28 protein-coding genes and 1 other RNA gene (1 of these 29 only partly in view) are annotated in these 42077 nt (G+C 66.6%); 16 read left to right on the top strand and 13 right to left on the bottom strand.

Annotation, left to right across the window (positions count from 1 at the left end):
- Window positions 1-298 precede the first annotated feature (298 nt).
- From mutM to EO170_RS06210, 3 genes are all read left to right on the top strand, one after another.
- A complete protein-coding gene (gene mutM / locus EO170_RS06220) occupies window positions 299-1114 on the top strand; it encodes a bifunctional DNA-formamidopyrimidine glycosylase/DNA-(apurinic or apyrimidinic site) lyase (protein WP_126943366.1) in 816 nt (271 codons plus the stop codon).
- 184 nt (window positions 1115-1298) lie between these two features.
- The gene (locus EO170_RS06215; protein WP_126943364.1) at window positions 1299-2402 is read left to right on the top strand and encodes a DUF4380 domain-containing protein; all 1104 of its coding nucleotides are present in this window, start codon (window positions 1299-1301) and stop codon (window positions 2400-2402) included.
- A 67-nt stretch (window positions 2403-2469) separates the two neighbouring features.
- On the top strand, window positions 2470-4071 hold the full coding sequence (locus EO170_RS06210; protein ID WP_126943361.1) for a glucan biosynthesis protein D: 1602 nt from the start codon (window positions 2470-2472) through the stop codon (window positions 4069-4071).
- 139 nt (window positions 4072-4210) lie between these two features.
- Here the strand turns inward: EO170_RS06210 and EO170_RS06205 are convergent, their stop codons facing one another.
- Together EO170_RS06205 and EO170_RS06200 are read right to left on the bottom strand one after the other, a co-directional pair.
- Window positions 4211-5455, bottom strand: coding sequence for a GAF domain-containing sensor histidine kinase (locus EO170_RS06205; protein ID WP_104586277.1), 1245 nt, complete (start codon window positions 5453-5455; stop codon window positions 4211-4213).
- A 273-nt stretch (window positions 5456-5728) separates the two neighbouring features.
- Window positions 5729-6364, bottom strand: coding sequence for a thymidine kinase (locus EO170_RS06200; RefSeq protein ID WP_016904282.1), 636 nt, complete (start codon window positions 6362-6364; stop codon window positions 5729-5731).
- A gap of 113 nt (window positions 6365-6477) precedes the next feature.
- Here EO170_RS06200 and rep point away from each other — a divergent pair, with 113 nt between their 5' ends.
- Both rep and EO170_RS06190 read left to right on the top strand, forming a co-directional pair.
- The gene (gene rep, locus EO170_RS06195) at window positions 6478-8454 is read left to right on the top strand and encodes a DNA helicase Rep (RefSeq protein ID WP_016904281.1); all 1977 of its coding nucleotides are present in this window, start codon (window positions 6478-6480) and stop codon (window positions 8452-8454) included.
- Window positions 8455-8517: 63 nt separating this feature from the next.
- Complete coding sequence (locus tag EO170_RS06190; protein ID WP_126943358.1) at window positions 8518-9108, top strand: GNAT family N-acetyltransferase; 591 nt, start codon at window positions 8518-8520, stop codon at window positions 9106-9108.
- 4 nt (window positions 9109-9112) lie between these two features.
- Here EO170_RS06190 and EO170_RS06185 read toward each other — a convergent pair.
- Window positions 9113-9188: non-coding RNA, sX9 sRNA (locus tag EO170_RS06185), on the bottom strand.
- Between the two features lie 77 nt (window positions 9189-9265).
- Between EO170_RS06185 and EO170_RS06180 the strand changes: the two genes are divergently transcribed.
- A complete protein-coding gene (locus EO170_RS06180; RefSeq protein WP_126943356.1) occupies window positions 9266-10300 on the top strand; it encodes a DUF4272 domain-containing protein in 1035 nt (344 codons plus the stop codon).
- A 136-nt stretch (window positions 10301-10436) separates the two neighbouring features.
- Here the strand turns inward: EO170_RS06180 and EO170_RS06175 are convergent, their stop codons facing one another.
- A complete protein-coding gene (locus tag EO170_RS06175; protein ID WP_126943353.1) occupies window positions 10437-11105 on the bottom strand; it encodes a DUF480 domain-containing protein in 669 nt (222 codons plus the stop codon).
- 294 nt (window positions 11106-11399) lie between these two features.
- Between EO170_RS06175 and EO170_RS06170 the strand changes: the two genes are divergently transcribed.
- Both EO170_RS06170 and pyrF read left to right on the top strand, forming a co-directional pair.
- Window positions 11400-12362 (top strand): 5'-nucleotidase, lipoprotein e(P4) family, encoded by a 963-nt coding sequence (locus EO170_RS06170; RefSeq protein WP_126943390.1) that lies wholly within the window; start codon window positions 11400-11402, stop codon window positions 12360-12362.
- Window positions 12359-13084, top strand: a complete 726-nt coding sequence (gene pyrF / locus EO170_RS06165) for an orotidine-5'-phosphate decarboxylase (RefSeq protein ID WP_016904023.1) — start codon at window positions 12359-12361, stop codon at window positions 13082-13084. The genes EO170_RS06170 and pyrF overlap by 4 nt, the downstream gene beginning before the upstream one ends.
- Before the next feature lie 242 nt (window positions 13085-13326).
- On the opposite strand, the gene EO170_RS06160 is transcribed toward pyrF, so the two are convergent.
- The 4 genes from EO170_RS06160 to EO170_RS06145 form a co-directional block, all read right to left on the bottom strand.
- On the bottom strand, window positions 13327-14847 hold the full coding sequence (locus tag EO170_RS06160; RefSeq protein WP_126943350.1) for a tryptophan halogenase family protein: 1521 nt from the start codon (window positions 14845-14847) through the stop codon (window positions 13327-13329).
- A gap of 110 nt (window positions 14848-14957) precedes the next feature.
- Window positions 14958-17990 carry a TonB-dependent receptor gene (locus EO170_RS06155; protein WP_126943346.1) on the bottom strand — a complete coding sequence of 1011 codons (3033 nt, stop codon included), beginning with the start codon at window positions 17988-17990 and terminating at the stop codon, window positions 14958-14960.
- 314 nt (window positions 17991-18304) lie between these two features.
- The gene (locus EO170_RS06150) at window positions 18305-21334 is read right to left on the bottom strand and encodes a TonB-dependent receptor (protein WP_126943343.1); all 3030 of its coding nucleotides are present in this window, start codon (window positions 21332-21334) and stop codon (window positions 18305-18307) included.
- Window positions 21335-21468: 134 nt separating this feature from the next.
- A complete protein-coding gene (locus tag EO170_RS06145) occupies window positions 21469-22521 on the bottom strand; it encodes a LacI family DNA-binding transcriptional regulator (protein ID WP_119129925.1) in 1053 nt (350 codons plus the stop codon).
- Window positions 22522-22927: 406 nt separating this feature from the next.
- Here EO170_RS06145 and EO170_RS06140 point away from each other — a divergent pair, with 406 nt between their 5' ends.
- From EO170_RS06140 to EO170_RS06130, 3 genes are all read left to right on the top strand, one after another.
- Window positions 22928-23905 (top strand): hypothetical protein, encoded by a 978-nt coding sequence (locus tag EO170_RS06140; RefSeq protein ID WP_164740929.1) that lies wholly within the window; start codon window positions 22928-22930, stop codon window positions 23903-23905.
- The gene (plsB, locus tag EO170_RS06135) at window positions 23905-26574 is read left to right on the top strand and encodes a glycerol-3-phosphate 1-O-acyltransferase PlsB (protein ID WP_126943337.1); all 2670 of its coding nucleotides are present in this window, start codon (window positions 23905-23907) and stop codon (window positions 26572-26574) included. The genes EO170_RS06140 and plsB overlap by 1 nt, the downstream gene beginning before the upstream one ends.
- A 322-nt stretch (window positions 26575-26896) precedes the next feature.
- Window positions 26897-27877 (top strand): zinc-binding dehydrogenase, encoded by a 981-nt coding sequence (locus EO170_RS06130; protein WP_126943334.1) that lies wholly within the window; start codon window positions 26897-26899, stop codon window positions 27875-27877.
- Window positions 27878-28281: 404 nt separating this feature from the next.
- Here EO170_RS06130 and EO170_RS06125 read toward each other — a convergent pair whose 3' ends face one another.
- On the bottom strand, window positions 28282-28485 hold the full coding sequence (locus EO170_RS06125; RefSeq protein ID WP_164738977.1) for a YdcH family protein: 204 nt from the start codon (window positions 28483-28485) through the stop codon (window positions 28282-28284).
- Between the two features lie 735 nt (window positions 28486-29220).
- Between EO170_RS06125 and EO170_RS06115 the strand changes: the two genes are divergently transcribed.
- Window positions 29221-29574 carry a ribonuclease E inhibitor RraB gene (locus EO170_RS06115; RefSeq protein WP_126943331.1) on the top strand — a complete coding sequence of 118 codons (354 nt, stop codon included), beginning with the start codon at window positions 29221-29223 and terminating at the stop codon, window positions 29572-29574.
- A gap of 87 nt (window positions 29575-29661) precedes the next feature.
- Here EO170_RS06115 and EO170_RS06110 read toward each other — a convergent pair whose 3' ends face one another.
- The 4 genes from EO170_RS06110 to EO170_RS06095 all read right to left on the bottom strand — a co-directional run bounded on the left by EO170_RS06110 (window position 29662) and on the right by EO170_RS06095 (window position 36279).
- The gene (locus tag EO170_RS06110) at window positions 29662-30195 is read right to left on the bottom strand and encodes a lipocalin family protein (RefSeq protein WP_126943328.1); all 534 of its coding nucleotides are present in this window, start codon (window positions 30193-30195) and stop codon (window positions 29662-29664) included.
- A gap of 344 nt (window positions 30196-30539) precedes the next feature.
- Window positions 30540-31574, bottom strand: a complete 1035-nt coding sequence (locus EO170_RS06105; RefSeq protein WP_126943325.1) for a glycoside hydrolase family 43 protein — start codon at window positions 31572-31574, stop codon at window positions 30540-30542.
- 33 nt (window positions 31575-31607) lie between these two features.
- The gene (locus tag EO170_RS06100) at window positions 31608-33095 is read right to left on the bottom strand and encodes an MFS transporter (protein WP_126943322.1); all 1488 of its coding nucleotides are present in this window, start codon (window positions 33093-33095) and stop codon (window positions 31608-31610) included.
- Window positions 33096-33336: 241 nt separating this feature from the next.
- Entirely contained in the window at window positions 33337-36279 is a 2943-nt protein-coding gene (locus tag EO170_RS06095) for a TonB-dependent receptor (protein ID WP_164740928.1), read from the bottom strand.
- 464 nt (window positions 36280-36743) lie between these two features.
- Here EO170_RS06095 and EO170_RS06090 point away from each other — a divergent pair, with 464 nt between their 5' ends.
- The 4 genes from EO170_RS06090 to galB all read left to right on the top strand — a co-directional run.
- Window positions 36744-38069, top strand: coding sequence for an MFS transporter (locus EO170_RS06090; RefSeq protein ID WP_119132121.1), 1326 nt, complete (start codon window positions 36744-36746; stop codon window positions 38067-38069).
- Between the two features lie 10 nt (window positions 38070-38079).
- Window positions 38080-39072, top strand: a complete 993-nt coding sequence (locus tag EO170_RS06085) for an endo-1,4-beta-xylanase (RefSeq protein ID WP_126943316.1) — start codon at window positions 38080-38082, stop codon at window positions 39070-39072.
- 51 nt (window positions 39073-39123) lie between these two features.
- Complete coding sequence (uxaC, locus tag EO170_RS06080) at window positions 39124-40545, top strand: glucuronate isomerase (protein WP_126943313.1); 1422 nt, start codon at window positions 39124-39126, stop codon at window positions 40543-40545.
- Window positions 40546-40729: 184 nt separating this feature from the next.
- On the top strand, window positions 40730-42077 hold the 5' portion of the coding sequence (gene galB, locus EO170_RS06075) for a beta-galactosidase GalB (protein ID WP_126943384.1). Its footprint extends 1331 nt past the window's final position; 1348 of the gene's 2679 nt are visible here — the first part of the coding sequence; it begins with the start codon at window positions 40730-40732; the stop codon falls past the right edge of the window.

The raw sequence follows: 42077 nt of genomic DNA, 5'->3' as shown, positions 1-42077 counted from the left end.
GGCTCGACGCTCAGGCTGAGCCAGGCACTGGGGCCAGGGCTCGCGCCTGGCGCTTGTGTTGAAGCAGCACGCGCTAGCAAGGCCGAAGGGTCTGAATGTCACCGCAGAACCCGGACCGGCAAGCCGCAATCGGAGCAGGGCACCGATACCAGGACACGTGCTTGACGCTGGACGCCGACTTCCTGGTAATGCAGCGGCATCCACCTTGCCCTGATGATCGCAAAGCTGGATTTACCGCGTTTGGCCACCATATTGATCCGCTCCGGCGTGCCGCCGGCCTGGTCGATTGGAGATGTGCATGCCCGAGCTGCCCGAAGTCGAAACCACCTTGCGTGGGCTGGCACCGCATCTGGTCGGCCAACGCATCCACGGCGTCATCCTGCGGCGGCCCGATCTGCGCTGGCCCATCCCTGAGCAGATCGAACGTCTGCTGCCCGGCGCGACCATCACTGATGTGCGTCGCCGGGCCAAGTACCTGTTGATCGATACCGATGCCGGCGGCAGCGCGCTGCTGCATCTTGGAATGTCCGGAAGCCTGCGCGTGTTACCCGGCGATACGCCGCCGCGGGCGCATGATCATGTGGATATCAGCCTGCAGAATGGCCGCGTGCTGCGCTTCAACGATCCGCGCCGGTTTGGTTGCCTGTTGTGGCAGAGCGATGCGCACGTGCACGATCTGCTGGCGGCACTTGGCCCGGAGCCATTATCGGATGCATTTACTGGCGATTATCTGCATGCACTGGCGAGTGGCCGGCGCGCGGCAGTGAAGACCTTTCTGATGGATCAGGCGGTCGTCGTCGGCGTGGGAAATATCTATGCGGCAGAAAGCCTGCATCGCGCCGGAATCAGCCCATTACGCGAAGCGGGCAAAGTGTCATTGGACCGTTACCGGCGCCTGGCCACGGCAGTGAAAGACATCCTCGGCTACGCCATCCAGCGCGGCGGAACCACGCTGCGCGATTTCATCAGCCCGGACGGGGCGCCCGGTTACTTCGAGCAGGAACTCACGGTGTATGGGCGCGAGGGTGAAACCTGCAAGCAGTGTGGACGTTTGCTGAAACACGCCACGATCGGGCAACGCGCGACGGTGTGGTGCAGCAGTTGCCAGCGTTGAACGCCGGCCAGCTGACCCACGTTGATCGAAACACCAGCCTCCAGCCCTGGATCAGTTACGACCGCTGGCCAGTAGCCCTCGGATAACAGCAAACAGCGCGCTTGGAGCAGCAGCGGCCGATTGCTTGATGGTGCGTTGCCGTGCATCGCGCCACAATCGTGACGTCCCGTGATTGGAGTCGTCCATGCCTGCCTCACTGCGCTACTTAATGCCGATCATGCTTGTGGGTGCATCAGCGTTGCCGCTGGCAACAGGCGCATACGCGGATGAGCTTGCGTCCAGCACCAAACCTGGAGTTGAGCGCATCCAGTTGCACAACGGAGTTGTTGAACTCAGTGCTACGCCCGCGTTCGGTGGGCGCGTGCTGTCCTTCAATTTGCGTGGACACCCCAACGTGTTGAAGACCGGCGAGGCGGTTGATCAGCAGCCCGCGCCAGAAGTGTCCGCGACTGCAGGCGATATCCCGTATCTCGGCCACGATGTGTGGGTGGGGCCGCAGAGTCAGTGGTGGGTGCATCAACAGGTCAACCTCACACGTAAGGCCGCCACCGCGGTTTGGCCACCGGATCCGTATCTGTCGCTGGCAACCACACGTGCAGTCACCCGTAGTGGCGATGAACTGATGTTGGAGGGGGGGCCCAGTCCGGTCACCGGCGTGCAGCTCCGCAAGCGCGTCGCGCTTTCATCCACGCGTGCCGATACCGTGGAGGTGGAGGCCACTGCGCGCAATATTCGCAAGGATCCGATCAGTTGGGATCTGTGGTTCAACACGCGGGTTGCGGCGGGCACGCGCGTGTTCGTCCCGGTTGCCGAGGCGGCAGACATTCGCCTGCAACCACCGACCGAGCCTGGCACGGTTGCGCCCACGTATCGGCACCACGGTGGTGTGTTTGCGTTGCGCGCCGATGCACGAAAGGACGGGCTGGTCCAGCGTGGCAAGGTGTTGCTGCAGCCTTCGGCGGGCTGGATGGCGGGCTTCGCCGGTGATCAGGTCCTGGTGATCCGCTTTGCGCATCAGCCGCTGGCGGCGATCCATCCGGAACAGGGGCAGGTGGAGTTGTATCTGGATGCGCCGCCGCAGCATCCCGAGCGCGGGCTGCTGGAAATGGAAGTGCACGCGCCGTATCGGCAGCTGGCCCCGGGTGCGCACATGCAGGCGAACGAGCAATGGACCTTGCTGCGTTATTCCGGGCCGGACGCGCAGCAGGCGCAACAACAGTTCCTGTGCAGCAAGGCGCAGGAGCTGCAGCTGATCAATGCCTGCGCGGCTTCGTCTGCGGGGCCCTGACCTGCGCATTACCTCCGTGCCGCGCTGTGGCTATGATGTCGGCCATTCCCTGATCAGATCGATGCGCATGCAACGACGCCATTTCCTGAAGAATGCCGCTGCCGCATTGGCCGCGCTCGGTCTGCCGGCACTGCCGCAGTGGGCGCTGGCGGCCAAGGCCGTTGGCCTGCGTCGCTTGGGGCAACCGCAGCCGTTCGACTATGCCTGGCTCAAGGGGCAGGCGCGTGCGTTGGCCACGGCGCCCTACAAGAGCCATAAGCAGCTGCTTCCCGGGCCGCTGGAAGCATTGAACTGGGATCAATACCAGTCGATCCGCTACCGCCAGGATCACGCGCTATGGGCCGACGGCAACGGCAAGTTCCAGGCAAAGTTCTTTCATCTGGGGCTGTATTTCCACACTCCGGTGCACATCTACGACATTGTCGATGGCAAGGCGCAGCAACTGGCCTACGACCCGGCGGCGTTCGATTACGGTAGCAGTGGCCTGGGCGGCAAGCAGTTGCCCAAGGACCTGGGCTTTGCGGGCTTCCGTCTCAATACACGCAAGGACACCGACCGCGATTTCTCCGCCTTCCTGGGTGCGAGCTATTTCCGCGCAGTCGGCAAGGAAGGCCAGTACGGGCAGTCGGCACGCGGGCTGGCGATCGACACCGGCACCGGCGGGCCGGAGGAGTTCCCGGACTTCATCGCCTACTACCTGGAGCAGCCGGCAGACGATTCGAACACCGTGGTGGTGTACGGGCTACTGGACTCGCCCAGCGTTGCCGGTGCGTATCGCTTCGCCATCACCAATGGCGAGGTGCTGGTGATGGAAATCGACAGCGCGCTCTACCCGCGCAAGACCATCGAGCGGCTGGGCATCGGCCCGTGCACCAGCATGTATCAGGTCGGCGAAAACGATAACCGCATGGATTGGGACTGGCGCCCGGAGATCCACGACACCGATGGCTTGGCGATGTGGACCGGCGGCGGCGAATGGATCTGGCGGCCGTTGTGCAACCCGCCGCAGCTGCGCTTCAACATGTTCGTCGATGAGAATCCGCGCGGGTTTGGCCTGTTGCAGCGCGATCGCAACTTCGACCATTACCAGGACGACGGCGTGTTCTACGAGAAACGCCCTTGCCTGTGGGTGGAACCGAAGAGCGGCTGGGGCAAGGGCTCGGTACAGCTGGTCGAGATCCCGACCGTGGACGAGACCTTCGACAACATCGTGGCGTTCTGGAATCCACAGGACAAGCCGCAGCCGGGCCAGGAATTGCTGATGGGGTACCGGCTGTACTGGGGCGCGCATCCGCCGGCCAGTTCGCCGCTGGCGCATTGCGTGGCCACGCGCACCGGCCTGGGCGGCATCGTCGGGCAGAAGCGCAGCCATTTCTCGTGGCGGTTTGCGGTGGATTTTGCCGGCGGCGAACTGGCTGCGTTGACCAAGGACACGAACGCCAAGGTCGAGGCCATCCTCCAGGTCTCGCGCGGGAGCACCGAAATCGTGTCGGCGCGTCCGCTGCATGAGCTCAAGGGCTATCGGGCGATGTTCGACCTGGTGCCGCCGGATGACAGCACCCGGCAGATCGATATCCGGCTGTTCCTGCGCGCCAACGGCAAGCCGCTGACCGAAACCTGGCTGTACCAGTGGACGCCGCCGCCGCCGAGCGAGCGCAAGATCTACTAGCGCAAGGCCACGCGCGGCCGGCAGCCAGCGCGGTCCTTGCGCCAACGGCGCACCGAGATCGCGCCGGGTCGGGTCGGGGAGCCAGCACGCCGCTGTTGCCACCACGCGCACGCCGAGGCGGTGCGCGACCGCGGGTCTGCTAGGCCTGGTTCGTTTTGGCGACAAGCTGCATGCGTCCACGCGGACGCATGCACGCCAGCTCCACCCGGAAGCAGGTGCCGTCCTTGCCGCTGATGATGCGCAGCTCGCCTTGATGGGCACGGGCGATCTGCGCGGCCATGTGCAGGCCCAGATCGACTTCGGGCAAGGGGCGTCCGCCGGTGTGCACGTGGGTGGAGGCGTGCAGCACGTCGAGCCGGCGCGGGTCGATACCGTCCAGATTGCAGACCTCGATGCGCAGGCGGCCCTGCTCGGTCACCGCGATCGCCTTGATCAGCGAGCTCTGTTGCCCCTGCACCACGGCGTTGATCATCAGGCTGCCGAACATCTGCGCCAGGCGCACCGCATCGCCATGCACCGGTTCGTCGATGGCCACGTGCGTGGACAGCACCTGGTTCGGATATGCGGCGCGGGTTTCGTCGACGACCTGCGATAGCGCATCGAGCAGATCGCTGCCGTTGCCGTAGTCCAGCTGCAGCCAGTCGCGCTCGATGCCGCGTGCGAAATCGCTGGCAAAGTCGATCAGCTCTTCCATGCGCCGCAGGCTGCGCTGCATCGACCGGATCGCGCCACCCTGGCGCTGGTTGAGCGAGTCGATCGCCAGCATGTCCACCACCGCATGCATGGACTGCAGCGGGTTGCGCAGGTCGTGGCCAAGGATGCCGATGAACTCTTCGCGTAGCCGGGCCGAGGCGCCGACACGCCCCAGTTCGCTGCGCGCGCGCAGCGATTCCTGCGCGCTCTCTTCGGCGCGTTGTTCGGCCTGGATCTGCGCTGCCAGCAGTTGCGCCAGCAGCTCGACCTTTTCCACCAACGGCGCGTCCATGACGCGCGGCAACGGGTCCAGCGCACACAAGGTGCCGAACACGCTGCCATCGTCGAACTTGATCGGCACCGAAACATAGCTTTCGAAGCCATACAGCCGCGGCGTGGGGTGGTCGCGGAAGACCGGGTGCTCGGAGGCATGGCCGAACCACAACGCGTTGCCCTGGGTGCGCACGCTGTCGCAGAAGGTGGTGACCAGCGGCAGCTCGTCGCCGGGCGCCAGACCGAACGCCAGGTCGTCGCGCACCTGGCAGGTGATCCAGCGCGTATCGGTCACGCGCGCAACGGCGGCGAACCCCATGCCGGTCAGACGGGTGAGAACGGTCAGGACATCGGGCACCGACGATAGCCGGCCAACACGCGCGATATCGGCGCGTAACTCGGGAGGAAGCGGACCCATGTATTGCCTCCCGACAAGTGGATGGTCGCCAGTTTACAGGACTGCGGTTGCGCCTGGTTGCGCGCGGATCGCTGCAACGGCCCCGCAACGATACGCCTGTTGATGTGTAGCGAAGATGCAGTGGCGACCGCATGCCTGCAAGGGTTTAGCGACGCATCACAAGCGCATATCAGGACAGCGCGCCAAGAGCATCCGGCTGAATTCTTCAGACAGCTGCCCGCCAGGGTTAGCCGTCCGCTGGCACGTAAACACCGGGCCGATAGGGCGTGGGCGTTATGCGCCCGCCGGTGGCAGCGGCAATGCGATCTGCAACGGGTCGATGCGCCCTTCGCCACGCATGATCTTCTTGAACTCGGCGCGGCTGACCGACACGTAGCGCTCGTTGCCGCCGATCTCCACCTGCGGGCCGTCCTGCACCGCGTGGCCTTGCGCATCCACGCGCACGGTCATGGTGGCCTTGCTGCCGCTGTGGCAGATGGTCTTGATCTCCTCCAGCTCGTCGGCCCAGGCCAGCAGGAACTGGCTGCCCTCGAACAGCTCGCCGCGGAAGTCGGTGCGCAACCCGTAGCACAGCACCGGAATGCGCAGGCGGTCGACCACCTCGCTCAACTGCCAGACCTGGCCGCGATTGAGGAACTGCGCCTCGTCCACCAGCACGCAGTGCAGCGCGCCTTCGGCCTGGATGTCGCGCTCGATCAGCTGCTGCAACTCGGTGTTGCGATCGAAGGTGCGCCCATCCGCGCGCAGCCCGATCCGCGAGGCCACCACGCCGCTGCCGGCGCGGTGATCGAGCTTGGGCGTGAGGATCAGGGTGCGCATGCCGCGTTCGCGGTAGTTGTGCGCGGACTGCAGCAAGGTGGTGGTCTTGCCGGCATTCATTGCCGAGTAGTAGAAGTAGAGCTTGGCCATCGGTGGATTTTACCGGGCCGGGCGGCCGGCGGTGACAGCCATCTGCATGAACCGGCGGCGCAGGCCTGCCCGACGCGGCGCCGGTACAATGGCCCGCTCTGTTGGAAGTCTCTATGCACGGTCTCAATCCCCCGCAAAGCGCCGCAGTGCTGCACTGCGAAGGTCCCCTGTTGGTGCTGGCCGGCGCCGGCAGCGGCAAGACGCGCGTGATCGTGGAGAAGATCGCGCACCTGATCGCCACCGGCCGCTATCCGGCCAAGCGCATCGCCGCGATCACCTTCACCAACAAGTCGGCCAAGGAAATGCGCGAGCGTGTGGCCAAGCGCATCCGTGGCGATGGCGCCGATGGCCTGACCATCTGCACATTCCACGCGCTGGGGTTGAAGTTCCTGCAGATCGAGCACGCCGCTGCCGGCTTGAAGCGCGGCTTTTCGATCTTCGATTCCGACGATGCCGCCGCCCAGATCAAGGACCTGATGCACGGCGCCAAGCCGGATGCGATCGAGGATGCCAAGAACCTGATCTCGCGCGCCAAGAACGCCGGCCTGTCTCCCGAACAGGCGATGGCGGCGGCGCGCAGCAATCGCGAAAAGGAAGCCGCCAGCCTGTACGAGCGCTACCAGGCGCGGCTGACCACGTTCAACGCGGTGGACTTCGACGACCTGATCCGCCTGCCGGTACAGATCCTGGAGGCCAACGAAGAGATCGTACTGGGCTGGCGCGAGCGCATCGGCTATCTGCTGGTGGACGAGTGCCAGGACACCAACGATGCGCAGTACCGGTTGCTGAAAATGCTGGCCGGGCCACGCGGCAACTTCACCTGCGTGGGCGACGACGATCAGAGCATCTACGCCTGGCGTGGCGCCAATCCGGAAAACCTGCAGCAGATGGGGCGCGATTATCCGGCGCTGGAAATCATCAAGCTGGAACAGAACTACCGCTGCTCCAACCGCGTGCTGCGTGCGGCCAATGCCTTGATCGCACACAACCCGCACGAACACTTGAAGACGCTGTGGAGCGACCAGGCCGATGGCGAGCGCATCCGCGTGTGGGAGTGCCGCGACAGCGAGCACGAAGCGGAAAAGGTCGCCGCCGAGATCTCGTTCCTGGGGACCGCCAAGCAGGTGCCGTGGAGCGATTTCTGCATCCTGTTCCGCGGCAATTTTCAATCGCGGCCGCTGGAAAAGGCGCTGCAGCTGCTGCGCGTGCCGTATCACCTGACCGGTGGCACCGCGTTTCTGGAGCGGCAGGAAGTCAAGGACGTGCTGTCGTGGCTGCGGCTGATCGTCAATCCCGACGATGACGCCGCGTTTCTGCGCGCCGTGCAGTCGCCCAAGCGTGAGGTCGGGGCGACCTCGCTGGCACGGTTGGCCGAGCTCGCCAGTGCGAAGTCGGTACCGATGTCGCGCGCGGCCGAGTCGATGGGCGCGCTGCAGCACCTGCCGCCGCGTGCGGCCAATGGCCTGAGTGCGTTCACCGATATCCTGCGCGATATGCGCGAGCATTCGGCCACGCTGCCGGCGGGAGAACTGGTGCGCATGCTGGCCGAAAAATCCGGCCTGCTCAACGACCTGCGCAACCAGTCCAAGGACGACACCGGCTTCCAGCGCCGCAAGCGCAATCTGGACGAGCTGGCCGAGTGGTTCGAAGGCGGCCCACGTGGTGCCAGTGCCAGCGACCTGGCCGCGCAGCTGGCGCTGTTGTCGCGCAACGACAAGGACGACGGCGGCAACCAGGTGCGCATGATGACCATGCACGCGTCCAAGGGGCTGGAATTCCGTTATGTGTTCATCGTTGGCTGCGAAGACGGCGTGCTGCCGCATGAAGTGAGCCTGGAAGAAGGCAACCTGCAGGAAGAACGCCGGCTGCTGTACGTGGGCATCACCCGTGCCAAGGAGCAGCTGTGGATGAGCCACAGCAAGTTGACGCGCAAGTTCGGCGAGCATGTGCGGCTCAAGCCCAGCCGCTTCTTCGACGAGATCCCGGCCGAAGAATTGCAGCGCGATGGCGCCGACCCGGTGGCCGATGCCGAGCGCAAGAAGGAGCGTGCCAGCGCGGGCCTGGCGGCGATCCAGGCGTTGTTCGACTAACGGTTGTTGCGGACTACGCAGGCTTGCCAGCGACACGTCTGCACGGCAGGCTGGGTTGCCCTGATGCCGGAGTGCGCCGTGACCGTCGTGATCGAAACCCCGCGTTTGCGCCTGCGCACGCTCGACCCCGAGCGCGATGCCGATGCGGTGCTGGCATTGGTCAACGACCCCGGTTTCATCGCCGGCATCAACGACCGCGGTGTGCGGACCCGCGAGCAGGCGCGTGATCATCTGCGCGAGTGGGCGCAGTCGCACCAGCAACGCTACGGCTTTGCGCACTGGGCGGTGGAGACGCGCGCCGAGGGCGCCTTTGCCGGCACATTAGGCTTGTTGTGCCGCGATACCTTGCCGGTGCCGCATATCGGCTTTGCACTGCTGCCCGAACATCGCGGCAAGGGGTTTGTGAGCGAAGCCGGGCGCGCGGTGCTGGCGAATGCGCGCGATGTGCTGGGGTTGTCGCAGCTGTGCGCGATCGTGTCGCCAGGCAATGTCGATTCGATCCGCGCGCTGGAAAAACTCGGGCTGCAGCGGCAAGGCCTGCGCGTGTTGAGCCAGGAGGCCGATCCGGTGCTGTATTACACGATCGAGCTGGGCTCCGCCGACATGGACAGCCGGGCAGGCCTGCGGCACCCTGGCGGCGACGCTCACCGCTGAACGCGGCCGGCACAACGTAACGAGCAGTCGTCAGCGCAGCCTGGACGGCGCGGAAGAACTCCGGTGCACACCTGGCACAGGAGACTGCGCGCACCGACCGCAGCTGCCTGGCGATGAGCGCCGTCGTGGTGTCCGTCGCCCCAACCAGGACACGTGCATGCCATTGCTGGTCAACGCCTATTCCACGCTGCGCGAGCCGGTGTGGCCGGATTTCCTGCCGCGCGCCGCCGTGCAGCACCGCGACCACGCCGATCCGGAACTGGCCAATCATCTGCACGGTTTTGTCGGCTACGTGAACCAGGCCGGCGACGGCCAGATGACTCAGCCGCGCTATCACCTGATGCGGCATGTGCAACGGGTACGCCAGCACTTCACGTTCGAGGTCGACGATGCGGCCTTCGGGGAATTGGCGCAGTGGGCCGAGCAAGCCAATGCGGTGTGTTTCCTGGCCGACGGCAGCGTGCGCGATCCGCACGGGCGGGTGCTGATCAGCCAGGGCGAGCCGGCGATCGATGCGCAGGCGCAGGTGCCGTATCCGCCGGATGCCTTGCAGCGGCGTGCGCAGCAACTTGCGCAGCTGACCGCGCAAGGCATCCGCGTGCCACCCGGCCTGCCGCCGGTGCCTGGCGAGGCCGAAGCGCGGGTGCGCGATGCTGCGACGGTGACGCAGCGCATGCTGGGCCTGTTTGCGGTGGCCTTGCGCGCGGAGATGCTGGCCGCCGGCGATACGCCGCCCGCGTTGGAAGAGATGGACGCCCGCCTGCCCGGCGTGGCGGCGGCACTGTCGCCGCAGGAGTGCGCCTTTTTTGCCCAACCCGCGCCGGAGCCGCAGCAGCTCGCCAACTTTGGCTGGCGCTACGAGAGCCTGGCCGTGCTGCAGTGGGCCCTGGGGCTGGCCGAGGCGCTGCCGGAGCCGACCGACCTGTGCGATGTGCCCCTGGCCGCCCAGCGCGCGCTGGAGCATGCCGACGCGGCGACGCGGCCATCGCTGACGCTACGGCCGGTGCCCGAACTGCTGGATGCGCTGGACCGGCACTTGCGCCTGCACTGGGCGGTGCGCCAGGCCGGCCAGAGCGAGCAACCGCCGCCGGGCGGCATCGTGCCGGGCGTGGTCTACGAGCGGCACTACGCCCTCAACTGGCTGCTGCACTTCGAAGACGCCGACTGGGACGAGGTGGATACGCCGACGTAAGCGGGGCCGGGGCGCAACCTGCGCCATCACCGCCTGGCAGGGCCCCTCGTCCGGTAGCCGGGCCGGTCGGTGCGTGCATTGCGATCGGCGTGGGCGGCGACGTGCAGCGGGCATCTCCAGGCGCAGACCGTCGCGCTCAGGCGCCCGCCGCCTCCAGGCGCGCCTGCACCGCGGCCAGCGCCTCCTGCAGCTCGGCGACGGTGGCTTCCAGTGTTTGTACGCGCGCTTCCAGCTCGCTGCTGTCGGCATTGCTGCGGGCGCTGGGGGCAGCGCGCGCGGCCGCAGCCTGCAAGGCCTCCACATCCAGCTCGCCACTGAGCAGATGCGCATAACGCTCTTCGCGCTGGCCGCTGGCGCGCGGCAGTTGCACGGCCAGGCCGCGCTGGATCAGCCGGTCCAGATGGTGGCGCACGTCGTCGGCATCGTTGAAGCGTGTCAGCCGCTCGCTGCGCGCGAACAGCTCGCCCAGCGTCTGCGGGCCGCGCAGCAGCAACAGACCGATCAGGGCGACCTGCTGGCGGGTCAGGTCCAGCACGCTGCCCAGCCGGTGCTCGTAGCGCTCGGCGCGCGAGGAGAACTGCTGGCGCACCAACCCCAGGGTCTCGAGTTGACGCAGGGCGTGATGCACCACGCCGGTCTGCAGGTTCAGCACCGGCTCGCGTGCGGTCTTCTGGTTGGCGGCCACCTGCGCGGCGTTGACCGTGAGCGGATACGCATCCGGCGTGGTCGCCTCCTTTTCGATCAGGCAGCCGAGCACGCGGGCCTGGGCGGTGTCGAGGACGGGCGGGGAAGGTGTCTCTGTCATGGGGGCGACTCCGGGGCAATCAGCGCACAAGGATATGCCGTTCCTGCATCGGCGTTCTTCAGGCTACGATCCCGCCGGCGATGCCGGCACCGGCAGCGGGAGCGAAGAGGCGGTCAGGTGCGGAGGCGGTCGGTTGCCCGCAGCGTGCGCAGGCGCATGCAGCACTCGCGCATCGCCATGAACCCCGCGATCGCGATGTCTTCTTCCATGCGCCTGCGGCACTGCCATCAGCTGGAGCGGGCGGTGCGGCGCGAACCCGCTAAAATCGCGGTCTTCATTGCCGCTCCTGTTCTGGTGGATGCCATGCGCCCCTCGCTTTACGCACCCTTGTCCCTGCTCGCCTGCACCGCGCTGGCCCTGAGCGCCTGCAAGCCCGCCGACAAGGAGCTGGCCCAGCGCGCGCAGGACGCCGCCGTGTCCGCCAATGCGGCCGCCAGCGCCGCCGCCAAGACCACCCCGCAGCCCGCAGCCGCCAGCGCACCGGCCGGCGACGACAACCTCAATGCGGTGCTGTGGATGCAGCGCTCGGAGGAGTACCGCGCGGTGGCCGAGCAGACCTATCGCGCTGCTGCCGACAAGCTGGACGCTGCGCTGAAGCAGCCCAACTGGGATGCGCTGGTGCCCGAGGAGCGCGGCAATGCCGCCAGCGGGCTGAAGCCGGCGGTGGTGCTGGACGTGGACGAAACGGTGCTGGACAACTCGCCCTACCAGGCGCGCCTGCTGCGCGACGGCAAGGAATACGACGAGCTGAGCTGGGACCAGTGGGTGGCGGAGAAGAAGGCCACCGCGATGCCGGGCGTGGTGGACTTCGCCAAGGCCGCCAACGCGCGCGGCATCACCCTGATCTACATCTCCAACCGCGCGGTGCACCTCAAGGACGCCACGCTGGCCAACCTGCGCAGCGTCGGGCTGCCGGTGGCCGACGACAGCGTGTTTCTGGGCCTGGGCACGGTGGTCAAGGGCTGCGAGCAGAACGGCAGCGAGAAGAACTGCCGGCGCCAGCTGGCCGGGCAGACGTACCGCGTGCTGATGCAGTTCGGCGACCAGCTCGGCGACTTCGTGCAGGTCACCGCCAACACCGGCCAGGCGCGGGGCGCACTGCTGCAGCAGTACCACGACTGGTTCGGCGAGCGCTGGTGGATGCTGCCCAACCCCAGTTACGGCGGCTGGGAGCCGGCGCAGTTCAACAACGACTACGGCCAGCCCTGGCAGCAGCGCCACGACGCCAAGCGCGCCGCGCTGGAGGTGGCCCGATGAGCCGCGCACCGCTGCCGCTGGCCGCGCATGAGCGGCTGATCTTCGCGCTGGATGTGCCCGGCCACGACGAGGCGATCGCCTGGGTCGACCGCCTGGGCGAGTCGGTGTCCTTCTACAAGATCGGCATGGAACTGCTGGCCTCCGGTGAGTACTTCCAGGTGCTCGACGCCCTGGCCAGGCGCGACAAGCGCGTGTTCGTGGACCTGAAGTTCTTCGACATCCCCGCCACCGTGGCCGGCACCATCCGCCGCCTGGCGCAGTGGCCGGTGAGCTATTGCACCGTGCACGGCTGGCACGCCGGCATGCTGCAGGCCGCCGCCGAGGCCAACCACGGCGACATGCGCCTGCTGGCGGTGACCGTGCTGACCTCGATGGGGCGGCCGGACCTGGCCGCGATGGGCATCGACCGCGAGCCGGTGGAGGTGGTGGTGGAGCGCGCGCTGGCCGCACAGGCGGCCGGCATCGACGGGGTGATCGCCTCCGGCCAGGAAGCCGGCCCGATCCGCAGCGCCACCGGCGCCGGGTTTTCGATCGTCTGCCCCGGCATCCGCCCCGGCGGCCCGGTCGGCGACGACCAGCAACGCACCGTGGGCGTGGCGCAGGCCTTCAACGATGGCGCCGATGCCATCGTGGTCGGCCGCCCGATCCGCCTGGCCACCGATCCGGCCGCCGCGGCGGCTGCGATCCAGGCCGAGATTCAAGCGGCGGTGGCGCAGCGCTGACGGAGCCTCCGGCGCGCGCCGGCCATGTCTACGCAAGCAAAATCAACAAGTTAAAGCGATAGAATTAAAGTGTTGCTTTAACGTTAAAGCCTGCGTACGATGCCCCTCGTCCGATGTCAGTCGGAAGCTGTGCCACTCATTGTCCACCGGGCTTGTCCCGGTTTTCGAAGGGATCGGGCCTTGTGCCCGATCCTTTTTTTTGCCTGCCGATCGGTGCATGTGGCGATTGCGCCGGGCGTCGCTCAATGCGGTGCAGCCGCCTTGCAGTAGCGATCGATGAACTGCTGGTGGGTGGGCATGACATCCACGCAGTGGCCGATGGTCTGCGCCACGCTGGCCAGGAAGCGTTCGGCGTCGTGATCGGGCACCTGGTCCACCAGCGGGTGGTAACCCTGCGGCAGGATGCCCTGGCCCACCATCACCTGCACCCAGCTGATCTCGGCAAACATCTCCTCGGCATTGCGGTAGAAGCGCCCGCTGTCGCGGAACAGGTCCAGCGTGGTCTGCAGCTCCGGGGTGATCGGCATCGTGCGGCAGTGCCGCCAGAACGCGCTGTCGTCGCGCTCGGTGGCGTGGTAGTGCAGCACCAAAAAATCGCGGATGCGGTCGAACTCGAACGCCAGCCGGTCGTTGTAGCGCTGCACCAGCACCGGGCTGATGCCCTCGCGCGGAAACAGCTCCAGCAGCCGCGAAATGCCGGCCTGGATCAGATGGATGCTGGTCGATTCCAGCGGTTCCAGGAAGCCGCTGGCCAGGCCCAGTGCGACCACATTGCGATTCCAGAACTGCTTGCGCCGCCCGGTGGTGAAGCGCAGCGGGCGCGGGTCGGCCAGCGGCGTGCCCTCCAGGTTGGCGAGCAGGGTGGCGGCGGCTTCGTCGTCGCTGATGTGCGCGCTGGAATACACATAGCCGTTGCCGGTGCGGTGCTGCAGCGGAATGCGCCACTGCCAGCCGGCCGCGCGCGCGGTGGAGCGCGTGTACGGCGTGGGCGGGCCGACGTTTTCGCTCGGCACCGCCAGCGCACGATCGCACGGCAGCCAATGGGTGAAGTCGTGGTAGCCGGTGTGCAAGGCTTCTTCGATCAACAGCCCGCGGAAGCCCGAGCAGTCGATGAACAGGTCGCCGCTGACGACCTGACCGGAGGCCAGCTGCAGCGATTGCACGTGGCCGGTGTCCGCATGCAGCTGCACCTGTTCGACCAGGCCCTCGAGACGGGTGACGCCGCGCTGTTCGGAGTAAGTGCGCAAGAAGCGCGCGTACTGCGTGGCATCGAAGTGGTACGCGTAGGCGATGTTGGCCAGCGGCGAATTGGCCGGCACATCGCCGGCCGAGGTCATGAACTTGCCACGCACCGCGGCCACGGTGTTGAGCGTGTAGGCGCCCAGCGGCTGCGCCTTGCCGCGCGCGTGCTGCTTGATCCAGTACTGGTGGAACGGCAGCAGCCCGAGCGGGTGCCCGATCTGCGTGCCGAAGCCATGGATGTACGAAGTGCCGGGCCGCTGCCAGTCGACGAACTCGATGCCGAGCTTGAAGCTGCCCTGGGTCTGGCGCACGAACTCGGCCTCGTCGATGCCGAGCAGGTTATTGAAGGCCTTGATGTGCGGCACGGTGGCCTCGCCGACACCGACGGTGCCGAGCTGTTCGGATTCGATCAGCTGCACCTTGAAGCCGGGGCCAAGCACGCGCGCGAAGGCCGCGGCCGCCATCCAGCCGGCGGTGCCGCCGCCGACGATGACGATGTTGCGGAGTGGAGCGGGGAGCATGCGGCGTTCGATCCTGTACAAGAGTGGAAACCGCCAACAAGCGAACGGGGCCAGCTGGCCCCGTCCGGATCATCTGCCTGCACAGCGCAGGCAGATGGCGTTGGGCTGCATCAGAACTTGGCGCCCACTTCCAGCACGACACTGCGGGGCACATAGCTGATTTCGCCGTTGTCGACCACGGTGATGTCAGGCTGCAGGCGTCCGTTGCTGCCGAAGCTGTTGTACTGGTACTGGGTGAAGTTCTTGAAGTTGAAGGCGTTGAGCACGTTGATGCGTGCGTTGAGCTTGAAGTCGCCCACCACCGTGAACTCCTTGTTGGCCTGCAGGTCCACGGTGCGGTAGCCCCAGATCTTGCCACCCAGCAGGAACTTGCCATTGCCCGGCGGGGTCACGCCCACGGCCTGGCAGGTGCCGCCATCGGGATCGGTAAAGCCGTAGCAGGCGATCGTGTTGATCGGCTCGGGCGTGGCCAGCACCAACTTGGCGCCGAAGGTCACTCCCCACGGGCCATCGATCGAGCCGGACGCGACGAAGCGATGCGCCGACACGGCATCGGACTTCACGAACGGGTAGTCGCGAATGGTGGCCTTGTCGAACGCGAACGGCTCGTCGATGGTGCGGTTCTGGCGCGCGCTGGTGTGGGTGTAGGACAGGTTCAAGCCCCAGCCCGATTCCTTGGTGTAGGGCTTTTCGGCCGACAGCAACACCTGGCTGCTGCGCTGCTCCAGGCCGTTGTAGCCCAGGATCGTATTGCGGTAGCCCGGCACCGCCTCGCCCCAGGGCACGCTGCCGGTGGCGTCGAAGTACGCACCATCCGGGTAGCGGTTGACCAGGCTCATCACCAGGCCGTCATAGGCCAGCACGCGCTGGAAGGTCACGTCGGTCAACCAGTCGCCGACCTGGTTGCTGATACCGATGCTGTACTGGTCGCTGTACGGGGTCTTGAGCTTGTTCTTGAACATGAAAAGCTCGGAGCTGTCACTGGTGCCATCGATCGTATTGAGCTGATCGATGCCGGTGAAATATGCCGGGTTCCACGCCGTGCACGCACGGTCGTCGCGGAAGCAGCTTTGCCCGCTGGCAGCATCGCTGAAGTACACCACCACCGGTGACAGCGCGGCCTTGACCGATTCCAGTGCGAGCTGCTCGAACAGGTTGCGATCGTAGGAGCGACCGGCGCCGCCATGCAGCACCGCGCTCTCATCGCCGAAGAAGTCATACGAGAAGCCGAAGCGCGGTGCCCAGGCGTCCTTGAAATTCTTGCGGTTGTTGCCGGTGCTGATGTAATCGGCCACGTTGATGCCGCTGGGCAGCAGACGGTTGGCCCACGGTTGACCCGGGTTGTCGGGGTCGTCCGAATACAGCGCATTGATGAACGGCTGCGAGGTCACGAAGTCGGTGTAGGCCGGGGTGTCCTCATAGTCGTAACGCACGCCGATGTTGAGCATCAGCTTGTCGTTCACTGCCCAGTCGTCCTGCAGGTAGATGCCGTACTGCTTGGACGGCGATTCCACCACCGGCACCTGACCGGGATTGTCGAACGCACGGATATAGCGCACCTGGAAGGGAACCGGCGCAACACCGTTCTGACCGACTTCATAGCTGAACTGCGGGTTGAGCGAACTGGACTCGCGCGACGTCAGCTTGATGTCGCGATAGGTCACCCCGGTCTTGATGGTGTGCTCGCCATGCCACTGCAGTGCGTTGAAGGTCAGATCGTTCTGGAACGACCAGCCCTTCTGGCTACGTAGCTTGAAGTCTTCGCCGCTGGCGGCGCCGGTGTTGAGGAAGACCCACTGGCGCGGATCGGCCTGCGTCCGGTCGATGTAGGTATAGATGGAGCCGTTGCCGATGCCGCGCGGTGTCGGCACGTTGCGCGAATCCTCGGTGGTGAGGATGGCTTCGTTGAACCAGCTGTCGGCGCTGTGCTGCCAACGCAGGCTGGTGCGCTTGTCCTTGTTGATCTTGTCCACTGCGCGGACGGGCGCGTTCTGGCCGCCGACGTTGCTGACCTGGGTTTCGTCGCGGTACTGCGTGGCCAGCTCGATGCGGTCGTTATCGGTCGGCTCGAAGTCGATCTTGCCGAAGTACAGGTCTTCGGTGAACGGCATGTTGGACGCACCGTACTGGTCGCGCAGATTGGACGGCAGCAGGCCGACGAACGGCGCCGCTTCGGCGCTTGGCTGCACGCTCTTGGGCGCCACGTTGTCCTTGCCTTCGTAGGCGAAGAAGAAATGCATGCGGTCCTGGATCAGCGGGCCGCCGATCGCAACGCCGTATTCCTTGGTCTGCGAGTCCACCTTTCCATCTTCTTCGTCCGGGCGCTTCTCACGCAGATCCTGATTGGTGAAGCGATAGAACGCCTCGCCATGGAACTCGTTGGTGCCGGACTTGGTGGCCGCGGTGATCGCCGCGCCACTGATCTGGCCGTATTCGGCCTTGTAGTTGGAGGTGATCACCTTGTACTCGCCGATGGCGAGCTGCGGGAACGGATTGCCCTGGGTCTCGTCCTGCCCGGCAATACCGCCACCGGAGACATAGCTCTTCTGGCTCACGCCGTCGATGTACAGGTTGCTGGAACTGGCGTTGGACGCACCGCCACGCAACTTGGTGTTGCCGTCCTGGTCGATGGTGAACACCATGCCCGGCACGGTGTCGGCGAACTCCAGGAAGTTGCGCGTGGCCTGCGGCAGCTGCTGGATCTGCCGCAGCGAAACCGTATTACCCACCTCCGATGTCTTGACGTCGCGGATCATCGGCGCGCTGACCGTCACCGTGTCCAGCGTGGTCGCATCGCCGGCCGGCGCTGCCGCCGCCTCGGTGCCGAGATCGACGGTGGCGCTGGAGGCCACCGACAGGGTCACCGTGCGGCTGACGCCGTTGGATTCGACGGTGTAGGTGCCCGGTTGCAGGCCGACGATGGTGTAGTTGCCGTTCGCATTGACCGGCGCACGTCGCACCGAGCCGGTGGCGACATTGGTGACGACGACCTCGCTGCCGCTCTGCGCGGAAGCGACCTGGCCGCGCAAGGTGGCGTTGCTGGACTGTGCCATGGCCGGGGTGGTGGCGAACAACGAGGCAGCCAGGGCGCAGCACAACAGGCTGCGTGCCGGCAGGGTGGAGACGGTGCGGTGAGTCTTCATGACTTTCCCCCTCCCAGGGGTAAAGCGCGAACCAGTGAAGTGACTGGCGCGTCGAGGTTGGTGCTTGGTGTGGATGGAACGGGTACAGCGGCAACAGACAGCAGGGACGGCAAACACAACAAAAAACGAATCGCCAATGGGAGCGTGCTGGCTGCAGCATCGCGCGCATCGCGCGCCGCGCCACAGCAACACACCGCAATCGGGACGATGCAACAAGCCTGCAGGCGGCCCCTCCCCATTGCCGTGGGGCCGATGCAGCTTGGGCAGCGGGGGTGGCACCGGCGCCGGGACGCCGGATGCCGCCAACGCCGCCGTTACCAGATGATGCGTGCGCTCATGAACAAGGTCCGTGGCGGGGTGGACATCGCGCCGTACTGGTTGATGCTCACGCGCGGGTCGTACACGCCGGCACTGCCCCAGTCGATGCTGTACTGATCGTAGTTGCGGAAGTTCAGCGCATTGATCAGGTCGCCGCGCACCTGCACGGTGACCGCGTCGGTGATATGCATGTCCTTGGACAACGACAGGTCCAGCTGGCGGGTGCCGAAGATGTCGCCGCCGGCGATGAACTTGCCGCCGGGCGCATCCACCGACACCACGCGGATATTGTCCGAACTGGGGCCGCCGTACTGGTCGTAGGAGATCGCCTCGTTGCGTGGCGGCACCGTGGCCAGGGTCAGCTTGGCCGAGCCGCTGATGCCCCAGAACAGGTCGTAGATGCCGGTCAGTACCAGGCGGTGGCGCGGTACTGCATTGAGGTCCAGGAACGGGTAGTCGGCGATGGTGGCCGCATCGAAGCCGTAGCGATCGTCGTTGCCGCGATTGCCGCGTGCACGCGAGAAGGTATACGCCGCGGTCAGGCCCCAGCCGCTTTCCTGCGTATAGGCCTTGTCCGCCGACAGCAGCAGCTGGCCGGTCTTGGTCTCCACACCGTTGTTGCCGATGATCAGGTTGCCGAAGCCCTGGGGCCGTTGCTCGAACGCCTGGGCGCCGTTCTGGAAGAAATCGCCGTTGGCGTAGCGGTTGCCCAGGGTGAAGATGAAGCCGTCCTTGCTGTGGATATAGGACAGCGTGGCCGAGGTGTTCCACTCGCCCAGCTGGGTACGCAGGCCCAATGAATACTGGTCCGCGTACGGCGTCTTCAGATCGTTGTTGAGCAGGTTGATCTCGCCGTTGCGCACGCGCGCATCGACCAGGTTGCCCAGGCTGTCGGGGTTGCTCACATACGCCGGATCGAAGGCGGTGCAGGTGCCCGGCGCCGGGACGCAGTCGGTGGGTCCGGCAAAGCGGATCGTGTACTGCGCCAGCGCGGATTTGATCTGCTCCAGGCCCATCACGTCGAACAGGTTGCGGTCGTAGCTGCGGCCGGCACCGCCGAACAGCACCAGCGACTCGTCGCCGCGGAAGTCGTAGGAAAAGCCCAGGCGCGGTGCGAAGTTGTTGTTGTCCTGCTTGCGATTGCGGCCGTTGCTGATGTAGTCGTTGATGTTCACCCCGCCCTTGGCCAGCTGCTCGGCGTAGGTGGCGCTCACCGCCGGATCGGTGCCGGGGCCGTTCAAGGCCGCCACCACTTCCGGCGGGGTCACGTTGTCCAGGTACGAGGGAATCTTTTCGCCATCCCAGCGCACGCCGAGGTTCAACTGCAGCTTGTCGTTGACGTCCCAATCGTCCTGGATGTACAGGCCCAGCTGCTTGCTGGTGGTGGTCACCGACGGTGCGGCGCCGGCGAACGGCAGGTTGAAGCGCACCTGGTAGGGAACGGCCGAGGTGCCGACGCCATCGCCCACCGCGTAATAGAACGACGGATTGACTGCCGAGTTCTCGCTCTGGGTCAGCTCCACTTCCTTGTACTTCACGCCCATCTTGATGACGTGGTTGCCGTGCCACTCGAGGTTGTTGAAGGTCAGGTCGTTCTGGAAGCTGGGACCCTTCTGGCCCTTGCGCTGGATCGCCAGGCCGCTGGTGGCGCCGTCGTTGAGCAGCACGTCGTCTTCGGCGATGCCGCGCGTGTACACGGTCTGGCTGCCCAAGGTATAGGCGGTGGGATTGAACAGCACGTCCTCGTAGGACACGCGCGCTTCGTTGACGTAGCGCTCGCCGTAATGCTGCCAGCGCAGGTCGAAGCGTTTTTCGGTGTTGAGGTTGATCTTGGAGGCGATCGCGGTGGTCTGGCCGCCAACGCTGTCGCGGCTTTCCTCGTCGCGATACTTGCCGGTGAGTTCCAGACGGTCGTTTTCGCCGATGTCCCAGTCGACCTTGCCGAAGTACAGGTCTTCGTTGAACGGGCGGGTCACCGAGCCCAGCCGGCCCTGCACGCCGGCCGGCAGGTCGTCGCTGAGCGCGCTGAAGCGGTCGGGCACGGCCACCGGATCGGCCGAGACCTCGAAGCCCTTGCCCTCGTAGCTGAAGAAGAAGTGCGCCTTGTCCTGCACGATCGGCCCGCTCAGCGCGAAGCCGTATTCGTCCTGGTGGGTCTTGCGCTTGCTGCCGTCGGCGTTGGGCGCGCCGGCGCGCTCGTCGGGCTGGCGCGCGCGGAAATCGGTGTTGCTGGTGCGCCCGAAGATCTCGCCGTGGAATTCGTTGCCGCCGGACTTGGTCGAGGCCACGATCGCCGCCGAACCGACCTGGTCGAACTCGGCCTTGTAGTTGGAGGTGATGACCTTGTACTCGCCGATGGCCAGCTGCGGGAACGGGTTGCCCGCGCTCTGCTCCTGCCCGGACACGCCGCCGAACAGGTAGCTCTTCTGGCCGACGCCATCGATGTAGACGTTCACCGCCGAGCTGCCCTGCGCGCCGCCGCGGATCTGGCTATTGCCGTTGGAGTTGGTCTCGAACTGCATGCCCGGCACGGTGTCGGCGAACTCCAGGAAGTTGCGCGTCAGCTGCGGCACGGTGCTGATCTGCTTCAGCGACACGTTGGTGCCCACTTCGGACGTCTTGACCTCCTGCAGCGTGGTGGCGGTGACCTGCACCGCATCCAGCGTGGTGGCATCGCCGGCAGGCGCCGCCGCCGCGCCGCCGCCCAGGTTCAAGGTGACCGACGAGGCCACCGACAAGGTCACGGTCTGTTCGCTGCCGGGGCCGGCGTCCACCTTGTAGGTGCCCGGAGGCAGGCCGACCAGCGCGTAGCTGCCGTCGGCGCCGGTGGGCACGCGCCGGACGGCGCCGCTGGCGACATTGGTCGCGGTTACGGTGGTGCCGGCCTGCGCCGCGGCGACCTGGCCGCGCAAGGTGGCGTTGCTGGACTGGGCCATGGCCGGGGTGCTGGCCAGCAACGAGGCGGCAAGGGCGCAGCACAACAGGCTGCGCGCCGGCAGGGTGGAGACAGTGCGGTAATGCTTCATGACTTTCCCCCTCCCAGGGGTAAAGCGCGAACCAGCGAAGTGGCTGGCGCGTCGGTACGGCGTAAAGCGGGACAGCTGGCAACAACGGCAGGGACTGCAAGCGACACACGTTCGGCAAGGCGCGGTGGCGCGTCTCAGGTGGGAGGCGCCGCACGCGGCGCGCTGGATGCGCGCACGATCAGTTCGGGCACCATCTCCGAGAACGCCGGCGGTGCGGCGTCGGGGGGCGGTGCAGGCGCATCGGCCAGTTGCTGGCCCAGCAGCAACTGCAATGCGCGTGCGCCCAGCCCGGCGATATCCACCCGCATGGTGGTCAGTGCCGGCAGCACGTAGCGCGCCATCGGCACGTCGTCGAAGCCGGCCAGCGCGATGTCCTGCGGCACCTTCAGCCCGGCATGGCCAAGCGCGAAGAGGCAGCCCAGCGCCATCATGTCGTTGGCCGCGAACACCGCATCCGGGCGGGTGTCCTGCGCCAGCGTCTGGCCGGCGCGGTAGCCGGACTCTTCGTCGAAGTTGCCCGGCAGCACCCACGGCTGCGCGTCGGCATCCAGCGCCAGCTCGTCGCGGTAGCCGCGCAGACGCTCGTGCGCATCGAAGTTGTCGGCCGGCCCGGCGATGAAGGCGATGCGGCGGTGGCCGCTGTCGCGCAGATGCCGCGTCATCATCCGCGCGCCGCCGTAGTTGTCCACGTTGAGCACCGGGCGCTGGCTGGCGGTGCCGGCGCAGTTGAGCAGCACCGCAGGCAGGCCGCCGGGCAGGGCATCCTCGTGCACGCCGGAGTCGCCCAGCGAGGGCGACATCACCACCACCCCGTCCACGCGCCCGGGCAGGCGTTCCAGCGCCTTGCGCTGCGCCTGCGGGTCGCCGTGCGAGCTGGACACCAGCAGGTGGTAGCCCTGCTCGCGCGCCACCTGGTCGATGCCGCGGATCAATTCGGAAAAGAATTCGCCATGCAGGTCCGGCAGCACCACCCCGATAGTGTGGGTGCGCCGGCTGCTGAGGCTGCGCGCGGCGTGATGCGGGATGTAATGCAGCGCACGGGCCACCTGCAGCACGCGTTCGCGCACCGATTCGGCCACGTGCTGATGCCCGTTCATGGTGCGCGAGACCGTTGCCACCGACACCTGCGCTTCGCGCGCGACGTCCTTGATGGTGACGCTGCCGCCTTCGGAGCGTGGCCGACTCATGGCAAAACCTCCAGGACAACGCGGTTGCCGGCGCGCGCCGGGTAGGGGCGCACGGTCCGCTGGCGCAGAACGTTCGTGTCACACATGCACATGAATGACATCGGCCCCAACCGATGGCGACCTCAGAGCGAGATGGCGCGCACGCTAGCAGGAACTGCAAGCGCTTACATGATGCGCTGCACCATTGCGCAAAATGCACGTGGCACAAGGGCTTGGCGACATCGCCTGGACAAGTTTGTCCGCAAGGGACAACAGCAGTCAATGTCGGACACCGGACGACATCGTGCGTGGAACTACGAAAACCTAACATTTTGTACCGTACCCGGGCGCACGGTTGTCGCGCGCCTTGCCGCCAGTGCGTTCAGCCAGCAAGATGCGCCGATCGATCAGGGGGAACAGCGTGCGCATGTCGCCATCCACCGTCCGCGCCGGCCGGTTCCAGTCCATCGCGTGGGTGCTGCTGGCAGCGCTGTGCGTCAGCAGCTGCCAGCGTACGGACAAGACCGCCGCATTGCCGGGCGCCAGCGCCGAGCCGGCTGCGGCGATGCAGTCGATGACCCTGCCATTGCGGCGCAACGACCTGGTCGCCTATGCGCGGATCCGGGTCACCCCTGCGCAATACACCCGGCTGGAAGCGGCCTGGCGCAGCGGGGCCAGCCGTTGGCCGCTGACCGAGCTGCCGTTGCCCAACGAGGTCGGCAGCCTGCTCGGGACTTTGTCGGCGCCCGGCGCCGAGCGCCAGCTGCAGCAGGCCTTCGATGCGCAGCTGGCCGGCCAGGCGCAGGGCATCCGCCAGGCCGCGCAGTCGCTGGGCCAGTTCGGCGTGCAATACCTGCGCAGCCGCAGCGACTACCAGCCCGAGCAGCGCGCCCACTACGTGCAGCTGGTCGATGCCCTGAGCGCCTGGGCCGCCACGGCGCCGCTGGCCGATCGCGCGCGCGCCAAGGCCAGCATCACCGACCTGGTGACCGCCGCCCGTGCCACCGGCATCGGCTCGGATGCCGATCTGCAGCGGCTGGGGATGGAAGAGAGCCTGCGCCGGCTCGGGCCGTTCTGGGCCGCGGCCAAGCAGGTGCTGGAGCGTTACGGGCTGTCGCTGGACAGCAGCCTGGATGCGCTGCGCACCGGCCTGATCAGCCAGGACGGCGACCGCGCCCAGGTGCGGTTGCGCTATCCGCTGGCCGCGCACGACATCGACCTGAGCATCGCCCTGATCAAGCGCGACGGCCACTGGTACCAGCAGCAGACCCAGGACGAGGTCCAGGCGCTGCTCGACGCCGCGCCGCCGGCCACGCCCGTACCCGATGCCGCGGCGACGCCTGACACCCCGGCGGCCGCGCCCGCCACGCCCGCCGCCACCGGGCAGCGCCCGGCTGGGCGATAATGACCGTGATGCCAGACCAGAATCCCCTGCCGTTCCCGGACGGCCAGCCCGCCCCGCCCAGCGCTGCCGCCGCCGATCTCGGCGCCACGGCCGCCGCATTGCCGACCGCCACACCGGTTCCGCCGGAGGTTGCGCCGTCGATCGCGCCTGCCGTCGCCGCCGCCCGCAACGCCAAGCGCCCGTGGTGGGCGCGCCTGCTCGGCCGGCTCGCCGACCCCTGGCTGAGCCTGACCATCGAACCGGACCAACCCAGCCGCTACGACGACGGCACGCCGGTGGTCTATGTGCTGGAGGACTACGGCCTGTCCAGCGCGCTGATCCTGGACAAGGCCTGCCGCGAAGCGGGGCTGCCCTCGCCGCTGGTGCCGCTGCCGGGCGACCCGCTGCAGCGCAAGCGCGCCTACCTGGCGCTGTCGCGGCGCAGCAGCAGCAACTCGCTGATCCCCGAGCAGCGCGGCGGCAAGACCCATTCCGATTCGCTGGCCAAGCTGCTGCAGGCGCACCGCGTGCGTGCCGACCTGGACGTGCACCTGGTGCCGGTGTCGATCTTCGTCGGCCGCGCGCCGGACAAGCAGAGCGGCTGGTTCGCGGTGCTGTTCTCGGAAAACTGGGCGCTGGTCGGCCGCTTCCGGCGCCTGCTGGCGGTGCTGCTCAACGGGCGCACCACCATCGTGCGCTTCGCCCCGCCGATCTCGCTGCGCCAGACCATGGCCGAGGGCCTGCCGCCCGAGCGCACCCTGCGCAAGCTGCAGCGCGTGTTGCGCACCCACTTCCGGCGCATCCGCGAGGCGGTGATCGGGCCGGACCTGTCCACCCGCCGCCTGCTGGTGGACCAGGTGCTGGCCGCCGACTCGGTGCGCGAGGCCATCGCCACCCAGGCCAAGCGCGACAACTCCAAGCCGGTCGATGCCTGGCGCAAGGCGCACGCCTACGCCTGGGAAATCGCCGCCGACTATTCCAGCCCGGTGGTGCGCTCGGCCAGCTTCCTGCTCACCCACGTGTGGAACCGCATCTACGCCGGCGTGCTGGTGCACCACCTGGACAAGCTCAAGCAGGCCGCGCCCGGGCACGAAGTGGTCTACGTGCCCAGCCACCGCAGCCACATGGATTACCTGCTGCTGAGCTACCTGCTGTACGAACGCGGCATCGTGCCGCCGCACATCGTGGCCGGCATCAACCTCAACCTGCCGGTGGTGGGCACGCTGCTGCGCAAGGGCGGGGCGTTCTTCATCCGCCGCTCCATCAAGGGCAACGCGCTGTATTCGGCGGTGCTGAGCGAATACGTCGCCCAGCTGGTGGCCGGCGGCTATTCGATCGAATACTTCGTCGAAGGCGGGCGCTCGCGCACCGGGCGCCTGCTGCAGCCCAAGGGCGGCATGATCGCGATGACCTTGCGCGCCTACCTGCGCCAGCCGCGCAAGCCGGTGCTGTTCCAGCCGGTCTACATCGGCTACGAGAAGCTGATGGAAGGCAACAGCTACCTGGACGAGCTCACCGGCCGGCCGAAGGAGAAGGAATCCATCTGGGGCCTGCTGTGGTCCATCCCCAAGGTGCTCAAGCAGAACTACGGCCAGGTGGTGGTGAACTTCGGCGAGCCGATCGCGCTCAACGACGTGCTGGCCAGGCACGCGCCCGACTGGGACGGCCAACCGCTGCCCGACGACGAAAAACCCACCTGGCTGGCACCGGCGGTGGACACGCTGTCCACCCAGATCCAGACCCGCATCAACTGCGCCGCCGACGTCAATCCGATCAACCTGCTGGCGCTGGCGCTGCTGTCCACGCCCAAGCATGCGATGGGCGAGGCCGACCTGATCGCGCAGATCGAGTTGTGCAAGAAGCTGCTGGCGGAAATGCCGTACTCGGACCGCGTTACCGTCACCCCGCACACCCCGGCGCGCATCATCACCCACGCCGAAGAGATCAACGTGCTCACGCGCGTGTCGCATCCGCTGGGCGATGTGCTGAGCGTCAGCGGCGACACCGCGGTGTTGCTGAGCTACTTCCGCAACAACGTGCTGCACCTGTTCACCGCGTCCTCGTGGGTGGCCTGCTGCTTCCAGAACAACCGCCGCATGAGCCGCACCGGCCTGATCCGCCTGGGCCGCACGGTGTACCCGTTCCTGCAGGCCGAACTGTTCCTGCCGTGGAGCGAGGACCGCTTTGCCGAGCGCATCGAACAGACCATCGACATGTTCGTGCGCGAGGGCCTGCTGCTCAACGTCACCGACGACGATGGCGGCATCCTGGCGCGCAACACCGGGCAGACCGATGAAGTGTTCCGCCTGCGGGCGATCGGCCATTCGCTGCAGCAGGCCTTCGAGCGCTATTACATCGCCATCTCGGTGCTGGTGAAGAACGGCCCCGGCGTGCTCGGCGCCGGCGAACTGGAAAGCCTGTGCCAGCAGGCCGCGCAACGCCTGAGCCTGTTGTACGCCCCAGCCGCCCCGGAGTTCTTCGACAAGACCCTGTTCCGCAGCTTCATCCAGAAACTGCGCGAGCTGCGCCTGGTGTGGCCGGACGAGAACAGCAAGCTGCTGTTCGACGAGCGCCTGGATGCCTGGGCCAAGGATGCCAAGTTCATCCTTGGCCGCGAACTGCGCCACACCATCGAGCGGGTCAGCCCCGAAGCGGTCAAGCCGGATGTGGTGCTGCCGCCGGCCGAGTAAGGCGGCGGTACAAACGCCATCGTCTCCCTGCGGTAGCTGATGCGGGCAATGGCAGCGCACCTGCAGGGAAGCGCAGATGCGCACGACGCCTCCCTTCTCCCTCCGGGAGAAGGTGCCCGAAGGGTGGATGAGGGCCAGTCAACGCAACCCCCCGGCGCTGCAGCAGACCAGAGTCACTTCTGGCGTCGTCCACTGACGCCCGCAGCTTCACACAACAGTTCCGCCCGTTTCATCCTCCGCTTGCGGCCGTGCCGATAGCATCGCGCCACCTTTCATCACGATCGGGTGCGTTGGACCACTGGCGTGCCCGGCAGGAGATTCCATGCGCGCAGCCATCCACACCCAATTCGGCGACCCTGCCAAGGTGCTCGAACTCGGCCAGCGGCCCACCCCGCAACCCGGCAAGGGCCAGGTGCGCATCGCCATGCGTCGCTCGCCGATCCACAACCACGACCTGTGGACGGTGCGCGGCAATTACGGCTACAAGCCCGAGCTGCCCGCCATCGGCGGCAGCGAAGCGGCCGGCGTGATCGACGCACTCGGCGACGGTGTCGACGGCCTGCAGATCGGCCAGCGCGTGGTCGCCGCCGGCGTGCATGAAAGCTGGGCGGAGTACTTCCTCGCCGATGCCTCTGGCGTGGTGCCGCTGCCCGACGCGCTCGACGACGACCGCGGCTGCCAGCTGATCGCCATGCCGCTGAGCGCCTTGATGCTGATCGAATTCCTGCAGGTCAGAAAAGGCGACTGGATCGTGCAGAACACCGCCAACGGCGCGGTCGGCAAGACCGTGGCCATGCTCGCCGCCGCGCGCGGCATCAACGTGATCAACCTGGTGCGCCGCGATGCCGGCGTGGACGAGTTGAAAGCGCTGGGCATTGGCAATGCAGTCTCCACCGCGCAGGAAGGCTGGCAGGGGACCGCGCGCGCGCTGGCCGGCGACGCGCCCATCGTGCGCGCGATCGACTCGGTTGCCGGCAGCGCGGCCGGCGAGCTGATGGGGCTGCTGGCCGAAGGCGGCGAGCTGGTCTCGTTCGGCTCGATGACCGGCGAGCCGTTGCAGATCTCCAGCGGCGATGTGATCTTCAAGCAGGCCAGCGTGCGCGGCTTCTGGGGCAGCAAGGTCATGGCCGCCACCAAGCCCGAGGACAAGCGCCGCATGATCGGCGAACTGCTCAAGGCCGCCGTCGATGGCTGCCTGGCCCTGCCGGTGGAAGCGGTGTTCGACCTGGAAGACGCCGCCAAGGCCGCCGCAGCCAGCGCCGAGCCGGGCCGCCGCGGCAAGATCCTGCTGCGGGCAGGCTGAGCGCTGCACGCAGGGAGTCTGATTGTCTCGCCTTGGCGCTTCCTTCTCCCGCTGGCGGGGGAGGTGCCCGAAGGGCGCATGCGGGAAACGCAGCGACAGTTGGTCAACGTCTGCGGACTCGCAGTCAGGCGGTTACGTGCGCGCAACGCCACGCCACGGCCGCGCTTGCTCAACCCGCCATGACACGCCGCGTCCCCCATCGCGAATCACATGTCGCGCATTCGCAGCCCCGCCAGCCAATCTGCTTACAGGCACCGTAGAAGCACGCCTGAGCGCGACGGGCCTTCCGGGGGACGCCTCATCGCGCCCAGGTGCGCTCCTACGCAGGGGACTTGGCCCCAAGAGCGGGCACGCCGCGATCAGCGCGCGGGTGTCGACAAGCGAACCCAACTGCAGGCATGGCCTCACGCCGGCTCGTCAGGCACCAGCTCCATCTCCAGCCGCGTGATGCAGTCCTTGAGATGCAGCTTGCGCTTCTTCAAGCGCTTCATCTGCAGCTCGTCCTCCAGGTTCGCGGGCACGCGCTGGATCTCCTCGTCCAACGCGCGGTGGGCGCGTCGCAACTCGGCGATCTGCTCGGCGATCTCGGCGGGTGAGAGGGTTTCCACGGCTCCGAGCATACACAACCGCGGCCCGGTCGCGTCACCTGCTTGCCAGGCAGCTTGAGGCTGCGACAACGCCGGCGCGCCGCCGGGGAAGCGGGCGGCGCACCCGATCCCCTCATTGCCGCGCGGCCACGTCCGTCGAGAAAGGAGCCTTACGATGCGCCTGCGGTCTTCCCTGCCGGCCCTGAGACTGCTCGCCGCCGCCAACCCGGCCAGCGCCGCCAACAACGCAATGTCTGACAATTTCGACCTTGTGGATAAGGCAGCGGTGCGCCTATCGTCCACAAGCTGATGAAAGGTCTGGTAACAAGGCAGGATGATGTCACGCCCACGATGTGGAGCGTGGTCAGAGACGTCACAAGCAGTGGCGACCGGAGGACATGCCCCAACCACATGGAGTTTTCACCATTGTCTGAAGTGACCTGTGATCAGCATTGATGCTCCGTCGGTTGCTCTGGATGGCGCCCACTCTGCATGCGGTTGCATGGTCACTACGCGACTCCAGTCGCGCGTCTAATTGGATTCGGGTGCTGAAGCCGGCGGCCAGACGACGGGTCTTGCTGCCCCCGCCCTACCTGCGATAACCGCGCTGCTCAGCGAGCCTCCTGCTCTGCCTGAGTACCTGCTCTCCAGTGCCGCTGGCGGCGCGCCATTGCTACGTCGCGTATGAATACCTGGTAAGAGCCAGGCGCTAGAATTCCTCCTCGGCCAATTGGCCGCAAAAAAATCCAAACCCCCATGCAACGACATCCGGACCTGTATCCCAACGACGACAACGGCGACACTCTCTGGCACATCGCCCAGCAAGGGGTGGATCTATCCAAGCCACGTGAGATTGCGTTCTCCGTGGTCTTCCCCACGAAGGAGTCGGCACTGGAGTTCTCGGTGACGCTGCTGCGCTTCGAGCAGAAGGTGCGTTGCTGCCACTACCCGGACAACACGGCGTTTCCGATGGACGTAACGGTGTATCCGACCATGATCCCAACGTACAAGGCGATTTCGGCGTTCGAGGAAGAGCTGGCAGCCGAAGCCAAGCCCTTGGGTGGCTTGAATGACGGGTGGGAATTTTCCGTGGATGACAAGGACGTCTGACGCGCGCGGCGCGTAAGCGCCTGCGATGCGGTCACTGCGTCGCTGAGCGCGGTCGCAGTTTTGTTACCGCAGCGGCGCTTTACCGCGTCAGCGCTGCGACTGCGGGACGCGGCGCAGCTGCGAGACGTCGTAGCCCATGGCGGCGATACGTTGGACGGCCTGCTGATAGTCGGCCTCGGAGACCTGCGGCGTGCGCGCCATATACCAGACGTAATCGCGCTTGCTGCGTGCCACGATGGTCTGCGTGTACTCCGCATCGCGCCAGGCAATCACGTATTCGGCCTTGAGCGGCCAGAAGAACTGCATGCTCCACAGCGCGCCATTGCCCTCCTTCGCCACCCGGCCGATCGGATGCATGGACTTGAGCGGTGCCTCGAAACTTCCCTTGCGGTAGGTAAACGTGGTCTGGATGCGGCCGTCCGGGCGCAGTGCATAGCTCTCCACCGCATCGTAGGCCTTGCGCTCGGGCCGGGTGGGAATGTGCGCGATCACGTACCAGTCGCCCATGAAGCGCGGCACGTCCACGCTGTCTGCGCGCGGCAAGGCGGAACGCGACTCACCGCCGCTGGCACTTCCGTGGGCCGCGAGCGTCAGTAACAACAGCATCGAACCATGTCGCATGACAATCTCCACCTGAAAGAAACACGTACATGCCCTACGGAGTTGCCATGCGTGCGGATGCAACCCCATGCGATGCAGTTCCGCACTGGCGCACGCCGGCCTGCCGTGCCAATGAGGCGACGGTAACGTCCAACATGTCATGGCCGCGTTGAAGAGCGAGGCCGACGCGTCGCGCACGCCAGGAGATGCTCGATCAAAGACTTGAGCGCTGGGGCGACGATCGGCCGCAGTAAGGATCACGACTTGCTTTGAAAGCATCGCGGTGACAGGACGTGTCGTTCAGTGCCGGCGGTGGAGCCATGACGCGCTGGTGGACGTTCCGGGAAGCAGGAGCGCAACGACATTCACCAGGGCGACACCGCGTCTTCGCCATATGGATAAATCGTCGCGATCCTTCCGTCGGCATCATGCTGCAACGGTGCCATCTTGATGCTGCGCAGATGCGTCTGCCCGCCCGACAAGACAGCGTCGTGATAGAACAGATACCACTGGCCTTCGAACGCACAGATGGAGTGATGCGTGGTCCAGCCGATCACCGGTGCGAGCAGCACGCCCTGGTAGACGAATGGCCCGTACGGGGAGTCGCTGGTGGCGTAGCAGATCAGGTGGGTGTCGCCGGTGGAATACGACAGGTAGTAGCGGCCCGCATGGCGATGCACCCAGGGGCCTTCGAAGAAGCGGCGGGTGTGGTCGCCGGCGCGGAGCGGGGCGCCGTGTTCGTCGAGGATGACGATCTCGCGGGTGGGCTCTGCCAGTTGCGTCATGTCCTCGCGCAGGCGGGCGACGCGCGGGCCGAGCGCAGGCGCAGCGTCGTCAGGTTCCTGATGGGTCGGCGCGTAGACATTATCGCGGTAGTGCTGCAGCTGGCCGCCCCAGATGCCGCCGAAGTACAGGTAGTGCGCACCGTCGTCGTCGGCCAGGACGGCCGGGTCGATCGAGTAGGTGCCGGCGATGGGTTCGGGCTCGGCGACGAACGGGCCTTGCGGGCCATCGCCGACCGCCACGCCGATCTGGAAGATGCCGTCGGCACGTTTGGCGGGAAAATACAGGTAGGTCTTGCCGTCGCGCTGCGCGGCATCCGGTGCCCACATCTGGCGCTGTGCCCAGGGCACGTTGCGCACGTGCAGCACCTGCCCCAGGTCTTCCACCGGCGCGTGCGGATGCGCCATGCGCAGCACGTGGTAGTCGGCCATGTCGAAGTGCGAGCCGTCGTCGCTGAAGGCAACGCCGGCATCGATGTCGTGCGAGGGGTAGATGTACAGCGCGCCGTCGAACACGTGTGCGGACGGGTCGGCGGTGTAGAGGTGGGTGACCAGCGGTGCGGAAATGGCGGTGCGCGCCAGCGCCTGCAGTGCAGCGGTGTGCAGTTCATCGGACATGCGCGTACCTGTGCATGAGGTGGGAGGAGGGAGTCAGGGGGAAGCGAGTGGTGCGGCCTGACGGCGCAGGCCCAGCTCGTGTTCGATGCGGGTTTCCAGCGTCTTGTCGATCTCGTACAGCGCCAGCAACGCGGTGCCGAGCAGGAACGGGATGGACGCATACACGCTGATGGCCAGGCGAATGCCGCTCGTCACCGCAGCGCCTTGCAGCGGCAGGGCGGCGTCGTAGCCATAGAAGGCCAGGATGCCGGCGACCAGGGCGCCGCCGACGCTCAGGCCGATCTTCAGCCCGCACAACATCGCCGAGAAGATGATCGCGGTGGCGCGGCGGTGGTTCTTCCACTCCGAGTAGTCGGCCACGTCGGCGATCATCGCCCACAGCAGCGGGATGGTGATGCCGTAGAAGAAGCCATGCAGCACATAGGAGGCGAACACCCAGCCGATCGCCGCCGGCGGATACACATAGAACGCCAGCAAAAACAGCGTGGAAACCAGCAGCGCGCCGCCGAACACATTGCGCTTGCCGTGGCGGTCGGCCAGGCGTTTGGAAAAGCCGATGCCCACGATCATCGCCAGGATGCCGCCGGCACTGAACACGCTGAAGGCCGAGGTCGGTGCGTCCTGCGGCCATTGCAGTGCGCTCATGCCGGCGCCGGTGAGCACGCTATTGATTGCAGCGATGAAGCGGTTGAAGCCGGCATTGTCGAGGAACTGCGCCAGCGCGCCGGCATCGAGGTAGTACTTGAAGTAGTAGATGTACATCCCGCCTTTCATGGCGAGATTGATGAAGACCAAGATGGTTAGCGCCAGCATCACCAGCCAGGGCTTGTTGCGGACCAGATCGCCCAGGTCCTGGCGCACGCTGCTGCGTTGTTCGCTGATCGGCAGCACCCGCTCGCGGGTGGTGAAGAAGGTGATCAGGAAACACAGCGTACCGACGGCGGCGAACAGCGCCATGGTGTTGCGAAAGCCCTGCGCCTTGTCGCCATTGCCCAGGATCAGCACCAGCGGCAGCAGCAACACCTGGATGATGAACTGCGCGAAGGTCACCGCCAGGAAGCGATACGCCGACAGGCTGTTGCGCTGCTCCATGCTGCCGGTGAGCACGCCGCTCAATGCCGAATAGGGCAGGTTGTTGGCCACGTATACCAGCATCAGCAGCGTGTAGGTGGCGAAGGCATAGGCGATCTTGCCCTGCTCGCCGAGGGCGGGCGTGTTGAATGCGGCCAGCGACAACGCACCGAACGGCACTGCCGTCCACAGGATCCACGGGCGGAACTTGCCCCAGCGCGTGCGGGTGCGGTCGGCCAGGATGCCGATGATGGGCGTGAACACGAACGCGCCAAGCATGCCCACCACGAAGATCAGCGTGGCGGCCACGCCCGCCGGGATGCGGAACACATCGGTGTAGAAGAACGCCAGGAAGGTGACCAGCGTCTGGAAGATCAGGTTGGCGGCCAGGTCGCCCAGGCTATAGCCGATCTTTTCGCGCAGGGAGAGCTGTTGTGACAGATCGTTCATGAGGCGGGGCGGGCTCGAGAAGTGCTGCGGGAAACGCCGCGGCGCGCGCCATGCCGCCGACCGCGATCGGTCCGGATCGCGCCGGCAGGCATGGCGCCTGAAGTGTCCGGCAAAACCGCGCGCGCCGTCGCCAGGGCAGCGGCAGCGGCATGCGGTGCGCGTGCCATGCAACAAGGCCACGCGCGCTCCACGGGTCGGCCACACCCGCCTGGCCTCTGTGCGGTCGTGTCGATGACCACGCTCAGAACGTGCCGCGGATGCCGAGCATGACCGTGCGGCCGGGCTCGTACAGATCGTAGGTGGCGTTGGGCCAGGCGTAGGTGGTGCGCAACGGTTCGTCGGTGAGGTTGGTGACGTTGAGGGTGAGCTGCGGCTTGGACGGCAGCCAGTCCAGCGCATAGCTGGCCGACAGGTCCAGCTGGCCACGCGCATCGGCGTTGAGGCGCGCATACGGAATGCCGTTCTGGTTGGCGCCGGAGATCACCATGTCGTCGTTCCAGGTGTAGGACAGGCGTACCGAGGCGGCATCCTTTTCCCAGTACACGGTGCCGTTCCACAGGTTGGGCGCGACGCCGACCGCCACTGCCGGAATGCCTTCGCCTTCGGAGGATTGGGTGACATGCGTGTAGTTGACGCTGAAGCCCAGGCCGTCGACCAGCTTGTCCAGCGGCTGCACCCAGATTGCCTCGGTGCCGCGGATGTTGAGCACGCCGTCGGCGTTGACCTGGGTCTGCACATCCACGGTGGCCGCATTCGGGCCGCCGCGCTGGTCCAGGCCGGCCTGCTGGATCGGCAGCAGGCTCTCGTACGGCACGCCCAGGTCGTTGAAGGGAATGCGCCGCACGCCGTTGACGGTGAAGCCGCTGATGCGCTTGTTGAACAGCGTCAGGCCCACATAGCCTTCGCCGCCGGTGTACCACTCGCCGCCGAAATCCACGTTGGTGGACAGATACGGCGCCAGGTTCGGATTGCCCTGGGTTGCGGTCTGCGCGGAGGGGTCGCTGAAGTTGGTGTTGGGCAGCATCGCGCTGGGATCGGGGCGGGTGAGCGTGCGCGAGCTGGACAGGCGCAGCACCACGTTGTCGGCCACGTCCCAGGCGGCGTTGAACGAGGGCAGGGTTTCCTTGTAGTCCGAATCCAGCACCTGGATGCGGCGGATGCCGTTGATGGTGACCGGGCCGGTGATGGTCTGGTCGGTGGTCACGTAGCGCACGCCGGCGTTGAAGCGCAGCGTGCGGTTCCACACCTCGGTTTCGGCGTTGGTTTCGATGTAGAAACCCCAGTTCTTTTCGCGGATGCCGCCGGCCGAGGCACCGGTGTTGGCGGAGTTGGTTTCCGGGGCGGAATCGCGTAGCGCGTAGTAGTTGGTGTCGCCCAGGAAGCGGTTGAAATCGGCGGTGATGAAGCCGTCCGGGCCAGGGCGCAGATAGCCGGCCAGGGCCGCATTCGGAATTGCCGAGCCGGGGCCACCGTTGCAGATGGTGCCGCCGCCGCCGCGGCAGACCACCTGCTCCCAGGCGATGCTGTTGTCGAAACCGCGAATGATGCGCTCGGCCTGGTCGTAGGCGGCGCCGATCTTGATGTTGCGCTTGTCTTCGCCGAACTGCAGGTCGGCGCGCCCGCCACGTGTTTCGGTCACGCGTTTTTCGTTCTGGATATTGACCCGTCCACCGTTCCAGCCCCAGCCCAGGTTCGGGTCGTTGAGATCGAGCGGGCTGCTGATCGACGGGCGGTCGCCGCCTTCGTTGCGGTAGTCGACGGTGGTGAACGGCGAGGTGACCAGGATGCTGGGCGATTCGCGATCCAGCCAGCTGCGCGTGGCATTGGCCTGCACGTTGAGCTTGATGTCCTGGTCCGCGCCGAACAACAGTTCCGCACCCGGGTTGACGCTCCAGAACTTGACCTCTTCGCGGTACGGGCGCGCTTCCAGGAAGTACTGCGCATTGGCGAAGGTGGCGCTGGTGACCACGTTGTTCTGGTCCAGCTGCATGCCCAGCGGGATCATGTTGCCATTGCGGCCGATCAGATTCATGCTGATGCGCTCGGTGGTGCGCTTGGCTTCCGAATACAGCGTATCCAGGTAGAAATGCATGCTGTCGGAGGGGCGCCATTCCAGCGACATCACCGAGGCATCGCGGTCGCGATCGCCATTCATGTAGACGCTGCGGCCCAGCCGCGGAATCAGTGCGTCGCTGATCTGGTCGATGCTCAGGCCGGGGTTGCGCGCCAGCAGCCAGGCCGCATCGATGGTCTCGCCGGTGGTCAGGCCGCTGCCGGCGGTGGCCGGCACGCGGTCGGGAATGCGCCAGTTGCCGCCGCCATTGACGTTGCAGGCGGCCGGCTGATTGGTGGCCGGCGTGCCCGCAGGCGGGGTAAGGCCGCACTGGGTGTAGGTCAGGCCGGGGTTGGTCCAGCCCACGCTTTCGAAGCCGCGCACGCCCAGCTTGCTGCGCACCGAGGCCACGCCGAACAGCGCGCCGAAGGTGCCTTGCTCGTTGGTCCAGCTGCCCATGAAGGCGCCGCGCGGGGTGGTCTTTTCGCTGGTGCTGTTCCAGTCGGCCTGGGCCTGGTAGGTGAAGTGCACGCCGGGGCGATCGAACGGCCGCGCGCTGCGCATGTCCACCACGCCGGACACGCCACCTTCGAGCATGCTGGCGGTGGGCGTCTTGCTCACGGTGAGCTGGGTGAAGAATTCGGTGGGAAACAGGTTCAGATCAACTTCGCGGTTCTGGTTCTGCGCGTTCAGGCCGATCGAGGCGGTGGCGATGCTGGCGCCGTTGAGCGTGGTCTTGGTGAAGCTGGTGCCCAGGCCGCGGATGGCGATGTTCAAGCCCTCGCCATTGACGTCGCGCGAGAGCTGCACACCGGGGATGCGGTTGAGCGACTCGGCGATATTCATGTCCGGGAACTTGCCGATGTCCTCGGCAAACACGGTGTCGGCAAAGCCCACCGAGTCGCGCTTGGCATCGGTGGAGAACTGGATGCTGCGTCGGTAGCCGGACACGGTGACGGTGTCGAGCTGGGTCACCGCATCGCCGCCGGCAGCGGTGGCCGGTGGCGGTTGTGCGGCAGGCGCGGCGCTGCTGGCATCGCTGGACTGCGCCCAGGCGGCAGTGCTGGCCATGCCCAGCAGGATGGACCCCAACGCGCAGGACAACGCGGTTCGTGCGTAGCTGTTCTTCACCGTAATCCCTTCCCTAACAGGTGAGCAGATGTCCCACGCATCGCCCCTGCGCAGGGAGTGCCGCTGCCGATGCGCGGCGCGGCGATGGTGCGGTGGGGAAGAACGGGCGATCAGTGACGCCGGATGGTAGCGCTACCAAATTCAGAACATCACGCTGCAGGGCAGCATAGGCGGCGGAGCAACGCAGCGATTGCGACAGTGGCGTGCTCAAAACCGTATTCGTCATGCACGACCTTGTGGCGTGCTGCACTGCGCGATGGTTTTTGCCCGATGGCGTGGTAATGGTAGCGCTATCACCCGTGGCGCAAGGCCACCTTCGTGCAGGTGCAGTGCTCGATGAATCGAACCGAAGAACGCGGCAGCCGGAGGCCGGGCTACCCCGGGCATGCGGCAGTGCCTTGCAGTGGTCGCTGCGCGATTGCCCCGCGCATGCTGCGCGCAGCAGCGCTGCGGCGCGCGGGCACATGAGCCAGTTGCCGCACGCCGCAGCGCCCGCCGGCACGCTGGCGCGCCTGGGCCGCATGCGGTGGCGCGTGTGCGCACTGCTGCTTGCCGCCACCACCATCAACTATGTCGACCGCCAGGTGCTCGGCGTGCTGGCGCCGTTTCTGCAGACGCAGATCGGCTGGAACGAGATCCAGTATGGCTATATCGTCACCGCCTTCCAGGCCGCCTACGCGCTGGGCCTGTTGTGCAGCGGTGCGGTGATCGACCGCTTCGGGACGCGCGTCGGCTACGCGTTGGCGATCGGCATCTGGAGCCTGGCGGCGATGGGGCATGCGCTGGCCACCAGCGTGGTGGGCTTTGCGATCGCGCGCTTCTTCCTGGGGCTGGGCGAGTCCGGCAACTTCCCCGCTGCGTTGAAGACGGTGGCCGAGTGGTTCCCGCGCCGCGAGCGCGCCCTGGCCACCGGCATCTTCAACTCCGGCTCCAACATCGGTGCCATCGTCGCGCCGTTGCTGGTGCCGCTGATCGCCACCGCCTGGGGCTGGCAGGCGGCCTTCCTGTTCACGGGCGTGCTCAGCGCCACCTGGCTGCTGGTGTGGTGGCTCAGTTATCACCCGCCGGAGCAGCAGCCCGGCCTGTCGGCGGCAGAGCTGGCGCATATCCGCAGCGATGCGCACGAGCCGGTGCAGCGGCGGCTGTCGTGGCTGCAGGTGCTGCGGCACCGGCAGGCCTGGGCGTTCGTGCTGGGCAAGTTCATCACCGACCCGATCTGGTGGTTCTTCCTGTTCTGGCTGCCCAAGTTCCTGCATGCCGAATACGGTTTGAGCCTGTTGCAACTGGGCGCGCCGTTGATCGTGATCTTCGTGCTGGCCGATATCGGCAGCATCGCCGGTGGCTGGGTCGCCGGGCGCTTCATCGCGCGCGGCTGGAGCGTCAACCGCGCGCGCAAGACCGCCATGCTGATCTGCGCTGTCTCGGTGGTGCCGATCGTGTTCGCTGCACGTGCCGATAATCTGTGGCTGGCGGTCGGCCTGATCGGCCTGGCCACCGCCGCGCACCAGGGCTGGTCGGCCAACCTGTTCACGCTGCCCTCGGACATGTTTCCGCGGCATGCGGTGGCCACGGTGGTCGGCATCGGCGGCTTTGCCGGGGCGGTCGGTGGCATGCTGATCGCCACCTTCATCGGGTTCCTGCTGCAAGCCACCGGCAGTTATGTGCCGGTGTTCCTGATGGCAGGCTCGGCCTACCTGCTGGCGCTGGCGGTGGTGCACGCGCTGGTACCACGCCTGGAGCCGGCGCAGCTGCCGGCAGCGGCCTCACCGGCCGCCACCGCATCGTCCTGAGGGAAGCATCATGCACTTACGCACACTGGCAGCCGGCGTGTTGTTTGCAGCGAACATCGCAAGCCTGGCGCAGGCCGCACCGCTGGCCGCCGGCGCGCCCAAGTTCCTGGGCAGCGCCTACAGTCCGCAACAGTCCCCGGAATTTGCGCAGTACTGGAACAAGCTCACGCCGGAGAACAGCGGCAAGTGGGGCAGCGTGGAAGCGGTGCGCGACCAGATGGACTGGAGCGGGCTGGATACCGCCTACCGGCTGGCCAAGGCCAACGGCATGCCGTTCCAGATGCATGTGATGGTGTGGGGCAATCAGCAGCCGGAGTGGATCAAGTCGCTGCGGCCGGCTGAGCAGCGCCGCGAGATCGCGCAGTGGTTTGCCGCGGTGGCGCAGCGCTATCCGGAGATCGACCTGCTGGAAGTGGTCAACGAGCCGCTCAACGACCCGCCCAGCAAGGACGACACCGGCGGCGGCAATTATCTGCAGGCGCTCGGCGGCAACGGCGCCAGCGGCTGGGAATGGGTGTTGCAGTCGTTCCGGCTGGCGCGCCAGCACTTTCCGCGTGCGCGGCTGATGATCAACGACTACAGCATCACCAACAGCCCCCAGGCCACGCAAAAGTATTTGCAGATCGTGCAGTTGCTGCAGCGCGAGCAGCTGGTCGATGCGATCGGCGTGCAGGAGCATGCCTTCGAAACCACCCCGAATGTGGCGATGTCGGTGCATCATGCCAATCTGGATACATTGGCCGCGACCGGCTTGCCGATCTACATCACCGAGTTCGACCTGGACGGGCCCACCGATGCACAGCAGCTGGCCGACTACCAGCGCGTCTTCCCGGTGTTCTGGGAGCACCCGGCGGTGCGCGGCATCACGCTGTGGGGGTTCCGCCCCGGCCTGTGGCGCGACAAGGAGGCGGCGTACCTGATCCGTGCCGATGGCACCGAACGGCCTGCGCTGACCTGGCTGCGCGATTACGTTGCCAGTCATCCCGGCACGCGCGCGCCATGAAGCGTGCAGTCGCTGGATTTCGTTTTCAGTCTCTTTTGGTGCATTGATGCCATGTCCACGCCTTCGCCCCTGACCCTGCACGACGACCGCCTGCTGCCCGCCGACCCCGGCACGCGCGCGATCGCACGGCGCCTATATGCGCAGGTCGCCGCGCTGCCGATCATCAGCCCGCACGGCCATACCGACCCGGCATGGTTCGCCACCGATGCGCCATTCGCCAATGCCACCGAGTTGCTGCTGGTGCCGGACCATTATGTGTTCCGCATGCTCTACAGCCAGGGCATCGCGTTGGACGCATTGGGCATCCCGCGGGCGGACGGGTCGCGCGCGGCGGTGGACCCGCGCGCGGCGTGGCGCGTGTTCGCCGAGCACTACACGTTGCTGCGCGGTACGCCGTCAGCGTTGTGGCTCAACCATGTCTTCCATGACGTGTTCGATTTGCGCATCCGGCTGGATGCCGGCACTGCGGATCATTACTACGACCACATCACCGCCGCCTTGCAGACAGCGGCGTTTCGCCCGCGGGCCTTGTTCGAGCGTTTCAACATCGAGGTGATTGCCACCACCGAATCGCCGCTGGACACGCTGCAGCACCACGCGGCCATTCGCGCCAGCGGCTGGAAGGGACGCGTGCTCACCGCGTATCGGCCGGACCCGGTGGTCGACCCCGAACACGAACAGTTTGCCGGCGCACTGCAGCAGTTTGGCGCGCTCACCGGCGAGGACGTGCTGAGCTGGCAGGGCTATCTGCGTGCGCATCGGCAGCGCCGCGCGTTCTTTGCCGCACACGGCGCAACCTCCACCGACCATGGCCACCCCAGCGCGGCCACTGCCGATCTGCCGCCGGCCGAGGCGCAGCGCCTGTTCGACACGGTGGTACGCGGTGCGGCCACACCCGCGCAGGCCGAGCTGTTCCGCGCGCAGGTGCTGACCGAAATGGCGGCGATGAGCCTGGACGATGGCCTGGTGATGCAGCTGCATCCGGGCTGCTTCCGCAATCACAACCGGCAGCTGTTCCAGACCTTCGGGCGCGACAAGGGTGCCGATATTCCGATGCGCACCGACTACGTGCATGCGCTCAAGCCCTTGCTGGACCGGTTCGGGAACGACCCGCGCCTGCACCTGATCGTGTTCACCCTGGACGAGACCAGCTACAGCCGCGAGCTGGCGCCCCTGGCCGGGCATTACCCGTCGCTGTTGCTGGGCCCGGCCTGGTGGTTCCATGACGCGCCGGAGGGCATGTGGCGGTTCCGCGAGCAGACGCTCGCCAGTGCCGGCTTCTACAATACCGTGGGTTTCAACGACGACACCCGCGCCTTCCTGTCGATCCCGGCACGCCACGATGTGGCGCGGCGCGTGGACAGCGCGTTTCTCGCCAGGCTGGTTGCCGAGCATCGCCTGGATGAGGATGAAGCGGTCGAGGTGGCGATCGATCTGGCCTACCGCTTGCCCAAGCGGGCCTACCACCTGTGAAGGTGGGCGAGGCAGCAGGCAGCGAGGCCCACACGTGTGCACGAAGGGCGAACATGCCGTGCGTGTATAGACGGCAGAAGGGTGCCGCGCCATGACGCGTGCCGGCAGGCAGGCACCGGTGATGCACGATTTGAGGCGCTGCGCAGGTGTTGCACGTGTGGCGATGCTCTGCATCTTCATCGTCATGCCCGCGCTGGCAGCACCACCGGTGCCTACCGAACTGCCACGTGAGCGGGTCTCGCTCAACGCGCAATGGCGCTTCCACCGCGGCGATCCTCCCGGCAATCGCCAACTCCTGGACTACGACGTCCGCCCGCAGGTGCTACGCAGCGAAGACGGCAAGGTGGCCGATGCCCGGCCCGAGCAGGCGCAGCACCTCGATGCCGCCGCAACACGCGTGCTCAAGCCGTGGATCCTGCCCACGGCCAATGCGTTGATTGCAGACCCGGCAAACCGCCATGTTCGCCCGCCCGGGCATCCGGGCAGCAGCGTGGCCTTCGTGCAGCCGCAGTTCGACGACAGCGGCTGGGAGCGCGTGGATCTGCCGCACGATTGGGCCATCGCCGGGCCGTTCCTGGCCGATGGCCCGTACGGCGGCATGGGGCGCCTGCCGAGCTGGGGCGTGGGCTGGTACCGCAAGACGCTGGACATTCCGGCCAGCGACCGCGGACGTTCGCTGTTTCTGGATCTCGATGGCGCGATGGCCTATGCCACGGTCTGGCTCAACGGCAAGCTGGTCGGCGGCTGGCCGTATGGCTACAGCTCCTGGCGCGTGGACCTGAGCCCGCACGTGGTGTTTGGCGCCAGCAACCAGCTGGCGATCCGCCTGGACAACCCGCCCGACTCGGCGCGTTGGTATCCCGGTGGCGGGCTGTATCGCAATGTATGGCTGACCAGGACCGCGCCGCTGCATGTCGCGCACTGGGGCACGCAGCTGACCACGCCGCAGGTGTCGGCCGACAGGGCGCAGGTGCAGCTGGCAGTCACGCTGGACAATGCCGCCCGCAGTGCGGTGCTGGCGCAGGTGAGCACCGCGATCTATGTGCTCGACGCTGCACGCGGTACGCGCAGTGGCGAGCCGGTCGCGCGCATTGCCGCCATGCGGGTTGCGGTTCCCGCGGGTGGTAGCGCCCGCGTGCAGGGCAGCACGCAGATCGACCAACCACGTCTCTGGGGCCCGCCGCCCACCCAGCGCCCACATCGCTATGTCGCAGTGACCGAGGTCCGCCAGGATGGGCATGTAGTGGATCGCTACGAAACGCCGTTCGGCATCCGCAGCATCGTGTTCGATGCCGAGCAGGGCCTGCTGGTCAACGGCGAACAGGTGCCGATTCGCGGCGTGAACAATCATCACGACCTCGGCGCGCTGGGTGCGGCGTTCAATGTGCGCGCCGCCGAGCGGCAACTGCAGCTGCTGCAGCAGATGGGCGCCAACGCCATCCGCATGAGCCATAACCCGCCCGCGCCGGAGCTGCTGGAGCTGACCGACCGCATGGGCCTGCTGGTGGTGGACGAGGTGTTCGACAGTTGGC

It is taken from the genome of Xanthomonas sp. BRIP62409, assembly GCF_003992965.1.
Classification (GTDB): domain Bacteria; phylum Pseudomonadota; class Gammaproteobacteria; order Xanthomonadales; family Xanthomonadaceae; genus Xanthomonas; species Xanthomonas euroxanthea.
Note: the sequence above shows the minus strand (reverse complement) of the source record. Positions and strands in the feature narration are given on the sequence as shown.

Bases quoted from the DNA above. Each gene is read 5' to 3' on its own strand.
- rep (WP_016904281.1), top strand. From the start codon at position 6,478: ATGCACGGTCTCAATCCCCCGCAAAGCGCCGCAGTGCTGCACTGCGAA.
- EO170_RS06155 (WP_126943346.1), bottom strand. From the start codon at position 17,990: ATGAAGACTCACCGCACCGTCTCCACCCTGCCGGCACGCAGCCTGTTG.
- EO170_RS06160 (WP_126943350.1), bottom strand. From the start codon at position 14,847: ATGCTCCCCGCTCCACTCCGCAACATCGTCATCGTCGGCGGCGGCACC.
- EO170_RS06200 (WP_016904282.1), bottom strand. From the start codon at position 6,364: ATGGCCAAGCTCTACTTCTACTACTCGGCAATGAATGCCGGCAAGACC.
- mutM (WP_126943366.1), top strand. From the start codon at position 299: ATGCCCGAGCTGCCCGAAGTCGAAACCACCTTGCGTGGGCTGGCACCG.
- EO170_RS06115 (WP_126943331.1), top strand. From the start codon at position 29,221: ATGCAACGACATCCGGACCTGTATCCCAACGACGACAACGGCGACACT.
- EO170_RS06180 (WP_126943356.1), top strand. From the start codon at position 9,266: ATGCCATTGCTGGTCAACGCCTATTCCACGCTGCGCGAGCCGGTGTGG.
- EO170_RS06110 (WP_126943328.1), bottom strand. From the start codon at position 30,195: ATGCGACATGGTTCGATGCTGTTGTTACTGACGCTCGCGGCCCACGGA.
- uxaC (WP_126943313.1), top strand. From the start codon at position 39,124: ATGTCCACGCCTTCGCCCCTGACCCTGCACGACGACCGCCTGCTGCCC.
- EO170_RS06140 (WP_164740929.1), top strand. From the start codon at position 22,928: ATGTCGCCATCCACCGTCCGCGCCGGCCGGTTCCAGTCCATCGCGTGG.
- EO170_RS06085 (WP_126943316.1), top strand. From the start codon at position 38,080: ATGCACTTACGCACACTGGCAGCCGGCGTGTTGTTTGCAGCGAACATC.
- EO170_RS06145 (WP_119129925.1), bottom strand. From the start codon at position 22,521: ATGAGTCGGCCACGCTCCGAAGGCGGCAGCGTCACCATCAAGGACGTC.
- EO170_RS06150 (WP_126943343.1), bottom strand. From the start codon at position 21,334: ATGAAGCATTACCGCACTGTCTCCACCCTGCCGGCGCGCAGCCTGTTG.
- plsB (WP_126943337.1), top strand. From the start codon at position 23,905: ATGACCGTGATGCCAGACCAGAATCCCCTGCCGTTCCCGGACGGCCAG.
- EO170_RS06130 (WP_126943334.1), top strand. From the start codon at position 26,897: ATGCGCGCAGCCATCCACACCCAATTCGGCGACCCTGCCAAGGTGCTC.
- EO170_RS06210 (WP_126943361.1), top strand. From the start codon at position 2,470: ATGCAACGACGCCATTTCCTGAAGAATGCCGCTGCCGCATTGGCCGCG.
- pyrF (WP_016904023.1), top strand. From the start codon at position 12,359: ATGAGCCGCGCACCGCTGCCGCTGGCCGCGCATGAGCGGCTGATCTTC.
- EO170_RS06215 (WP_126943364.1), top strand. From the start codon at position 1,299: ATGCCTGCCTCACTGCGCTACTTAATGCCGATCATGCTTGTGGGTGCA.
- EO170_RS06100 (WP_126943322.1), bottom strand. From the start codon at position 33,095: ATGAACGATCTGTCACAACAGCTCTCCCTGCGCGAAAAGATCGGCTAT.
- EO170_RS06175 (WP_126943353.1), bottom strand. From the start codon at position 11,105: ATGACAGAGACACCTTCCCCGCCCGTCCTCGACACCGCCCAGGCCCGC.
- EO170_RS06105 (WP_126943325.1), bottom strand. From the start codon at position 31,574: ATGTCCGATGAACTGCACACCGCTGCACTGCAGGCGCTGGCGCGCACC.
- EO170_RS06205 (WP_104586277.1), bottom strand. From the start codon at position 5,455: ATGGGTCCGCTTCCTCCCGAGTTACGCGCCGATATCGCGCGTGTTGGC.
- EO170_RS06090 (WP_119132121.1), top strand. From the start codon at position 36,744: ATGAGCCAGTTGCCGCACGCCGCAGCGCCCGCCGGCACGCTGGCGCGC.
- EO170_RS06190 (WP_126943358.1), top strand. From the start codon at position 8,518: ATGCCGGAGTGCGCCGTGACCGTCGTGATCGAAACCCCGCGTTTGCGC.